Genomic DNA, 41,815 nt, shown 5'->3' on the forward strand with positions numbered 1-41,815 from the left:
CTCTAGCCTCTGGGTGTCGCTGCCAATTCAGCGACCGGACGTGAGAATCCGAACACCCACTATGCGCATAGGCGCCGGCCATATAAAGTGCAGGCGCGTTTCGTCCATACATCGTGTTATGGCGGCTGTGCGCGGGCATGTTTCGACATGGCCGGGTTTTTGGTGGGTGTTAACCCGGATTCTCACCCCGCGTACGGCTGCCACTCTCTCTAAGTCCGTGAGAAGACTTTGTGGCAGCTCCAACACCCAAGGAGCATCAAATGATCAAAGAAACTCCAAACCCTCCCAAACCCGCATCCACTTTCCCTTACGGCGATTACGCACCGGAAAAGCTGCAAGAAGCCGCTGATCGTGCGCTGGATCATTACCTCAAGCCTGACGACAGCGAGTCAGACCCCAAGCCCTCGGCGCAGTTGTTCACCGTGTCGGACAGCGTTGATACCGAAGCCTTGCTAGCCAACCTCAGCGAAACCCTGGCTTCGGCCAATGCGATGCTCAGCGACCTGGCGTTTGGCCTGGAAGGCTCGCGGCGGCATGTAGCCTTGGGAGTGGCGCAGATGATTGAGTTGGGGACGTTGTTGGCGAACAAGGCGTTGGATCGGGTAGAGCTTCGGACTTGATGCAGTAAATGCCGGCCGCCCGGCCCACACTGATCGTTCCCACGCTCCGCGTGGGAATGCCGCCAGGGACGCTCTGCGTTCCGCTTCTGGAAGGTGACGCAGAGCGTCACGGGATGCATTCCCACGCGGAGCGTGGGAACGATCAGTCCCGCTAGAGCAAGCTCCCTCGCCACAACAGCGGTCCACTTCAGTCCGATACAGCCATCAACCCCGACGCTGGATGAACGCGCGGATCCGCTCCGCCGCTTCCACGCATTCGGCCAATGGCGCGACCAGGGCCATGCGCACGCGCCCGGCGCCCGGGTTGACGCCATCCACATCGCGGGACAGGTAGGAGCCCGGCACCACGGTCACGTGTTCCTGTTCGAACAGGTCCCGGCAGAACGCTGCATCATCGCCGGCTACATTCGGCCACAGATAGAAGCTGCCATCGGGACGCTGTACGTCCAGCACCGGGCTGAGGATTTCCAGCACGGCGTCGAACTTCTCCCGGTACAGCGCGCGGTTGGCCCGTACGTGCACTTCGTCGTTCCACGCGGCGATGCTCGCCAGTTGGGTCTGAACCGGCATCGCGCAGCCGTGGTAGGTGCGGTACAGCAGGAAGCCCTTGAGGATGTCCGCGTCGCCAGCGACGAAACCGGAGCGCAGGCCGGGCAGGTTGGAGCGTTTGGACAGGCTGTGGAACACCACGCAGCGCTTGAAATCCTTGCGCCCCAGTTCGACGCAGGCACTGAGCAGGCCCGGCGGCGGGGTCTGTTCGTCGAAGTACAGTTCGCTGTAGCACTCGTCCGCCGCGATCACGAAGTCATGCTCATCGGCCAGGGCGATGAGTTTTTTCAGCACGTCCACCGGGATCAACGCGCCGGTCGGGTTGCCGGGGGAACACAGGAACAGGATCTGGCAGCGCTTCCAGATGTCCGGCGATACGGCGTCGAAATCCGGGTTGAAGCCGTTTTCGTCCAGGCACGGCAGGTAGTGCGGCTTGGCCCCCGCCAGGAATGCCGCGCCTTCGTAGATCTGGTAGAACGGGTTCGGGCTGACCACCAGGGCATCGTCGCCCCGGTTGACCACGGTCTGGGTGAAGGCGAACAAGGCTTCACGGGTGCCATTGACCGGCAGCACGTGGCGCGCAGGGTCCAGCCAGCCGTTCGGCACGTTGAAGCGACGCTCGCACCAGCCGGTGATGGCTTCACGCAGTTCCGGGATGCCCAGGGTGGTCGGGTACACGGCCATTTTTTCCAGATTGCTGGCCAGGGCTTCAGCTACGAAGCTGGGCGAGCGATGCTTGGGTTCGCCGATGGACAACGCGATGGGGCGTTTGTCGGGGTTGGGCGTGACGCTGCCGAGCAGGGCGCGGAGCTTTTCGAACGGGTAGGGCTGCAACTGGTTCAAAGCGTTGTTCATCGAGGGCCTCGTTCAATGTGGGAGCGGGCTTGCTCGCGAAAGCGGTGGGCCAGTGAATGATTATGCTGACTGACCCACCGCTTTCGCGAGCAAGCTCGCTCCCACAGGGGGGAATTTGTTCGTTCAGATGCTGATGCGTGTCAGGTGAGCATCGGGTTCCTGGTTGACGCTCAGGTGCCGGACGATGGCCTCCTGCAGGCGGCTGCACAGTTGCGGATCGGACAGCGGCTGGTTGTGAGCGTCGGTGATGAAAAACACGTCTTCTACCCGTTCGCCGAGGGTGGCGATCTTGGCGTTTTGCAGCGACAGATCGAACTCCAGGAAAATATGGCCGATCCGCGCCAGCAGGCCCGGGCGGTCCGGGGCACTGAGTTCCAACACGGTGACCTGGCGCTGGGCGTCGTTGTGGATCGTCACCTGGGGCGCAAAGGCAAAGTGCTTGAGCTGGCGCGGTACCCGGCGCTGGATGATGGTCGGGTAGTCCGCCGGGTTGCGCAGGGCTTCGGTGAGGCCGTCGCGAATCTGTTTGACCCGCGCAGGGTTATCGCCAATCGAGTCGCCGTCGGTGTCGAGCACGATGTAGGTGTCGAGGGTGAACTGGCTGCTGGAGGTGATGACCCGGGCGTCATGGATGTTGAGGTTGAGCTGGTCCATCGCCGCCACGGTCACGGCGAAGAAGTCGTGCTGGTCCGGCGCGTAGATGAAAATCTGCGTGCCGCCTTCGAACTCGCGCTGGGTGGTTTCCTTGATCAGCACCAATGGTCCGCCATCGGTCGGTTGCTGCAGGATCGCGTCGCTGTGCCAGGCCACGTCGCCGGCGGTGTGGCGCAGGAAATAGTCATCGCCCAATTGCGACCAGAGCTGTTCGACATCGTCTGGATCGGTGCCGCCACGCACCAGGATGTCCAGGGCCGCGCTTTGGGTGCGACGGATCTGTTCTTCGCGGTCCACCGGGTTTTCCAGGCCGCGGCGCAAGGCCCGCTTGGTCTCGGTGTAGAGCTGGCGCAACAGGCTGGCGCGCCAGGAGTTCCACAGACTCGGGTTGGTGGCGTTGATGTCGGCCACGGTCAGCACGTAGAGGTAATCCAGGCGCGTTTCATCGCCAACGATCTGGGCGAAGTCGTGGATCACCTGCGGGTCGGACAAGTCCTTGCGCTGGGCGGTGGTGGACATCACCAGGTGGTTCTGCACCAGCCAGACGATCAGCCGGCTGTCCCATAGGGGCAGTTGATGGCGCTGGCAGAATGCTTCGGCGTCCACCGCGCCAATCTCGGAGTGGTCGCCCTGGCGGCCCTTGCCGATGTCGTGGTACAGCCCGGCCATGTAGATCAGCTCGGGCTTGGGCAGCTTGCCCATGAGCTTGCTGGCCAGCGGGAATTTCTCCGACACCTGGGTGTACTGCAACTTACGCAGGTGCTTGATCAGGTTCAGGGTGTGGGCATCGACCGTATAGATGTGGAACAGGTCATGCTGCATCTGCCCGACGATGAAGCCGAACTCCGGCAAATAACGCCCGAGAATCCCGTAGCGGTTCATCCGGCGCAGGTTGCGGTGCACGCCGATCTTGCACTTGAACAACTCGATGAACAGGCTGGTGTTGCGGATGTCGTGGCGAAAATCTTCATCGATCAGATGACGGTTTTCTCGCAGCAAGCGGATGGTGTCGGCGCGTACGCCCTTGATTTCCGGCTGCTGGGCCATGAGCACGAAGATCTCGAGCATGGCGAAGGGCGTGCGGCGGAAGACGTTGGCGTTGCGCGCTTCGATGTAGCCGTCGTGCAATTGGAAGCGTGAGTTGATCGGCTGCGGCGGCTCTTCGTCTTCGGGGGCGAGGATGACTTCCTCGAAGTGCTGGATGATCAGCTCGCTGAGCTGGGCGATGCTCATCACCACGCGGTAGTACTGCTGCATGAAGTTTTCGATGGACTGCTTGGCATCCTGCCCTTCGAAACCCAACAGGCCGGCGATGGAGCGTTGGTGATCGAACAGCAGGCGGTCCTCGGCGCGCCCGGCGAGCATATGCAGGGCATAGCGGACCTTCCACAGGAATTCCTGGGACGAGGCCAGCAAGGCGTTTTCGCTTTCCACCAGGAAACCTTCGCCGGCCAGGGCGCGCAGGTTCAGCGTGCCGTACTGGCGACGGGCGACCCACAGGATCGTCTGGATGTCTCGCAGCCCGCCGGGCGAGCCCTTGACGTTGGGTTCCAGGTTGTATTCGGTGTCGTTGTACTTGTGGTGGCGGGCCTTCTGCTCGGCGTGCTTGGCCAGGAAAAAATCCTTGCTGGGCCACATGTGCTCTGTGCTGGTGACATCGAGCATGCGTTGGCGCAGACGCTCGGGGCCGGCGATGGTGCGGCTTTCCATCAGGTTGGTGATCACCGTCAGGTCGGCGCGGGCCTCCTCGGCGCATTCCTGCACCGAGCGCACGCTCTGGCCGACCTCCAGGCCGATGTCCCACAGCAGCGTCAGGAAACGCTCGATGGAATCGCGGAAAACCTCATGGTCGGCGCTGTCCAGCAGGATCAGCAGGTCGATGTCTGAGTAGGGGTGCAGCTCCCCGCGCCCATAGCCGCCCACCGCCACCAGGGCGATGTCGGCGTCTTCACTCCAATCGAACTGCTCCCAGGCCTTTTGCAGGATGTTATCGACGAACCAGGCGCGGTCCTCTATCAGCCGGCGAATGTCCCGGCCAGTGCGAAAGCGCTGGTCGAGCACTTCATGGGCCTGGCGGATCGCCTTCTTGAACGCCGAGATGGGGCTTGCCTTCAGGGCCAGTTCAGCCTGGAACTGGCCGCGGTCGAAGAGTTCGGGATCCACCTGCGGCATTGAATGGCTTTCCTTTCTATCTATATCTATCGGATCTATAGCTGGATTCGGATCAGGCGGAAACGCGCGCGATGGTGTCATCGCTACGCAGGGTGAAGATTTCATAACCCGTCTCAGTGACCAGCAGGGTGTGTTCCCACTGGGCCGACAGCTTGCGGTCCTTGGTGATGGCGGTCCAGCCGTCGCCCAGCACCTTGGTGTCGGCGCGGCCCTGGTTGATCATCGGCTCGATGGTGAAGGTCATGCCCGCCTGCAGTTCCATGCCGGTGCCGGCACGGCCGTAGTGCAGGATCTGCGGTTCTTCGTGGAATACCTTGCCGATGCCGTGGCCGCAGAACTCGCGCACCACCGAGAAGCCGTTCTTCTGCGCATGCTTCTGGATCACTTCGCCAATGTCCCCCAGGCGGCAGCCCGGCTTCACCAGTTCGATGGCCATGTACATACATTCCTGGGTGACCTTGGACAGGCGCTGGGCCCACTCCGGCACGTTGCCGACATGGAACATGCGGCTGGTGTCGCCGTGATAGCCGTCCTTGATGACGGTGACGTCGATGTTCAGGGTGTCGCCATCCTTCAACGGTTTTTCGTTGGGGATGCCGTGGCAGACCACGTGGTTGATCGAGGTACAGATCGACTTCGGGAAGCCTTTATAGTTGAGCGGCGCCGGGATGGCCTTCTGCTCGTTGACGATGTAGTCGTGGCAGATGCGGTCCAGCTCTTCGGTGGTCACGCCCGGCTTGACGTAGTCGGCGATCATCTCCAGCACTTCGGCGGCGAGTTTGCCGGCGACACGCATTTTGGCGATGTCCTCGGGTGTCTTGAGGGTAACGGTCATACAGGCTCTCTCTGCGCCCGACGGCGCTGTTCAAAACGAAATGGGCGGCGGATGATGACCAGCGCGGCCCTGAAAAACGCGATTCTAACAGACGATCAGTACAATGAGCTCTCCAGGCTGGAACTCTGTGGTGAGGGGATTTATCCCCGTTGGGCTGCGCAGCAGCCCCAAATCAGGCCGCGTGGTGTATCAAGTCGATTGAATCGCCTGGTATGGGGCCGCTACGCGCCCCAGCGGGGATAAATCCCCTCGCCACAGAGGATTTCAGAATCCGTGTTCCGTTTTGGCCCTCGCTGTGGTATAAAATGCGCCGCTTTCCGGGGATGACCCCGCAAGCTTAAATCCACACACGTGTCGACACGATGACCTGGGTGCCTTCGGCTTATATAGCCGCTGGTTGGTCATTGGGATACGTGGAGGCCAAACCCGACTTATCAAGGAACTATCATGTCCCAAGTCAACATGCGCGATATGCTGAAGGCCGGTGTGCACTTCGGTCACCAGACCCGTTACTGGAACCCGAAAATGGGCAAGTACATTTTCGGCGCGCGTAACAAGATCCACATCATCAACCTTGAAAAAACCCTGCCGATGTTCAACGAAGCACTGACCTTCGTAGAGCGCCTGGCCCAGGGCAAAAACAAGATTCTGTTCGTCGGCACCAAGCGTTCCGCTGGCAAGATCGTTGCTGAAGAAGCAGCACGTTGCGGTTCGCCGTACGTCGATCACCGCTGGTTGGGCGGCATGCTGACCAACTTCAAGACCATTCGCGCTTCCATCAAGCGTCTGCGTGACCTTGAAGTCCAGTCCGAAGACGGTACTTTCGCCAAGCTGACCAAGAAAGAAGCGCTGATGCGCACTCGCGATCTTGAGAAGCTGGACCGCTCCCTGGGCGGTATCAAGGACATGGGCGGTCTGCCTGACGCACTGTTCGTGATCGACGTTGATCACGAGCGCATCGCGATCACCGAAGCCAACAAGCTGGGTATCCCGGTCATCGGCGTTGTCGATACCAACAGCAGCCCGGAAGGCGTTGACTACATCATCCCAGGCAACGATGACGCCATCCGCGCCATCCAGCTGTACATGGGTTCGATGGCTGACGCTGTGATCCGTGGTCGCAATAACGTGAATGGCGGCACCGAAGTCTTCGCTGAAGAAGCTCCGGCAGCAGCCGCTGAGTAATTGACGCCCCTGGCGTTGACTCAGTAAGCAAAAAGGGGGCTTGGCCCCCTTTTTGCCACCTCGAAAACCATTTGCCGCCAGCGCAGTGACTTGTTTGTAACCTGCCGCGGCCTATAAGCAGTGGTTTTCCAGGAAGAATTGATCGCCCGTTCGATCGGGTGGAATGGTTGAAAACCTATCCAAGAGGATTTTGAAATGGCAGAGATTACTGCAGCGTTGGTCAAAGAACTGCGCGAGCGTACCGGCGAAGGCATGATGGATTGCAAGAAAGCCTTGACCAAGGCTGGCGGCGACATCGAGAAAGCCATTGATGACATGCGTGCTTCGGGCGCCATCAAGGCTGCCAAGAAAGCCGGCAACGTCGCCGCTGAAGGCGCCATCGCCATCAAGGACGACGGCAAGGCTGCCGTTCTGCTGGAAGTCAACTCCCAGACCGACTTCCTGGCTCTGCAGGATGACTTCAAGGCATTCGTCGCTGCCAGCGTCGAGAAAGCCTTCGCTGACAAACTGACCGACGCAGCTCCGCTGATCGAGTCCCAGGAAGAAGCACGCCTGGTCCTGGTCGGCAAGACCGGCGAAAACGTCAACATCCGCCGTCTGGTTCGCGTTGAAGGTGACGTGGTCGGTACCTACCTGCATGGCAACAAGATCGGTGTTGCAGTTGTCCTGAAGGGCGGCGACACCGAGCTGGCGAAAGACATCGCCATGCACGTGGCAGCTACCAACCCTGAATTCCTGCTGCCTTCGGACGTTTCGGCTGAAGCGATCGAGCGCGAGAAGGGCGTTTTCCTGCAGCTGAACGAAGAGAAGCTGAAAGGCAAGCCTGCTGAAATCGCAGAAAAAATGGTCAGCGGCCGTATCTCCAAGTTCCTGGCCGAAGCCAGCCTGGTTGAGCAGGCCTTCGTCAAGAACCCGGAAATCAAGGTTGGCGACCTGGCGAAGAAAGCCGGTGCTGAAATCGTTTCGTTCACCTACTTCAAAGTAGGTGAAGGCATCGAGAAGCCGGTTGATGACTTCGCTGCTGAAGTTGCTGCCCAGGTAGCTGCTGCCAGCAAGCAATAAGACGGTTTTTACAACTGTCGCCCTGAAGAGGCTGCCCGCTTAACGCGCGCAGCCTCTTTTCGGATGGGGATGCCGATTTTTATTGGTTTCCTATCGGAACTGGCTTACAAAGCCGTGTTCCGATGGCGCTGTGTCAGCGTCAAGCTTGGCTTTGTACGAAAAGTCGCCGAGCGGCGATCAGGCAAGGCGAAAACTGGCGAGGAAGCGGAGTTTACTGGTTGTAAATGAGCATTCCGAGCCAGTTTTCAACGCAGTATGATCGTCGCGCAGGCACTTTTCGTGCAAAGGCTAGAGTGAACGCAGGCTGCAAACAGCCTGCAAAGAATTTTTTGAACACATACGCCGCAGGAGAGATTCGCAATGGCTCAGCAGGGCAGTGGTTATCAGGCTCGCTATAAACGCATTCTACTCAAGCTTAGCGGCGAGGCCCTGATGGGCTCGGAAGAGTTCGGGATCGATCCGAAAGTGCTGGATCGCATGGCCCTGGAAGTTGGCCAGTTGGTCGGGATCGGCGTTCAGGTCGGCCTGGTCATCGGCGGCGGCAACCTGTTCCGTGGCGCGGCGCTGAGCGCGGCCGGCATGGATCGGGTCACGGGCGACCACATGGGCATGCTGGCCACTGTGATGAACGCCCTGGCTATGCGCGATGCGCTGGAGCGTGCCAATATCTCGGCCATCGTAATGTCGGCCATTTCCATGGTTGGCGTGACCGATCACTACGATCGTCGCAAAGCCATGCGCCACCTCAACGCCAAGGAAGTGGTGATTTTTGCCGCCGGTACCGGTAATCCGTTCTTCACCACGGATTCGGCCGCCTGCCTGCGAGCGATCGAGATCGATGCCGATGTCGTGCTCAAGGCAACCAAGGTCGACGGCGTCTATACCGCTGACCCGTTCAAAGACCCGCATGCCGAGAAGTTCGATCATCTGACCTACGATGAAGTACTGGATCGCAAGCTGGGTGTCATGGATCTGACGGCTATCTGCCTGTGCCGCGACCACAAGATGCCGCTGCGTGTCTTTAACATGAACAAGCCCGGTGCCCTGCTGAATATCGTCCATGGCGGCGCCGAAGGAACACTGATCGAGGAAGTTCAACAATGATCAACGAAATCAAGAAAGACGCTGAACAGCGCATGCAGAAAACCCTGGAATCCCTGGCGCACAACTTCGGTCGCATTCGTACCGGCCAGGCGCACCCGAGCATCCTGGAAGGCGTCATGGTGCCTTACTACGGCGCCGACACGCCGATCAAGCAGGTGGCCAACATCACCGTCAAGGACGCGCGTACCCTGCAGGTCGTGGCTTTCGAGCGCAACATGCTGGGCGCGGTCGACAAGGCCATCGGCAGTGCCGGTCTGAACCTGAATCCGACCAACCTGGGTGAGCTGCTGTTGATCTCCATGCCGGCCCTGACTGAAGAAACCCGTCGTGGTTTCACCAAGCAGGCCCGCGATGTGGCTGAAGACGCTCGCGTCGCCGTGCGCAATATCCGTCGCGATGCCAACAGCCAGCTCAAGGATCTGGTCAAGGAAAAGGAAATCAGTGAAGACGAAGAGCGTCGTGCCACTGGCGAAATCGACGACCTGACCAAGAAGTACGTGGCTAAGATCGACGCGGATTTGGCGCAGAAAGAAAAAGACCTGATGGCCGTATAAGGGTCTCGTTTTCATGGAAAAGACCAAGCAGGCCGTGCCGTTCGCGGTTCCGCGTCACGTGGCGATCATCATGGACGGCAACAACCGCTGGGCCAAGAAACGCTTTATGCCTGGCGTCGCCGGGCACAAGGCGGGGGTCGATGCGGTTCGTGCGGTCATCGAGGTGTGCGCCGAGGCGGGGGTCGAAGTGCTGACCCTGTTCGCCTTCTCCAGCGAGAACTGGCAGCGGCCGGCCGATGAAGTCAGCGCCTTGATGGACTTGTTCCTCAAGGCCCTGCGTCGTGAGGCCAAGCGCCTCAACGACAACAAGATCAGCTTGCGCATCATCGGTGATCGCTCGCGCTTCCATCCTGAATTGCAGGCTGCGATGCGCGAGGCCGAGGCCGCGACGGCGGGCACCAATCGGTTCGTCCTGCAGATAGCCGCCAACTACGGCGGCCAGTGGGACATAGCCCAGGCTGCCCAGCGACTGGCGCGGGAAGTCCAGGCCGGGCACTTGCGCCCGGAAGACATCACCCCTGAACTGTTGCAGACCTGCCTGGCGACTGGTGACCTACCATTGCCGGACCTGTGCATCCGCACCGGTGGCGAGCATCGCATCAGCAACTTCCTGCTCTGGCAGTTGGCTTATGCCGAGCTGTACTTCTCCGACCTGTTCTGGCCGGACTTCAAACACGAAGCCATGCGCACCGCACTGGCCGATTTCGCTTCCCGTCAGCGTCGCTTCGGTAAAACAAGCGAGCAGATCGAAGCTGGAGCCCGGGTTTAATGCTTAAACAACGAATCATCACTGCCTTGATCCTGTTGCCTATCGCCCTGGCTGGTTTCTTCCTGCTCGAAGGTGGCGGCTTTGCGCTGTTCATCGGGCTGGTCGTGACCTTGGGTGCGTGGGAGTGGGCGCGGCTGGCGGGTTTCCCTGCGCAGTCGGCGCGCGTGACCTATGCGACGGCTGTGGCGGCCATGCTGTTCATCATGTACGTGGTGCCCGGCCTCGCGCCTTGGGTGCTGGGTGCCTCGGTGCTGTGGTGGGCGACGGCGACCTTCCTGGTCCTGACGTATCCACGGACGACGCATCATTGGGCCAATACGGCGACCAAGCTGGTGATCGGCCTGTTGATCCTGCTGCCAGCCTGGCAGGGGCTGATCTGGATCAAGCAAGGCCCGTTGGGTAACTGGCAGATCATGGCCGTGATGGTATTGGTCTGGGGGGCCGACATTGGTGCCTATTTCTCCGGTCGGGCCTTCGGCAAGCGCAAGCTCGCGCCGCAAGTCAGCCCGGGCAAGAGCTGGGAAGGGGTCTATGGTGGCCTGGCCTTGAGCCTGGTGATCACCACCGTGGTCGGTTTCGTGCGGGACTGGACGGTCGCGCAACTGTTCATAGGCCTTATTGGCGCCGCCCTGATCGTATTCGTGTCGGTGGTCGGCGACCTGACCGAAAGCATGTTCAAGCGTCAGTCCGGGATCAAGGACAGCAGTAACCTGTTGCCGGGTCACGGTGGTGTGCTGGATCGCATCGACAGCCTGACTGCCGCGATCCCGATCTTTGCCGTGCTGTTGTGGATGGCGGCATCGTGAGTCGCCCACAGCAGATCACTGTTCTTGGTGCGACCGGTTCGATTGGTCTTAGTACGCTGGATGTCATAGGTCGGCATCCGGAGCGCTACCAGGTGTTCGCCCTCAGTGGCTTCACGCGTTTGAGCGAATTGCTGGCGTTGTGCATTCGCCACACCCCGCGGTTTGCCGTGGTGCCTGAGGTTGGCGTGGCGCGGACGTTGCAGGACGATCTGCGCGCAGCCGGCCTGCAAACCCGTGTGCTGGTGGGGGAGGAGGGGCTCTGCCAAGTGGCTGCCGACCCTGAAGTCGACGCCGTGATGGCGGCGATCGTCGGTGCGGCGGGCCTGCGTCCGACCCTCGCAGCGGTAGAAGCTGGCAAGAAGATCCTGCTGGCTAATAAAGAGGCGCTGGTGATGTCCGGCGCGCTGTTCATGCAGGCTGTACGCAAGAGCGGCTCGGTGTTGCTGCCGATCGATAGCGAGCACAATGCGATTTTTCAATGCATGCCGCGGGATTTTTCCCGTGGTCTCGGCGCGGTGGGTGTCCGGCGGATTTTGCTGACAGCCTCCGGTGGTCCGTTCCGGCAGACGCCGCTGGAAAAATTGGTGCATGTTTCACCCGAGCAGGCCTGTGCCCATCCGAACTGGTCCATGGGGCGCAAGATTTCCGTGGATTCGGCCAGCATGATGAACAAGGGCCTGGAGCTGATCGAGGCCTGTTGGTTGTTTGATGCCAAGCCGTCGCAGGTCGAGGTGGTGATTCACCCCCAGAGCGTGATTCACTCCCTGGTGGATTACGTCGATGGGTCAGTGCTGGCCCAGTTGGGTAACCCGGACATGCGCACTCCAATTGCCAACGCCCTGGCCTGGCCGGAGCGTATCGACTCGGGCGTTGCGCCGTTGGACCTGTTCGCTATCGCTCGCCTGGATTTCCAGGCGCCCGATGAGCAGCGCTTCCCCTGCCTGCGCCTGGCGCGCCAGGCGGCCGAGGCGGGCAACAGTGCGCCGGCCATGTTGAACGCGGCCAATGAAGTGGCCGTTGCCGCATTTCTCGATGGACGTGTCCGTTACCTCGAGATCGCGAGTATCATCGAGGAAGTCTTGAATCTCGAGGCCGTGGTTTCGGTCGATGACCTCGATACAGTATTTACGGCGGATGCCAGGGCTCGTGAGTTGGCGGGCCAATGGCTGCAGCGCCACGGGCGTTGAAGCTGCGATACGTTAGCCAGGGTTGCCCTGGACAGGATTGCGGAGAAAACAGATGAGCGCGCTCTATATGATTGTCGGCACCCTGGTTGCCTTGGGGGTGTTGGTCACTTTTCACGAATTCGGTCATTTCTGGGTTGCGCGTCGCTGTGGCGTCAAGGTCCTGCGTTTTTCCGTGGGCTTTGGCATGCCATTGCTGCGCTGGCACGACAAGAAAGGCACCGAGTTCGTCGTGGCGGCCATCCCGTTGGGTGGCTACGTCAAGATGCTCGACGAGCGTGAAGGCGAAGTCCCGGCCGATCAGCTCGATCAATCCTTCAATCGCAAGACCGTCCGTCAGCGTATTGCCATCGTCGCGGCGGGGCCGATCGCCAACTTCCTGCTGGCCATGGTGTTTTTCTGGGGCCTGGCCATGCTGGGCAGCGAGCAGGTGCGCCCGGTCATCGGTGGGGTAGAGGCCGGTAGCGTTGCCGCCCGTGCCGGGCTGGGTGCCGGGCAGGAAATCGTCGCCATCGATGGCGAGCCGACATCGGGCTGGGCGGCGGTCAATCTGCAGTTGGTACGTCGCCTGGGTGAGAGCGGTTCGTTGCAATTGATGGTGCGCGAGCAAGGCTCCACAGTGGATTCGCCTCGCGAACTCATTTTGGACAACTGGCTCAAGGGCGCGGACGAGCCGGATCCGATCCGCTCCCTGGGGATCCGGCCATGGCGTCCAGCCTTGCCGCCGATCCTCGCCGAACTCGACCCGAAAGGCCCGGCCCAGACCGCTGGTCTGAAGACCGGCGATCGGTTGCTGGCCCTCGACGGCCAGCCGGTCAGCGACTGGCAACAGGTCGTCGATTCGGTTCGTGTACGTCCTGATACCAAAATTGTGCTGCGCATCGAGCGCGACGGTGCTCCAATCGATGTCCCGGTGACCCTGGCCGCCCGTGGCGAGAGCAAGGCGCCGACCGGTTACCTGGGCGCGGGCGTCAAGGCGGTCGACTGGCCACCGGAAATGATCCGCGAGGTCAGTTTCGGCCCAGTGGCGGCGATTGGCGAGGGTGCGCGTCGTACCTGGACCATGAGCATCCTGACGCTGGACTCGCTCAAGAAAATGTTGTTCGGTGAGCTCTCGGTAAAAAACTTGAGTGGACCGATAACCATTGCTAAAGTGGCGGGCGCTTCTGCCCAGTCGGGCGTCGCTGATTTCCTGAATTTCCTTGCTTATCTGAGCATTAGCCTGGGGGTTCTGAATTTGCTGCCCATTCCGGTACTGGATGGGGGGCATCTGCTGTTTTATCTGATCGAGTGGGCGCGTGGTCGTCCCTTGTCGGATCGGGTGCAAGGTTGGGGGATACAGATCGGTATCAGCTTGGTGGTCGGGGTCATGTTGCTTGCCCTCGTCAACGATCTGGGTCGTCTGTAACGCTTCGCTGAATTGCGAATCTGCCGCATTTTGCGGCAGTTTGTTTATTGCCAGTTGGAATAAGAAAGGACTTCATGAAACGTCTGCTGCTAACTGCGGTTCTCACCGTATTGATGATCGCCGAAGTTCACGCCGAGTCCTTCACTATCTCTGATATTCGCGTCAATGGCCTCCAGCGGGTCTCCGCGGGTAGTGTCTTTGGTGCCTTGCCGTTGAACGTCGGCGAGCAGGCGGATGATCGGCGCCTGGTGGAATCCACGCGTGCGCTGTTCAAGACCGGCTTTTTTCAAGATATCCAGCTGGGCCGTGACGGCAATGTCCTGGTCATCACGGTTGTCGAGCGCCCGTCGGTCGCCAGTATCGAGATCGAAGGCAACAAGGCGATCTCCACTGAAGACCTGATGAAGGGCCTCAAGCAATCCGGCCTGGCCGAAGGCGAGATTTTCCAGCGAGCCACCCTCGAAGGCGTGCGTAACGAGCTGCAGCGCCAGTACGTTGCCCAGGGCCGCTACTCGGCCACCGTCGACACCGAAGTGGTGCCGCAGCCGCGCAACCGCGTCGGCCTGAAGGTCAACATCAACGAAGGTACCGTGGCGGCCATCCAGCACATCAACGTGGTGGGCAACACGGTTTTCCCGGATGAAGACCTGATCGACCTGTTCGAACTCAAGACCACCAACTGGCTGTCGTTCTTCAAGAACGACGACAAGTACGCCCGTGAAAAACTCTCCGGTGACCTGGAGCGCCTGCGTTCCTACTACCTGGACCGTGGCTACATCAACATGGACATCGCTTCGACCCAGGTGTCCATCACCCCGGACAAGAAGCACGTCTACATCACCGTCAACGTCAACGAAGGCGAGAAGTACACCGTTCGTGACGTCAAGCTCAGCGGTGACCTGAAGGTTCCCGAGGACCAGGTCAAGTCGCTGCTGCTGGTACAGAAGGGCCAGGTGTTCTCGCGCAAGCTGATGACCACCACCTCCGAGCTGATCACCCGCCGCCTGGGTAACGAGGGCTACACCTTCGCCAACGTCAACGGCGTGCCGCAGCCACACGATGAAGACCACACCGTCGACATCACGTTCGCCGTGGACCCGGGCAAGCGTGCCTACGTCAACCGCATCAACTTCCGTGGCAACACCAAGTCCGAGGACGAAGTGCTGCGCCGTGAAATGCGCCAGATGGAAGGTGGCTGGGCGTCGACCTACCTGATCGACCAGTCCAAGACCCGCCTGGAGCGCCTGGGCTTCTTCAAGGAAGTCAACGTCGAGACACCGGCAGTGCCGGGCGTCGATGACCAGGTCGATGTGAACTACAGCGTCGAAGAGCAGGCTTCCGGCTCGATCACCGCCAGCGTCGGTTTCGCCCAGAGCGCCGGTCTGATCCTCGGTGGCTCGATCACCCAGAACAACTTCCTGGGTACCGGTAACAAGGTCAGCATCGGCTTGACCCGCAGCGAATACCAGACCCGCTATAACTTCGGTTTCGTGGACCCCTACTGGACCGCCGACGGCGTGAGCCTGGGCTACAACGCCTTCTACCGCACCACCGACTACGACGAGCTGGACTCTGACATCTCCAGCTATGCGGTGGACAGCTACGGTGTCGGCGCCAACATCGGCTACCCGATCAGCGAGACCTCGCGCCTGACCTTCGGCCTCACCGCCCAGCAGGACAAGATCAACACCGGTCGCTACACCGTCGACGAGATCTTCGACTTCGTTAACAAGGAAGGCGACAGCTACCTGAACTTCAAGGCGTCCGCCGGCTGGTCCGAATCGACCCTGAACAAGGGCGTGCTGGCGACCCGTGGTCATTCCCAGAGCCTGGTGTTCGAAACCACCACTCCTGGCAGCGACCTGTCGTTCTTCAAGCTCGACTACCGTGGCCAGCTGTTCCAGCCGCTGTCCGACAACTACACCATGCGTCTGCACACCGAGCTGGGCTATGGTGACGGCTACGGCTCGACCGACGGCCTGCCGTTCTACGAGAACTACTATGCCGGTGGTTTCAACTCGGTACGTGGCTTCAAGGACAGCACCCTGGGTCCGCGCAGTACGCCGAGCCGGGGCAACAATCCAGGCACCATTGCCGACCCGGACCAGGACCCGCTTCCGTTCGGTGGCAATGTCCTTATCCAGGGTGGTCTGGAAGTCCTCTTCCCGATGCCGTTCGTCAAGGATCAGCGTTCCCTGCGTACCTCGGTATTCTGGGACGTAGGTAACGTATTCGACTCCAAGTGCAGCGACACTACCAATGCCAACGGCACCCGATCCGATACTCAGTGCAACGACATCAGTCTGAGCAACCTGGCCAGCTCCGTCGGTGTGGGCGTGACGTGGGTCACCGCGCTGGGTCCTTTGAGTTTCGCGCTGGCAATGCCGATCAAGAAGCCGGATGACGCTGAAACCCAAGTGTTCCAATTCTCCCTCGGCCAGACGTTCTAAGCGTCTGACCCAAGATAACGACAATGGATTTTGTAGGAGTGCATCGTGCGTAAGTTGACTCAATTGGTTCTCCTGGCGACCGTGCTGGTCGCCGGTCCGGCTTTTGCCGACATGAAAATTGCCGTGCTGAATTATCAGATGGCTCTGCTGGAATCCGACGCGGCGAAGAAGTACGCCGTGGATGCCGAGAAAAAATTCGGCCCTCAACTGACCAAGCTCAAAGGCCTGGAAAGCAGCGCCAAGGGCATCCAGGATCGTCTGGTCGCCGGTGGCGACAAGATGGCCCAGGGCGAGCGCGAGCGTCTGGAGCTTGAATTCAAGCAAAAGGCCCGTGACTTCCAGTTCCAGTCCAAGGAGCTGAACGAAGCGAAAGCCGTTGCCGACCGCGAAATGCTCAAGCAACTCAAGCCGAAGCTCGACAGCGCCGTGGAAGAAGTCATCAAGAAAGGTGGTTTTGACCTGGTGTTCGAGCGTGGCGCAGTGATCGATGTCAAGCCTCAGTACGACATCACGCGCCAAGTGATCGAGCGCATGAATCAGCTGAAGTAATCCATGACAGCGACTATCAAGCTCGGCCAGTTGGCCGAGTTCCTTGGCGCCACCCTGCGTGGCGACCCGGAGAAGACAATTACTGGGCTAGCCACTTTGCGAGAGGCTGGCCCAGCTCAGTTGAGCTTTCTGGCAAACCCTCAATACCGCAAGTACCTGGTCGACAGCCGGGCCGCCGCGCTGTTGCTCAAGGCCGCTGATGCCGATGGGTTTACCGGCGATGCCTTGATCGTGCCCGATCCGTACCTGGCGTACGCCCGCATTTCCCATCTATTCGATCCCAAGCCGACATCGGCCGCCGGTATTCATCCCAGCGCCGTGATCGCCACAGATGCCGTGGTGGACCCTACCGCCAGCGTCGGTCCGTTCGTGGTTATCGAAAGCGCGGCCCGAATCGGTGCCGGCGTCACGCTGGGCGCCCATTGCGTCATTGGTGCGCGCAGCGAGATCGGCGAAGGTGGCTGGCTGGCGCCACGGGTCACCCTGTATCACGATGTGCGCATCGGCAAGCGGGTGGTGATCCAGTCCGGCGCCGTGCTGGGTGGCGAAGGGTTCGGTTTTGCCAACGAGAAAGGCATCTGGCAGAAGATCGCCCAGATCGGTGGTGTCACCATCGGCGATGACGTGGAGATCGGCGTCAACACCGCGATCGACCGCGGTGCCCTGGCCGACACAGTCATCGGTAATGGCGTCAAGCTCGACAACCAGATCCAGATCGCCCACAACGTCCAGGTCGGTGACCACACCGCCATGGCCGCCTGCGTGGGGATCTCCGGTAGCACCAAGATCGGCAAGCATTGCATGCTCGCCGGTGGCGTGGGCCTGGTGGGCCATATCGACATCTGTGACAACGTATTCCTGACCGGGATGACCATGGTGACCCACTCGATTACCGAGCCAGGCGCCTATTCTTCCGGCACAGCCATGCAACCGGCAGCCGAATGGCGCAAGAGCGCGGCGCGTATACGCCAGCTCGACGACATCGCGCGGCGCCTCAAGCAGGTGGAAAAGCGTGTAGGGGACGTGACCCCTGGCGGTAATGCTTCATCAGATGGCTGATACCATTTCCATATCAAGTGTGCACAGCCGTTAGGGCATCTTGATTTGCTAGCGGAGTGCGCGTCACTCGTGCGCTCCCAATCTTTACATAGGCTTCCCCCCGAAATGATGGACATCAACGAGATTCGCGAATACCTGCCTCACCGTTACCCGTTCCTGCTGGTGGATCGGGTGGTGGACCTGGACGTTGAAGGCAAGCGCATTCGCGCCTATAAGAATGTCAGCATCAACGAGCCGTTCTTCAATGGTCACTTCCCCGCGCATCCCATCATGCCGGGCGTATTGATCATCGAGGCGATGGCCCAGGCTGCCGGGATCCTTGGTTTCAAAATGCTCGACGTCAAGCCTGCCGATGGCACGCTCTATTACTTCGTCGGTTCCGACAAGCTGCGCTTCCGCCAGCCGGTCACCCCGGGCGATCAGTTGATCCTCGAAGCCAAGTTCATCAGTTGCAAGCGCCAGATCTGGAAATTCGAATGCCAGGCTTCGGTCGACGGCAAGCCAGTCTGCTCCGCTGAAATCATCTGTGCGGAACGCAAACTATGAGTTTGATTGACCCTCGCGCAATCATCGATCCGACGGCCGTCCTGGCCGCCGATGTCGAGGTCGGCCCGTGGTCGATTGTCGGCGCAGGTGTGGAAATCGGCGAGGGTACGGTGATCGGTCCCCACGTAATTCTCAAGGGACCGACCCGGATTGGTCGTCACAATCGCATCTACCAGTTTTCTTCGGTAGGCGAGGACACGCCCGATCTCAAGTACAAAGGTGAAGAAACCCGTCTGGTCATTGGCGATCACAACGTGATCCGCGAAGGCGTGACGATTCACCGTGGCACCGTCCAGGATCGTTCCGAAACGACCCTGGGCGACCACAACCTGATCATGGCTTACGCACACATCGGCCATGACAGCGTGATTGGCAACCATTGCATCCTGGTCAACAACACCGCGTTGGCCGGCCATGTGCACGTGGACGATTGGGCGATCCTGTCCGGGTTCACCCTGGTGCACCAGTATTGCCATATCGGCGCCCACAGCTTTTCTGGCATGGGCACCGCCATTGGCAAGGACGTCCCAGCCTATGTCACGGTGTTTGGCAACCCGGCCGAAGCCCGCAGCATGAACTTCGAAGGCATGCGCCGTCGTGGTTTCAGCGAAGAAGCGATTACGGCCCTGCGTCGCGCCTACAAGGTGGTGTACCGCCAGGGCCTGACCGTCGAGCAGGCGCTCGCCGAACTGGCCGAGGCTTCGGCGCAATACCCGGAAGTCGCGATCTTCCGCGACTCCATCCAGTCTTCGACCCGCGGCATCACTCGCTGATCATGGCTAACGTGCGCGTTGCACTGGTGGCGGGAGAGGCTTCCGGTGACATTCTGGGCGCGGGTCTGATGCGAGCGCTCAAGGCGCAGCACCCCGCAGTGGAATTCATCGGCGTCGGTGGGCCATTGATGCAGGCCGAAGGCCTGACCTCCTATTTCCCGATGGAACGCCTGTCGGTGATGGGGCTGGTGGAAGTGCTCGGTCGCCTGCGCGAGCTGCTGGCCCGGCGCAAGAAACTGATCCAGACCCTGATCGAAGAAAAACCGGATGTGTTCATCGGCATCGATGCGCCGGATTTCACCCTCAATATCGAACTCAAATTGCGTCAGGCCGGGATCAAGACCGTGCACTACGTCAGCCCGTCGGTCTGGGCCTGGCGGCAGAAGCGGGTGCTGAAGATCCGCGAAGGCTGCGACCTGATGCTGACGCTGCTGCCGTTCGAGGCCAGGTTCTACGAAGAGAAGGGCGTGCCGGTGCGGTTTGTCGGGCATACCCTGGCCGATACCATTCCCCTGGAGGCCGACCGCGAGGCTGCTCGCCAGGCGTTGGGCTTGCCCGACGGACCGCTGGTGGCCTTGATGCCCGGTAGCCGGGGCGGCGAAGTGAGTCGCCTGGGTGGCTTGTTCTTCGACGCCGCCGAACGCCTTCGGGCGCTGCGCCCTGGTGTGCGTTTTGTCCTGCCGTGTGCCAGTCCGCAGCGGCGCGTCCAGCTGGAAGCCCTGCTGGTCGGTCGCGATTTGCCGGTGACGTTGCTCGATGGCCGTTCCCATGACGCGTTGGCGGCCTGTGATGCGGTGTTGATTGCCTCCGGCACTGCTACCCTTGAGGCGTTGTTGTATAAACGCCCGATGGTGGTCGCCTATCGCCTGGCGCCGCTGACGTTCTGGATTCTCAAGCGCATGGTCAAGAGCCCCTACGTGTCCTTGCCGAACCTGCTGGCCCAACGCCTGTTGGTGCCGGAGCTGCTGCAGGACGATGCGACCGCCGAGGCGCTGGCCGCCACGCTCTCGCCCTTGATCGACGGCGGCGAGGAACAGACTCGGGGCTTTGACGAAATTCACCGTACCCTGCGTCGCGATGCCTCCAACCAGGCGGCTGACGCGGTACTGACCCTGATCGGCGCAAAACCATGAGCAATGTAAAGCTACAGATGGGCCTGGATTTCAACCTGGTCGCCGAAGTGGAAGAGCTGGTGGCCGGTGTCGATGAAGTGGGGCGCGGCCCGTTGTGCGGCGCGGTGGTGACGGCGGCGGTGATTCTCGACCCGAACCGACCGATCCTGGGGCTCAATGACTCGAAGAAACTCACGGAAGCCCGTCGCGAAAAACTCTACGACGAAATCTGCGAGAAAGCCCTGAGCTGGTGCATCGCCCGGGCCGAAGTCGAAGAAATCGATGAGCTCAATATCCTGCACGCCACCATGCTCGCCATGCAGCGTGCGGTGCAGGGCCTGCACATCACGCCGAAGTTGGCGATGATCGATGGCAATCGCTGCCCGAAACTGTCGATGCGCGCCGAAGCGGTCATCCAGGGCGACGGCAAGGTGCCGGCCATCGCGGCGGCCTCGATCCTGGCGAAGGTCAGCCGTGACCGGGAAATGAGCGCCTTCGAGTTGATCTACCCGGGCTACGGCATCGGCAGCCACAAGGGCTACCCGACCCCCGTTCATCTGGAAGCCCTGGCGCGCCTGGGGCCGACGCCGATTCATCGGCGCTCGTTCGCCCCGGTGCGGCTGGCCTATGAGGCCCGTGATGGCTTGATCGAAAGCGAGAGATTCGCCTGATTCATTGTGGCGAGGGAGCTTGCTCCCGCTTGGGTGCGAAGCGCCCATAAGAAGGGGCTGCTGCGCAGCCCAGCGGGAGCAAGCTCCCTTGCCACGTATCCAATCACTTCAATGAGCGGTATGGGTTGCAGGCTGATGTTTTACCCAAGGCCCGGTACAATCCGGGCCTTGTTGTTTTCATGACTTAACGCAGGATCACTATGCCGGCTTCATTCGTTCATCTACGCCTGCACACTGAATACTCCCTGGTCGACGGTCTGGTGCGGATCAAGCCTCTGGTCAAGACCCTGGTGGGCATGAACATGCCTGCCGTGGCGGTTACCGACCAGAACAACATGTGCTCGCTGGTCAAGTTCTACAAGGCCGCCATGGGCGCCGGGATCAAGCCGATCTGTGGCGCCGACCTGTGGCTGTCGAACAAGGACCCGGACGCGCCGCTGAGCCGTATCAGCCTGTTGGTGATGAACGCCGTGGGTTATCGCAACCTCACCGAGCTGATCTCCCGCGGCTTTATCGATGGCCAGCGCAACGGCTCGATCATCATCGAGCGCGAGTGGGTGGCCGAGGCCAGTGAAGGGCTGATCATGCTGTCGGCGGCCAAGGAAGGTGAAATCGGCCTGGCCCTGCTCAGTGGCAATCCCGACGAGGCCGAGACCCTGGCCCGTGACTGGATGGCGGTGTTCCCGGACCGTTTCTACATCGAGGTGCAACGCACCCACCGCCCCAATGACGAAGAGCACCTGCATGCCGCCGTGGCCCTGGCCGACAAGATCGGCGCGCCGCTGGTGGCGACCAACGACGTGCGGTTCATCAAGCAGGAAGATTTCGAAGCCCACGAAACGCGGGTCTGCATCGGTGAAGGCCGTGCCCTCGACGACCCGCGTCGGTCGAAGAACTACAGCGACCAGCAATACCTCAAGAGCGCCGAGGAAATGGCCGAGTTGTTCAGCGACTTGCCCGAGGCGCTGGAAAACACCGTCGAGATCGCCAAGCGCTGCAACATCGAAGTGAAGCTGGGCAAGCACTTCCTGCCCAACTTCCCGATTCCCGATGGCATGACCATCGACGAGTATTTCCGCAAAGTCTCCTTCGATGGCCTCGACGACCGCCTCCGCGTCCTGTTGCCCAAGGACACCACCGAAGATTACGAAGCCAAGCGCCAGGTCTATGTCGATCGGTTGAATTTCGAGCTGGATATCATCATCCAGATGGGTTTTCCCGGTTACTTCCTCATCGTGATGGACTTCATCCAGTGGGCCAAGAACAACGGCGTGCCGGTGGGCCCTGGCCGTGGATCGGGTGCCGGGTCGCTGGTGGCCTATGTGCAGAAGATCACTGACCTCGACCCGCTGGAATATGACCTGCTGTTCGAACGTTTCCTCAACCCTGAGCGGGTATCCATGCCCGACTTCGACGTCGACTTCTGCATGGACGGTCGCGACCGGGTCATCGACTACGTGGCCGAGAAATACGGCCGCAACGCGGTGAGCCAGATCATCACCTTCGGTTCCATGGCCGCCAAGGCGGTGGTGCGTGACGTGGCGCGGGTGCAGGGCAAGTCCTACGGTCTGGCGGATCGTCTGTCGAAGATGATTCCGTTCGAGGTCGGCATGACCCTGGAGAAGGCCTACGAGCAGGAAGAAATCCTGCGGGACTTCATCAAGGTCGACGAAGAGGCCGCGGAAATCTGGGAGATGGCCCGCAAGCTCGAAGGCGTGGTGCGTAACGTCGGTAAGCACGCCGGGGGCGTGGTCATCGCGCCGACCAAGTTGACGGACTTCTCGCCGATCTATTGCGACGAAGAAGGCGACGGCCTGGTGACCCAGTTCGACAAGGACGACGTCGAGGCGGCGGGCCTGGTGAAGTTCGACTTCCTCGGCCTGCGGACCCTGACGATCATCGACTGGGCGCTGAAAACCATCAACCGCGACCGGGCCAAGGTTGGCGAAGAGCCGCTGGACATTGCCTTCATCCCGCTGGATGACAAGCCGACCTACAGCCTGTTGCAAAAAGCCGAAACCACGGCGGTGTTCCAGCTTGAATCCCGGGGCATGAAAGAGCTGATCAAGAAGCTCAAGCCCGACTGCCTGGAAGACCTGATCGCACTGGTGGCCCTGTTCCGTCCGGGCCCCCTGCAATCGGGCATGGTGGATGACTTCATCAACCGTAAGCACGGTCGCGCCGAGCTGGCGTACCCGCACCCGGATTATCAGTACGACGGCCTCAAGCCGGTGCTGGCCCCGACCTACGGCATCATCCTGTACCAGGAACAGGTGATGCAGATTGCCCAGGTGATGGCCGGCTACACCCTCGGCGGCGCGGACATGCTGCGTCGAGCCATGGGTAAGAAAAAGCCCGAGGAAATGGCTAAGCAGCGCGGCGGTTTCATCGAAGGTTGCGCGAACAACGGCATCGATGCGGACCTGGCAGGCAACATCTTCGACCTGGTGGAAAAATTCGCCGGCTACGGCTTCAACAAATCCCACTCCGCCGCCTATGGCCTGGTGTCGTATCAGACGGCATGGTTGAAGGCGCATTACCCGGCGCCATTCATGGCCGCGGTACTGTCGGCGGATATGCACAACACCGACAAGGTCGTGACCTTGATCGAAGAAGTGCGGACCATGAAGCTGCGCCTCGACGCACCGGACGTGAACGCTTCGGAGTTCAAGTTCACGGTGAACGACGAAGGCCGCATCATCTATGGCCTCGGGGCGATCAAGGGCGTGGGCGAGGGGCCGGTGGAAGCCATCACCGAAGCGCGCCAGGACGGGCCGTTCAAGGACCTGTTCGATTTCTGCGCGCGGGTCGATCTCAAGCGCATCAACAAGCGCACCCTCGACGGATTGATCCGCAGTGGCGCCCTGGACCGGCTCGGGCCTTACTTCCAGGATGAGCCCAAGGCCTATCAGGCCAACATCGACCGCAACCGCGCGGTGTTGCTGGCGGCGATGGAGGAGGCGATCAAGGCCGCCGAACAGACCGCCCGTACCCACGACAGCGGCCACGCCGACCTGTTTGGCGGGCTGTTCGTCGAGGAAGACGCCGATGTCTACGGCAACCATCGCAAGGCCAAGGAACTGACCCTCAAGGAACGCCTCAAGGGTGAAAAAGACACCCTGGGCCTGTACCTCACCGGCCACCCGATCGACGAATACGAAGGCGAGATCCGCCGCTTCGCCCGCCAGCGTATCATTGACCTCAAGCCGGCGCGCGACACCCAGACGGTCGCCGGCATGATCATCGCCCTGCGGGTGATGAAGAACAAAAAGGGCGACAAGATGGGGTTCATCACCCTGGACGACCGCTCCGGGCGCATCGAGGCGTCACTCTTCGCCGATGCGTTCCATTCGGCGCAGTCGCTGCTGCAGACCGACGCGATGGTGGTGGTGGAAGGCGAAGTCAGCAACGATGATTTCTCCGGTGGCCTGCGGCTGCGGGTCAAGCGGGTGATGAGCATGGAAGATGCCCGGACCAACCTGGCCGAGAGCCTGCGCCTGAAGTTGCAGACCCAGGACCTCAAGGGCGATCAGCTACGCTGGTTGGGCGAATTGTTCAAGCGCCATCGCGGTGCCTGTCCGATCACCATGGAGTACGTACGCCCCGATGCCAAGGCCGTGCTGCAGTTCGGTGAAGGCTGGCGGATCGATCCGGCGGATGCGTTGATTCAAGCCTTGCGTGACCAGTTCGGCAAAGACAACGTCTTCCTCCAATACCGTTGACGGCCAGGGGCCACTGTTGAAACCGGAATGCCCCTGATCTCGACCTGAATTTTTAATCTCGACCTGAACGCGCCTCTCCCTTAAGGTAGGCGCGAATAGACAACCGGCCGGCCCAAGCTCTCTTGGACGTCGACCCAAGACGGACGCCTATGAACCCGAATTTTCTAGATTTCGAACAGCCGATCGCCGACCTGCAAGCCAAGATCGAAGAGTTGCGCTTGGTCGGTAATGACAATTCGCTGAATATCGGCGATGAAATCTCTCGTCTGCAGGACAAAAGCCGCACGCTGACCGAAGACATCTTCGGCAAGCTGACCAGTTGGCAGATCGCCCGCCTGGCGCGTCACCCGCGTCGTCCCTACACCCTGGACTACATCGACCACATCTTTACCGAGTTCGATGAGCTGCATGGCGACCGTCACTTCTCCGACGACGCCGCGATCGTCGGCGGCGTTGCCCGCCTGGACGAGCAGCCGGTGATGGTTATCGGCCATCAGAAAGGCCGCGAAGTCCGCGAGAAGGTGCGCCGCAACTTCGGCATGCCGCGTCCGGAAGGCTACCGCAAGGCGTGCCGCCTGATGGAGATGGCCGAGCGCTTCAAGATGCCGATCCTGACCTTCATCGACACCCCGGGCGCCTACCCGGGCATCGATGCCGAAGAGCGCAACCAGAGCGAAGCGATTGCCTGGAACCTGCGCGTCATGGCACGCCTGAAAACCCCGATCATCGCCACCGTGATTGGCGAAGGCGGTTCCGGCGGTGCGTTGGCCATCGGTGTCTGCGACCAGTTGAACATGCTGCAGTATTCCACTTACGCGGTGATCTCGCCGGAAGGCTGCGCCTCGATCCTGTGGAAAACGGCCGAGAAGGCGCCGGATGCCGCCGAGGCCATGGGCATTACCGCCGAGCGTCTCAAAGGCCTGGGCATCGTCGACAAAGTGATCAACGAGCCCGTGGGCGGCGCCCACCGCGACCCGGCTGCGGCGGCGGCACTGATCCGCGCCGAGCTGAGTTCCCAGCTGTCAATGCTCAAGAAGTTCGACAACGACGCGCTGCTGGCCCGTCGCTACGAGCGGTTGATGAGCTACGGTCTCTGATCTGACCAAGCTTCCAGCAGTTGTGTGGGGAGCCAGTGTGGGAGCGGGCTTGCTCGCGAAAGCGGTTTAACATTCAACCCATGTGTTGACTGATTCACCGCCTTCGCGAGCAAGCCCGCTCCCACATTTAATTTGTGCCAAGGCTGATACCCATGAACGCAAGCATCGACCTGCCAACCCGGCTCCTCACACAACTATCCCCCTGGCGCAACGCCGCCACCTGGCGCATCGCCTTCTCCGGCGGCCTCGACTCCACCGTCCTGCTACACCTTCTCGTGACCCTTTCGCAACACCACGCCTTGCCCGCGCTAAGTGCTATCCACGTGCATCACGGCCTTCAGGCGGTGGCCGAGGCGTGGCCGGATCATTGCCGTTCGGTCTGTGCCGCCCTTGGCGTACCGCTGGAGGTGGTGAATGTGCAAGTGCGCCCTGGCGCCAGTATCGAGGGGGCAGCCCGGCAGGCGCGTTATGGCGCGTTCGTGGCGGCCCTCCAGGGCAATGAAGTGCTGCTCACCGCCCAGCATCGTGATGACCAGGCCGAAACCTTGTTGTTTCGCCTGCTGCGGGGGGCAGGGGTGAAGGGCTTGGCGGCGATGCCACGGCAGCGGCCTTTGGGTCTGGGGCATCTGCTGCGGCCTTTGCTCGAGGTGTCCCGTGCCGAGCTGCAAGCCTATGCGACGCAACAGGGCTTGAGCTGGATCGACGACCCGTCCAACGATGATCACCGGTACGCGCGCAACTACCTGCGCCAGCGGGTTTTTCCAGTGCTGGCCGAGCATTGGCCGCAAGCCTCGGCGACCCTGGCCCGAAGTGCTGCGCACATGGGTGAAGCCCAAGGGTTGCTGGACGACTTGGCGCGGATCGACTTGGCCCAGGCCATGACCCCGGATGCGTTCGATTGGCTTGGGCTGCAATCGCTGGTGCTGGCGCCGTTGCGGGTGTTGTCGCCGGCCCGTCAGCGCAACGCGTTGAGCCACTGGCTGGCACCCTTGACCCTGCTGCCCGATACCGATCACTGGGCGGGCTGGGACTCGTTGCGCGATGCCGCGGGCGATGCCCGGCCCATATGGCGCCTGGCCGGTGGCGAGCTGCACCGGGCCGCCGGGCGGGTCTGGTGGTTATCCGACCATTGGCGATGTTCGCCGCCAGGCCCCGTCGACTGGGCGGATCCGGTACTGCCGCTGCGCTTGCCGGGCAATGGCCAGGTGGTGCTTATCGGCCAGCCGCCTGCGGGGCCGCTCAGCGTGCGCTATCGTCAAGGCGGCGAGGTGCTGGCGTTAGCGGGTCGTGGCCATCGTGATCTCAAGCGTTTGCTCAATGAAAAGGGCGTGCCGGCGTTCGTTCGCGGCCGATTGCCGCTGCTCTATCAAGGCGAGCAATTGCTGGCGGTGGCCAACCTGGCCGGGCTCGATGCACAAGCTGATAGCAGTTGGCGATTGATCTGGACGCCAGGAAACCAAGATCTGGGTTTGAGCTGAAAGGGGCTTTCCGGTAGACTACGCTCCCTTCTTGATACAACTTCTGTGGATTCGCCTGAATTGCAGGAGTTGCCGATTACCAAGCAGTCTTTGCTGGGCGATTCCAAAAAATGTGTAGCGAGCAACGTACCGGTGATTTCACTTCCGGTCTGTCCCAACGCGGCGGTTTTTTTGAAAGGTGCACTGTGATTAATGCAGGTGATCGGGGGCTTCGGCCTTCCTTCGCTTTCCCCGGCGGCTCGGACCGCTTTAACGCAGACTTCTAGGGTTTTTCATGACGCGCTACATATTCGTCACGGGCGGTGTTGTTTCTTCATTGGGGAAAGGCATTGCCTCGGCTTCATTGGCGGCCATCCTGGAGGCGCGGGGACTTAAGGTCACCATGCTCAAGCTGGACCCGTACATCAACGTCGACCCGGGCACCATGAGCCCGTTCCAGCACGGTGAAGTGTTCGTCACCCACGACGGCGCCGAGACCGACCTGGACCTGGGCCACTACGAGCGGTTCATCCGCACGACCATGACCCAAAACAACAACTTCACCACCGGCCGTGTCTACGAGCACGTGCTGCGCAAGGAGCGTCGCGGTGACTATCTGGGCGCGACCATCCAGGTCATCCCGCACATCACCGACGAAATCAAGCGCCGCATCATCAAGGGTGCCGGCGACGCCGACGTGGCAATGGTCGAAATCGGCGGGACCGTGGGCGATATCGAGTCCCAGCCGTTCCTCGAAGCCATCCGCCAGTTGCGTTTCGAAATCGGCGCCAAGCGCGCGATGCTGATGCACCTGACTCTGGTCCCGTACATCGCCACCGCTGGCGAAACCAAGACCAAGCCGACGCAGCACTCGGTCAAGGAACTGCGTTCCATCGGCCTGCAGCCTGACGTGTTGATCTGCCGCTCCGATCACCCGATCGACATCTCGTCGCGTCGCAAGATCGCCCAGTTCACCAACGTTGAAGAGCGCGCGGTCATCGGCCTGGAAGACGCCGACACCATCTACAAGATCCCGGGCATCCTGCACTCCCAGGGCCTGGACGATTTCGTCGTCGAGCGCTTCGGCCTGCAGTGCGCCAGCGCCGACCTGTCCGAATGGGACGCCGTGGTCGATGCCAAGCTCAATCCGGAACACGAAGTCACCATCGCGATGGTCGGCAAGTACATGGAACTGCTGGACGCCTACAAGTCGCTGATCGAGGCAATGAGTCACGCCGGTATCAGCAACCGCACCAAGGTCAACCTGCGCTACATCGATTCCGAAGACATCGAGAACCAGGGCACTGGCTTGCTCGAAGGCGCCGATGCGATCCTCGTGCCGGGCGGCTTCGGCCTGCGGGGCGTGGAAGGCAAGATCACCGCCGTGCAATACGCTCGTGAAAACAAGGTGCCTTACCTGGGGATCTGCCTGGGCATGCAAGTGGCGGTCATCGAGTTCGCCCGTAACGTGCTGGGCTGGAAAGACGCCAACTCCACCGAGTTCGATCGCGCCAGCGGCCATCCGGTCGTGGGCCTCATCACCGAATGGGAAGATGCCACCGGCGCCGTGGAAGTGCGCACCGAAAGCTCGGACCTGGGCGGCACCATGCGTCTGGGCGCCCAGGAATGCCTGCTCGAAGCCGGCTCCAAGGTGCACGATTGCTATGCCAAGGATGTGATCGTCGAGCGTCACCGTCATCGCTACGAAGTGAACAACAACCTGCTGCCGCAACTGATCGAGGCCGGCCTGAAAATCTCCGGTCGTTCCGGTGATGGCGCGCTGGTGGAAGTGGTCGAGTCCCCGGACCATCCGTGGTTCGTCGCCTGCCAGTTCCACCCCGAGTTCACCTCGACGCCACGGGACGGCCATCCGCTGTTCAGTGGTTTCGTGAAGGCCGCTTTGGCTCAACACCAGAAAAAGGCATAAGACGATGGCCCAGAAGATCATCCGCGTCGGCGACATCGAAATTGCCAACGACAAGCCCATGGTGCTGTTCGGCGGCATGAACGTGCTGGAAAGCCGCGACATGGCGATGCAGGTCTGCGAGGAGTACGTGAAGGTGACCCAGAAACTGGGTATTCCTTACGTGTTCAAGGCCAGCTTCGACAAGGCCAACCGTTCGTCCGTGACGTCCTACCGTGGTCCGGGCCTGGAGGAAGGCATGCGGATCTTCCAGGACATCAAGCAAGCCTTTGGTGTGCCGATCATCACCGACGTGCACGAGCCTGCCCAGGCCTCGGTTGTTGCCGAGGTCTGCGACATCATTCAGTTGCCGGCTTTCCTGTCGCGCCAGACCGACCTGGTGGTGGCGATGGCCAAGACCGGTGCGGTGATCAACATCAAGAAAGCCCAGTTCCTCGCGCCCCAGGAAATGAAACACATCCTGAGCAAGTGCGAAGAGGCCGGCAATGACCAGTTGATCCTCTGCGAGCGTGGCTCGAGCTTCGGCTATAACAACCTGGTGGTGGACATGCTCGGCTTCGGCATCATGAAGCAGTTCGAGTACCCAGTGTTCTTCGACGTGACCCACGCCTTGCAGATGCCCGGTGGTCGCTCCGACTCCGCTGGCGGTCGTCGCGCCCAGGTCACCGACCTGGCCAAGGCGGGCATGAGCCAGTCCCTGGCCGGCCTGTTCCTGGAGGCCCATCCCGATCCGGACAACGCCAAGTGCGACGGCCCTTGTGCCTTGCGCTTGAACAAGCTGGAACCTTTCCTGTCTCAGCTCAAGGCATTGGACGAGCTGGTCAAGGGTTTTCCGACGATAGAAACCGCGTAACGCGGTTTTCTCCGGTAAAGTACCGCTCGATAAACGCTCTGGCCTGCGGGCCGGGCGTTATCGTCGGCAAGCCTGCCCGCTGCTCTCTACCCGCCGACGGTAAAAGATTTCCTCTCGCTGCGTCGTTTTCGTCAACTTTGGAGTGTTTACAACAATGGCAAAAATCGTCGACATCAAAGGTCGTGAAGTTCTCGACTCCCGTGGCAACCCCACTGTTGAAGCGGACGTGCTTCTCGACAACGGTATCATCGGCAGCGCCTGCGCGCCGTCCGGTGCTTCCACTGGCTCGCGCGAAGCGCTGGAGCTGCGTGATGGCGACAAGAGCCGTTACCTGGGCAAGGGCGTGCTCAAAGCCGTCGCCAACATCAACGGCCCGATCCGTGAACTGTTGCTGGGCAAGGACCCTGCCGACCAGAAAGCCCTCGATCACGCGATGATCAAGCTCGACGGTACCGAGAACAAAGCCACCCTGGGCGCCAACGCTATCCTCGCCGTATCCCTGGCAGCTGCCAAGGCCGCTGCCCAGGACCAGGACCTGCCACTGTACGCGCACATCGCCAACCTCAACGGTACCCCGGGTGTCTACTCGATGCCGGTGCCGATGATGAACATCATCAACGGCGGCGAGCATGCCGATAACAACGTCGACATTCAGGAATTCATGGTGCAGCCAGTTGGCGCCAAGACCTTCTCCGAAGGCCTGCGCATGGGCACCGAGATTTTCCATCACCTCAAGGCCGTGCTGAAGGCCCGTGGCCTGAGCACTGCCGTTGGCGACGAAGGCGGTTTCGCACCGAACCTGGCGTCCAACGAAGACGCGCTGAAAGTGATCTCCGAAGCCGTGGCCAACGCTGGCTACAAACTGGGTACCGACGTGACCCTGGCCCTGGACTGCGCCGCCAGTGAGTTCTTCGAAGACGGCAAGTACAACCTGTCCGGCGAAGGCCAGGTGTTCACCGCCGAAGGTTTCGCCGACTACCTCAAGGGCCTGACCGAACGTTATCCGATCATCTCCATCGAAGACGGTCTGGACGAGTCCGACTGGGCTGGCTGGAAAATCCTCACCGACAAGATCGGCGAGAAGACCCAACTGGTGGGTGACGACCTGTTCGTGACCAACACCAAGATCCTGAAAGAAGGCATCGACAAGAAGATCGCCAACTCGATCCTGATCAAGTTCAACCAGATCGGCACCCTGACCGAAACCCTGGAAGCCATCCAGATGGCCAAGGCCGCCGGCTATACCGCCGTGATCTCCCACCGCTCCGGTGAAACCGAGGACTCGACCATTGCCGACCTGGCCGTGGGCACTGCGGCAGGCCAGATCAAGACCGGTTCGCTGTGCCGTTCCGACCGTGTTTCCAAGTACAACCAATTGCTGCGTATCGAAGAGCAATTGAATGGCAAGGCCAAGTACAACGGTCGCGCCGAGTTTCGCGGTTAAGCGGTAAATGGTAAAAAGACAGCGGCTTAGGTCGGAAAAGTCGCCATGGCGGCGCTTTTCCCTCTAATCTGATGCCTTATCAAGCACAAGCCTGGTTCTTCCAGGCTTCGTGCTATCAGACGCTTCAAAGTTTGGCATGGCGGTCTTTTTTCACTGGATACCTGATATTCGATGCGCAGTCCCAATTGGTTGTTTCTTGTCTTGCTCCTGTTGCTGGCCGGCCTGCAGTACCGCCTGTGGGTGGGCAATGGCAGCTTGGCGCAAGTGGCCGACCTGACTCAGCAAATTGCCGACCAACACGCCGAAAACGAGGCGCTGCTGGAGCGTAATCGGGTGATGGACGCCGAAGTGACAGAGTTGAAAAAAGGCATGGAGACCGTTGAAGAGCGGGCTCGACATGAACTGGGCATGGTCAAGGAGGGCGAAACCCTCTACCAGTTGGCCCAATGAGTATGCGTTTGCCGGCCTTCTGGGCCGTGATTCCTGCCGCGGGCGTTGGCGCCCGGATGGCCGCCGACCGTCCCAAGCAATACCTGCAACTGGGCGGACGCACAATTCTCGAACACAGCCTCGGCTGTTTCCTCGACCATCCCACCGTCAAGGGTGTGGTGGTCAGTCTTGCACACGATGATCCTTACTGGCCGACCCTGGCCTGCGCCAGCGACACACGCATCCAGCGTGTCGACGGTGGCGAGCAACGTTCCGATTCAGTGCTCAATGCCTTGCTGCATCTGCACGGGCAGGGTGCCGACGATCACGATTGGGTGCTGGTACACGACGCTGCCCGCCCCAATCTGGCTCGGGCCGACCTTGACACACTGCTCAGCGAGTTGGCGAACGACCCGGTCGGCGGCCTGCTGGCCGTTCCGGCACGCGACACCCTCAAGCGCGTCGACAAGCATGGCCGCGTGCTGGAAACCGTTGATCGCAGCGTGATCTGGCAAGCCTACACGCCGCAGATGTTCCGCCTCGGTGCCTTGCACCGAGCCCTGGCCGACAGCCTGGTGGCGGATGCGGTGATTACCGACGAAGCGTCCGCCATGGAATGGGCGGGGCAGGCGCCTCGGTTGATCGAGGGGCGTTCGGATAACATCAAGGTCACCCGGCCGGAAGACCTCGAGTGGTTGCGCCAGCGTTGGGCGAATCGGCATTGAGCGGGACCTGTTCCCTCGTTAGATCTTCAGCATCTGGGCCGGCGCCATCGCGAGCAAGCTCGCTCCCACAATGGACCGCTGTGAACAGTTGTCCATTGTTCGACGATAAACCCCTGTGGGAGCGAGCTTGCTCGCGATAGCAATCGTTCAGGCAACATAAAATTCACTGTCATCCCCGATACTCCGGCCGCTGCGCCAACCCCTCCTTCAAATACTCCACCAACTTGCGCACCTTCGGCGACAGATGCCGCTGCTGTGGATACAACGCCCACACCGCCGTATTCGGCGGCTGATGGGCTTCCAACAGGGAGATCAACGCACCACTGTGCAAATGCTCCAGCACGTAGTAATCCGGCAACTGACACAACCCCACGCCCTGCAGCGCCGCATCGAGCACCGCTTGCCCACTGTTGCAGCGCCAGTTTCCCTGCACCCGTTGGGAAAATTCCCGCCCGTTCTGCTCCAGTTGCCAGATGTCGGAGCTGCCGACCAGGCAATTGTGGCGGCTCAGTTCCGACACGCTGTGGGGCCGGCCATAGCGTTCCAGGTAAGAGGGTGAGGCGCACACGTACATGCGCCGGGGTGCCAGACGCATGGCGACCAGACGGGAGTCCTGCAAGCGACCCAGGCGAATCGCCAGGTCCAGGCTCTCATGCACCAGGTCCAGTGGGCGATTGCTCAGCTCGATGTCGACCCGCAACTGCGGGTAGAGCCCCATGAACCGTGTCACCAGGGGCACGATAAACCGTTCGCCATAGGCCACGGCACAGGTCATGCGGAGCATGCCCTTGGGTTCGCTGGTCAGGTCGCCGACGGCTCGCAGTGCTTCTTCGCGTCCATCCTGCAGACGCTGGCAATGCTGCAAAAAAGTTTGTCCGGCTTCGGTCAGGGTCACCCGGCGGGTGCTGCGGTACAGCAAGCGTGTCTGTAGACGCTCTTCGAGTCGTACGATTTGTCGACTGATATGGGAGGAGGAAACCCCGAGACGCTCGGCGGCGGCGGTGAATTGGTTGCATTCGGCCACGGCCACAAATTCGTCGATGCCTTCCCAGCGGTTATCGGACATGAAAGATTATCCCTGTGCAGCAATAATGTTTTGCTTTTGGCTGGATTATTCATTTTCCGGCGGAGGATTACACTCCCGGTCTTGTATTTATTTGCTGGAGTACCCGAATGATCAAGTCGCGCGCTGCCGTTGCCTTCGAGGCCAAGAAACCCCTGGAAATCGTTGAAGTCGACGTCGCCATGCCCAAGGCGGGCGAGGTGTTGTTGCGCGTGGTGGCTTCCGGTGTCTGCCACACCGATGCCTACACCCTGTCGGGCGCCGACCCGGAAGGGATCTTCCCGTCGATCCTGGGTCATGAAGGCGGCGCCATTGTCGAAGCCATCGGCGAAGGTGTGACTTCGGTGGCGGTGGGCGACCATGTGATCCCGCTGTACACGCCGGAGTGCGGCCAGTGCAAGTTCTGTAAGTCGGGCAAGACCAACCTCTGCCAGGCGATTCGCGCCACCCAGGGCAAAGGCCTGATGCCGGATGGCACTTCGCGTTTTTCCTACAAGGGCGAGACGATTTTCCACTACATGGGCACGTCGACGTTCTCCGAGTACACCGTGCTACCGGAAATCTCCGTCGCGAAGATCCCAAAAGAAGCGTCGCTGGAAAAAGTCTGCCTGCTGGGTTGTGGCGTCACCACGGGCATCGGCGCGGTGCTCAACACCGCCAAGGTCAAGCCGGGTGATACCGTGGCGATCTTCGGCCTGGGCGGTATCGGCCTGTCGGCCGTGATCGGCGCCGTGAAGGCCAAGGCCGCGCGGATCATCGCCATCGACATCAACCCGGCCAAGTTCGAAATCGCCAAGCAACTGGGCGCCACCGATTGCGTCAACCCGAAAGACTTCGACCGTCCGATCCAGGAAGTCATCGTCGACATGACCGATGGCGGCGTGGACTTCTCCTTCGAATGCATCGGCAATGTGCAGTTGATGCGCGCCGCGCTGGAATGCTGCCACAAGGGCTGGGGCGAGTCGGTGATCATCGGCGTGGCCGGGGCCGGCCAGGAAATCGCTACCCGTCCATTCCAGTTGGTGACCGGGCGCGTCTGGCGCGGTTCGGCCTTTGGCGGCGTGCGCGGGCGCAGCGAATTGCCAAGCTACGTGGAAATGGCCGAGAAGGGCGAGATCCCGCTGGATACCTTCATTACCCACACCATGGGCCTGGAAGATATCAACAAGGCGTTCGACCTGATGCATGAAGGCAAGAGCATCCGCACCGTTATCCATTTCTGAGGTCGGTCATGAGTCTGGAAAACATTTCTTGCCAGAAAAGCTTTGGCGGCTGGCACAAGCGCTACCGGCACCGTTCCGACGTGCTGGGTTGTGACATGGTGTTTGCCGTGTACCTGCCACCGCAAGCCGAGCAGGGCGGCAAGTTGCCGGTGCTGTATTGGTTGTCCGGGCTGACCTGCACCGACGAGAACTTCATGCAAAAGGCCGGCGCCCAGCGCATGGCCGCCGAGTTGGGCCTGATCATCGTCGCGCCGGACACCAGCCCTCGTGGTGCCGACGTGCCGGGTGATCCGGACAATGCCTGGGACTTCGGCCTGGGGGCGGGCTTTTATCTGAACGCCACGCAGGATCCGTGGGCGCGGCACTATCGGATGCATGACTACGTGGTGCAGGAATTGCCGGCGCTGGTCGAAGCGCATTTCCCGGCTTCGGACAAACGCGGCATCAGTGGCCACTCCATGGGCGGTCACGGTGCGCTGGTCTGCGCCTTGCGCAACCCGGGGCGTTACCGTTCGGTGTCGGCTTTTTCGCCGATCAACAATCCCATGGATTGCCCATGGGGTCAGAAGGCGTTCTCCCGTTACTTGGGCGAAGACCGCTCGAAATGGCGGGAATGGGATGCCTGTGCATTGATTGCCGAGGCGCAGGAGAAGCTGCCACTGCTGGTGGACCAGGGCGATCGCGATGATTTCCTGGCCAACCAGCTCAAGCCCGAAGCCTTGCAACAGGCGGCCAAGTCCGCCGGCCATCCGTTGGAGTTGCGCCTGCAACCGGGCTACGACCACAGCTACTTCTTCATCGCCAGCTTCATTGACGACCACTTGCAGCATCATGCGCGCGCTCTAAACGCCTAATGCAGGTAGAATCACGCCCTGACAAAAATCGGGGCGTTTTTTTATGCGTATTGGCCACGGCTACGATGTTCACCGTTTCGCTGAAGGCGACTTCATTACTCTGGGCGGCGTGCGGATCGCACACGGCTTCGGGCTGCTCGCGCATTCTGACGGTGATGTCCTGCTGCATGCCTTGAGCGATGCCTTGCTCGGCGCCGCGGCGCTGGGTGACATTGGCAAGCACTTCCCCGACACCGACCCGCAATTCAAGGGCGCCGACAGCCGCGTGCTGCTGCGCCATGTGGTCGCGCTCATCCATGCCAAGGGCTGGAAAGTCGGCAATGTCGACAACACCATTGTCGCCCAGGCGCCCAAGATGGCGCCGCACATCGAGTCGATGCGTCGCCTGATCGCCGAGGATCTTCAAGTTGAGCTGGATCAAGTGAACGTCAAGGCCACCACCACCGAAAAGCTTGGCTTCGTCGGCCGTGAAGAAGGCATCGCTGTCCATTCCGTTGCCTTGTTGCTGCGCCCATGACCGAACTGGAACTGTTGGGGCCGCGTGCCTACGGCCCATCGCTGGGCAGCGCGGTCCTCAAGGCCACCGCTGAAGATTTCCAGGTCGACGAAGTGCTCGATATCCCGTTGACCGGCGATGGCGAACATTTGTGGATCTGGGTGGAAAAGCGCGGCCTGAACACTGAAGAGGCCGCCCGGCGCATCGCCAAGGCCGCCGGCGTGCCGTTGCGCACCGTCAGCTACGCCGGGCTCAAGGACCGCCAGGCCCTGACCCGTCAGTGGTTCAGCGTCCAACTGCCGGGCAAGGCCGATCCGGACTTGTCAGCGGCAGAAAACGACACGCTGAAGATCCTCAAGACCGGCCGGCATCGACGCAAGCTGCAACGCGGCGCGCACTCGGCCAATGGCTTCACCCTGCGCCTGACCCAGTTCAAGGGGGACGTGGCCGCCATCGAGGCGCGTCTGCAACAGATCAGGCGCCAGGGCATCCCCAATTATTTCGGCGCCCAGCGCTTCGGCCATGACGGCGGGAATGTCGCCGATGCCCGTGCCTGGGCCGCGCGCAAGGCCTTGCCGGAACAGCGCAACGTGCGCTCGCGACTGTTGTCCACCGCCCGCAGTTTCCTGTTCAACCGGGTGCTGGCGGCGCGGGTCGCTGATGGCACCTGGCAACAAGCGCAGGTCGGCGACTTGCTGGCCTTCACCGACAGCCGTAGTTTTTTCCCGGCCGGTGAGGCTGAATGCAGCGATCCACGCCTGGCGATCCTCGATCTGCACCCGACCGGGCCGCAGTGGGGCGAGGGACCATCGCCTGCCGCCGGCGCGACCTTTGAGTTGGAACAGGCCATCGCCGAGGGCGAGGCCGATCTGCGGGACTGGTTGATAAACGCGGGAATGAGTCACGAACGTCGCATCCTGCGACTGCCCATTGGCGGGCTGTCGTGGCATTATCCCCAGCCTGACATTCTGCAACTGGAATTCGTCCTGCCGGCCGGATGTTTCGCCACTGTCTTGGTGCGCGAACTCGTCGATCTGGTGCCGGTGGGGCAGACGGACAGCCCATGCGTATTCTGATTTCTAACGACGACGGGGTGACAGCACCCGGTCTTGCCGCGCTTTATGCTGCGCTGGCGGATTTTGCCGAGTGCGTGGTCATCGCTCCGGACCAGGACAAAAGCGGCGCCAGCAGCTCGCTGACGCTCGACCGTCCGTTGCACCCTTGCTATCTGGATAACGGTTTCATCAGCCTCAACGGGACCCCGACCGATTGCGTGCACCTGGGTATCAATGGGTTGCTGGAACGAGCACCGGACATGGTGGTGTCGGGCATCAACCTGGGCGCCAACCTGGGAGATGACGTGCTGTATTCCGGCACGGTCGCCGCTGCCCTGGAAGGGCGCTTCCTGGAAAAGCCGTCGTTTGCCTTTTCGTTCGTTTCACGGCAGGTCGATAACTTGCCGACCGCCGCCTATTTCGCCCGTAAACTGGTCGAAGCCCACGGTGAGCTGGACCTGCCACCCCGCACGGTGCTGAACGTGAATATCCCCAACCTGCCACTCGATCACATCCGTGGCATCCAGCTCACGCGCCTGGGCCATCGTGCCCGCGCCGCCCAACCGATGCACGTCGTCGACCCGCGCGGCAAGGCCGGTTACTGGATCGCCGCCGCCGGCGATGCCGAGGATGGCGGACCGGGTACTGATTTCCATGCGGTGATGCAAGGCTATGTATCGATTACGCCGTTGCAGTTGGACCGTACCTTCAATGACGCCTTTCGAAACCTCGATGGCTGGCTGGAGGGGCTGCGCTGATGGCTCGTGAGCAAGACGATATGCTGCGCCGTGGAATCGGCATGACCTCCCAGCGCACCCGTGAACGACTGATCCAGCGTCTTTACGAAGAAGGCCTGTCCAATGCCCAGGTGTTGGAGGTGATTCGCCGCACGCCGCGCCATCTGTTCGTCGATGAGGCCCTGGCCCATCGCGCCTATGAAGACACGGCATTGCCCATCGGCCACAACCAGACCATTTCCCAGCCGTACATGGTGGCCCGCATGAGCGAGTTGCTGCTCGAGGCCGGGCCGCTGGACAAGGTGCTGGAGATCGGCACCGGTTCGGGTTACCAGACGGCGGTGTTGTCGCAACTGGTCGAGCGAGTGTTTTCCGTCGAGCGGATCAAGGTGCTGCAGGATCGCGCCAAGGAACGCCTGGTGGAGCTGAACCTGCGCAACGTGGTGTTTCGTTGGGGCGATGGCTGGGAAGGGTGGCCGGCTTTGGCGCCATACAACGGCATCATCGTGACCGCCGTGGCCACCGACGTGCCCCAGGCGCTGCTGGATCAGCTCGCCCCTGGTGGACGGCTGGTCATTCCCGTGGGCGCCGGTGAAGTCCAGCAACTGATGCTGATCGTGCGCGAAGAACACGGTTTTTCACGACATGTCCTGGGAGCGGTGCGGTTCGTGCCGTTGCTCAATGGACCGTTGGCCTGAGCATTTATAAACAGACGCTGAATTCCGTGGCCACGTCTGTGTCTTACAGCGGCACCGATTCGCTGAACAGAGCCCAATGGCGTCGAGCAAACGTGTGCGGCGGCGCGTTGCGCTTCATTAATAGAGGCGCAGTCGTTGCCAGCTATATTTGTATAAACGCTGCCTGGACAGGCAGCCTCCAATTTTTCAGCCACCACAAAGGGAGCGGCGGGTGAGTCTCACAGTCATTGCGCAGCGTATGGGTATCACGAGCTTTCAGCGCCTGGTGACTGGCCTTGTCTTGAGCACTTTGCTGGTCGGTTGTTCCAGTACGCCGTCGAGCAATGTCCGGGTTGTCGATCGCAACAGCGCAACACCTCAGCGTCCTACGGTAACGACCGGCCAATATGTAGTCCGTCGCGGTGATACGCTGTTTTCCATCGCTTTTCGCTACGGCTGGGACTACAAGGCCCTCGCGGCGCGCAACAACATTCCTGCGCCTTATACGATTCACCCCGGTCAGACGATTCGCTTTGATGGCCGTAGCGGTTCAACGCCTACCGCGGTGGTGACACAGTCCGGTTCGACGGCTTCTTCGTCGAGCAAAACCACCGTCATTCGCCGGCCGGCGGGGGCTGGCACAGCGGCAATACCGTCCGTCGCGAGCAAACCGACCCCTGTTCCGATGCCTCCCGCGGGTCCCGCCCCGACTGGCTGGGGATGGCCTTCTAATGGCGTTCTCATTGGAAAATTCTCTTCAAACGGTAGTTTGAATAAAGGAATTGATATCGCCGGGGATTTGGGACAGCCTGTTTTAGCCGCGTCTGATGGCACGGTTGTGTACGCCGGGAGTGGTTTGAGGGGCTACGGCGAACTCGTGATCATCAAACACAGCGATACCTACGTCAGTGCCTACGGTCACAACCGCAGGCTGTTGGTTCGGGAGGGGCAGCAGGTCAAGGTCGGACAGACAATTGCCGAAATGGGATCAACGGGAACGGACCGGGTGAAGCTGCACTTTGAGATTCGCCGACAAGGTAAACCAGTCGATCCGCTGCAATTCCTGCCACGTCGTTGATTTGATTGTCAGCCTGTTCCGTCACGTAGAGGGAACAGGCTCCAGCGTTGCCAAGGATAAAGGCGTCGCTTGAGCTTGAGGTCGAACTCACCAAAGGACTATAACAATGGCTCTCAGTAAAGAAGTGCCGGAGTTTGACATCGACGATGAGGTTCTCCTTATGGAGACCGGCATCGCTATGGATTCGATGTCGAATGATGAAGGGGCGACTCCACCTTCCGTTCGTGCCAAATCCAGACACTCCGCTTCACTTAAACAACATAAGTACATCGATTACACCCGGGCGCTTGACGCCACTCAGTTGTACCTCAACGAAATCGGTTTCTCGCCACTGCTCTCCCCCGAGGAAGAAGTTCATTTTGCGCGGCTGTCGCAAAGTGGCGACCCGGCCGGTCGAAAACGCATGATTGAAAGCAACCTGCGCCTGGTGGTGAAAATCGCCCGACGCTACGTCAATCGTGGGCTTTCGCTGCTGGACCTGATCGAAGAGGGCAACCTGGGCCTGATTCGTGCCGTGGAGAAGTTCGACCCCGAGCGCGGCTTCCGCTTCTCAACCTACGCCACCTGGTGGATCCGCCAGACCATCGAACGGGCGATCATGAACCAGACCCGGACGATCCGGTTGCCGATTCATGTGGTCAAGGAACTGAATGTCTACCTGCGGGCCGCCCGCGAGTTGACCCAGAAACTCGACCATGAGCCTTCACCCGAAGAAATCGCCAACCTGCTGGAAAAACCGGTGGGTGAGGTCAAGCGCATGCTTGGGCTCAACGAGCGGGTGTCCTCGGTGGACGTTTCCCTGGGGCCGGACTCGGATAAAACCTTGCTCGACACCCTCACCGATGATCGACCTACCGATCCATGCGAGTTGCTCCAGGACGATGACTTGTCCCAGAGTATCGACCAGTGGCTTTCGGAGCTGACCGACAAGCAACGGGAAGTGGTGATCCGCCGCTTCGGCTTGCGGGGGCATGAAAGCAGCACCCTTGAAGATGTAGGCCTGGAGATTGGTTTGACCCGTGAACGGGTCCGGCAGATCCAGGTGGAAGGCCTCAAGCGTCTCCGGGAGATCCTGGAGAAGAATGGCCTGTCGAGTGAGTCGCTGTTTCAATAACCCGAGTGCAGCTCTGCAAGAAAAGCCCCGACTGGTTCGGGGCTTTTTCGTTTCTGAGCAGATGTATTGAGCACTACGCCATGCGCCGCACTCTTGTGGCGAGGGGATTTATCCCCGTTGGGGCGCGAAGCGGCCCTGAAACAGAAATCGCGGTGTTCAATTCAATAATTTGGGACTGCTACGCAGTCCAACGGGGCGGTGCGACGTTTCGCTAAATCCCCTCGCCACAAGAGTGCGTTCCTCAGCCTTCTCTATTTATAGATTCGGCGTGTAAGCTTTTGCCTAGTGTTGCGTAAGTGTTCGGATTCCCGTGCACGGGATAGACGACTATAAAGGTTGTCGTATCTTTTTAACTTGCTGATTTATAAGGTAGTTTTATTTGTGGCTGTATCATGACAGAGACAGTCGACGGTATCCGGGGAATTGCACTCGGCGGGTAAAACACTAATATCAGTCCTGTGTCGACGGACAGACACACCCGTCAAGGACGATGGGAAGGAAGGACATCGCAGGACGCGATTCATCAGGACGATGAATAGGATTAAAGGGATTAGGGAAAAAATGTGGGCGGGTCAAACCGCCCCTTTTTTTTGCCTGTGTCCCGTCCTGAATAAGGTTTACACCTTCTGATCTGTTTTTCAGGAGGACGTAATGGAATCAGCAAAAAGGCGTAGTCAGCGCGACTACACGCTGACCTTTAAATTGTCGGTCGTCGATCAGGTCGAAAAAGGCGAGCTGAGTTATAAAGAGGCTCAGGAGCGCTACGGGATTCAAGGCAAAACGACCGTTCTGACATGGTTACGCAAGCACGGTCGGCAGGATTGGAGCCCAGGCAGATACATTGGCTCGCCGAGGATGGGGTCTATGCCCGACAAAAACCGACCATTAACGCCAGAGCAACGCATCAAAGAGCTTGAAGAGCAGTTAGCTCTGTCCAATCAGAAAGCGCA

36 protein-coding genes and 1 pseudogene are annotated in these 41,815 nt (G+C 60.7%); 33 read left to right on the top strand and 4 right to left on the bottom strand.

What is annotated here, in order from left to right:
- Positions 1 to 260: 260 nt before the first annotated feature.
- Positions 261 to 620: a DUF6124 family protein gene (locus BT125_RS15635; protein ID WP_072408270.1), complete on the top strand. Its 360-nt coding sequence runs from the start codon at positions 261 to 263 to the stop codon at positions 618 to 620.
- 204 nt (positions 621 to 824) lie between these two features.
- Here the strand turns inward: BT125_RS15635 and dapC are convergent, their stop codons facing one another.
- The 3 genes from dapC to map all read right to left on the bottom strand — a co-directional run bounded on the left by dapC (position 825) and on the right by map (position 5,685).
- Entirely contained in the window at positions 825 to 2,024 is a 1,200-nt protein-coding gene (gene dapC / locus BT125_RS15640) for a succinyldiaminopimelate transaminase (protein ID WP_072408272.1), read from the bottom strand.
- 123 nt (positions 2,025 to 2,147) lie between these two features.
- Complete coding sequence (locus tag BT125_RS15645; protein WP_072408274.1) at positions 2,148 to 4,850, bottom strand: [protein-PII] uridylyltransferase; 2,703 nt, start codon at positions 4,848 to 4,850, stop codon at positions 2,148 to 2,150.
- A 52-nt stretch (positions 4,851 to 4,902) separates the two neighbouring features.
- Positions 4,903 to 5,685, bottom strand: a complete 783-nt coding sequence (gene map, locus BT125_RS15650) for a type I methionyl aminopeptidase (protein ID WP_053118843.1) — start codon at positions 5,683 to 5,685, stop codon at positions 4,903 to 4,905.
- 447 nt (positions 5,686 to 6,132) lie between these two features.
- Here map and rpsB point away from each other — a divergent pair, with 447 nt between their 5' ends.
- From rpsB to ispD, 23 genes are all read left to right on the top strand, one after another.
- The gene (gene rpsB / locus BT125_RS15655; protein ID WP_003198231.1) at positions 6,133 to 6,870 is read left to right on the top strand and encodes a 30S ribosomal protein S2; all 738 of its coding nucleotides are present in this window, start codon (positions 6,133 to 6,135) and stop codon (positions 6,868 to 6,870) included.
- 195 nt (positions 6,871 to 7,065) lie between these two features.
- Positions 7,066 to 7,932: a translation elongation factor Ts gene (tsf, locus tag BT125_RS15660; RefSeq protein WP_060739002.1), complete on the top strand. Its 867-nt coding sequence runs from the start codon at positions 7,066 to 7,068 to the stop codon at positions 7,930 to 7,932.
- A gap of 360 nt (positions 7,933 to 8,292) precedes the next feature.
- Positions 8,293 to 9,036: a UMP kinase gene (pyrH, locus tag BT125_RS15665; RefSeq protein WP_024779012.1), complete on the top strand. Its 744-nt coding sequence runs from the start codon at positions 8,293 to 8,295 to the stop codon at positions 9,034 to 9,036.
- Positions 9,033 to 9,590, top strand: a complete 558-nt coding sequence (gene frr, locus BT125_RS15670) for a ribosome recycling factor (RefSeq protein ID WP_072408276.1) — start codon at positions 9,033 to 9,035, stop codon at positions 9,588 to 9,590. The genes pyrH and frr overlap by 4 nt, the downstream gene beginning before the upstream one ends.
- Before the next feature lie 13 nt (positions 9,591 to 9,603).
- Positions 9,604 to 10,359: a polyprenyl diphosphate synthase gene (gene uppS, locus BT125_RS15675; RefSeq protein WP_060739000.1), complete on the top strand. Its 756-nt coding sequence runs from the start codon at positions 9,604 to 9,606 to the stop codon at positions 10,357 to 10,359.
- Positions 10,359 to 11,165, top strand: coding sequence for a phosphatidate cytidylyltransferase (locus BT125_RS15680; protein WP_072408279.1), 807 nt, complete (start codon positions 10,359 to 10,361; stop codon positions 11,163 to 11,165). Before uppS ends, BT125_RS15680 begins: the two co-directional genes overlap by 1 nt.
- Positions 11,162 to 12,352, top strand: coding sequence for a 1-deoxy-D-xylulose-5-phosphate reductoisomerase (ispC, locus tag BT125_RS15685; protein ID WP_072408281.1), 1,191 nt, complete (start codon positions 11,162 to 11,164; stop codon positions 12,350 to 12,352). Before BT125_RS15680 ends, ispC begins: the two co-directional genes overlap by 4 nt.
- 52 nt (positions 12,353 to 12,404) lie before the next feature.
- On the top strand, positions 12,405 to 13,757 hold the full coding sequence (rseP, locus tag BT125_RS15690; RefSeq protein WP_072408283.1) for an RIP metalloprotease RseP: 1,353 nt from the start codon (positions 12,405 to 12,407) through the stop codon (positions 13,755 to 13,757).
- Positions 13,758 to 13,831: 74 nt separating this feature from the next.
- On the top strand, positions 13,832 to 16,207 hold the full coding sequence (gene bamA, locus BT125_RS15695) for an outer membrane protein assembly factor BamA (RefSeq protein WP_072408285.1): 2,376 nt from the start codon (positions 13,832 to 13,834) through the stop codon (positions 16,205 to 16,207).
- 45 nt (positions 16,208 to 16,252) lie between these two features.
- Positions 16,253 to 16,756 (top strand): OmpH/Skp family outer membrane protein, encoded by a 504-nt coding sequence (locus BT125_RS15700; protein WP_003184901.1) that lies wholly within the window; start codon positions 16,253 to 16,255, stop codon positions 16,754 to 16,756.
- Between the two features lie 3 nt (positions 16,757 to 16,759).
- Entirely contained in the window at positions 16,760 to 17,815 is a 1,056-nt protein-coding gene (gene lpxD / locus BT125_RS15705; RefSeq protein ID WP_072408287.1) for a UDP-3-O-(3-hydroxymyristoyl)glucosamine N-acyltransferase, read from the top strand.
- Positions 17,816 to 17,920: 105 nt separating this feature from the next.
- Positions 17,921 to 18,361, top strand: a complete 441-nt coding sequence (gene fabZ, locus BT125_RS15710) for a 3-hydroxyacyl-ACP dehydratase FabZ (protein ID WP_003184897.1) — start codon at positions 17,921 to 17,923, stop codon at positions 18,359 to 18,361.
- The gene (lpxA, locus tag BT125_RS15715) at positions 18,358 to 19,134 is read left to right on the top strand and encodes an acyl-ACP--UDP-N-acetylglucosamine O-acyltransferase (RefSeq protein WP_053118863.1); all 777 of its coding nucleotides are present in this window, start codon (positions 18,358 to 18,360) and stop codon (positions 19,132 to 19,134) included. The genes fabZ and lpxA overlap by 4 nt, the downstream gene beginning before the upstream one ends.
- A gap of 2 nt (positions 19,135 to 19,136) precedes the next feature.
- The gene (gene lpxB / locus BT125_RS15720) at positions 19,137 to 20,267 is read left to right on the top strand and encodes a lipid-A-disaccharide synthase (protein WP_072408289.1); all 1,131 of its coding nucleotides are present in this window, start codon (positions 19,137 to 19,139) and stop codon (positions 20,265 to 20,267) included.
- A complete protein-coding gene (gene rnhB / locus BT125_RS15725) occupies positions 20,264 to 20,917 on the top strand; it encodes a ribonuclease HII (protein WP_072408291.1) in 654 nt (217 codons plus the stop codon). Before lpxB ends, rnhB begins: the two co-directional genes overlap by 4 nt.
- 200 nt (positions 20,918 to 21,117) lie before the next feature.
- Positions 21,118 to 24,639, top strand: coding sequence for a DNA polymerase III subunit alpha (gene dnaE, locus BT125_RS15730; protein ID WP_072408293.1), 3,522 nt, complete (start codon positions 21,118 to 21,120; stop codon positions 24,637 to 24,639).
- Positions 24,640 to 24,788: 149 nt separating this feature from the next.
- A complete protein-coding gene (locus tag BT125_RS15735) occupies positions 24,789 to 25,736 on the top strand; it encodes an acetyl-CoA carboxylase carboxyltransferase subunit alpha (protein ID WP_060738991.1) in 948 nt (315 codons plus the stop codon).
- A 152-nt stretch (positions 25,737 to 25,888) separates the two neighbouring features.
- The gene (gene tilS / locus BT125_RS15740) at positions 25,889 to 27,214 is read left to right on the top strand and encodes a tRNA lysidine(34) synthetase TilS (RefSeq protein ID WP_072408295.1); all 1,326 of its coding nucleotides are present in this window, start codon (positions 25,889 to 25,891) and stop codon (positions 27,212 to 27,214) included.
- Positions 27,215 to 27,488: 274 nt separating this feature from the next.
- Positions 27,489 to 29,120, top strand: coding sequence for a CTP synthase (locus BT125_RS15745; protein ID WP_058542194.1), 1,632 nt, complete (start codon positions 27,489 to 27,491; stop codon positions 29,118 to 29,120).
- A gap of 4 nt (positions 29,121 to 29,124) precedes the next feature.
- Complete coding sequence (gene kdsA / locus BT125_RS15750) at positions 29,125 to 29,970, top strand: 3-deoxy-8-phosphooctulonate synthase (protein ID WP_072408297.1); 846 nt, start codon at positions 29,125 to 29,127, stop codon at positions 29,968 to 29,970.
- Positions 29,971 to 30,124: 154 nt separating this feature from the next.
- Positions 30,125 to 31,414, top strand: coding sequence for a phosphopyruvate hydratase (gene eno / locus BT125_RS15755; protein ID WP_072408299.1), 1,290 nt, complete (start codon positions 30,125 to 30,127; stop codon positions 31,412 to 31,414).
- 171 nt (positions 31,415 to 31,585) lie between these two features.
- Positions 31,586 to 31,864, top strand: a complete 279-nt coding sequence (gene ftsB / locus BT125_RS15760) for a cell division protein FtsB (protein ID WP_003184873.1) — start codon at positions 31,586 to 31,588, stop codon at positions 31,862 to 31,864.
- Positions 31,861 to 32,568 (top strand): 2-C-methyl-D-erythritol 4-phosphate cytidylyltransferase, encoded by a 708-nt coding sequence (ispD, locus tag BT125_RS15765; protein WP_072408301.1) that lies wholly within the window; start codon positions 31,861 to 31,863, stop codon positions 32,566 to 32,568. Before ftsB ends, ispD begins: the two co-directional genes overlap by 4 nt.
- A 169-nt stretch (positions 32,569 to 32,737) precedes the next feature.
- On the opposite strand, the gene BT125_RS15770 is transcribed toward ispD, so the two are convergent.
- Complete coding sequence (locus BT125_RS15770) at positions 32,738 to 33,634, bottom strand: LysR substrate-binding domain-containing protein (protein WP_072408303.1); 897 nt, start codon at positions 33,632 to 33,634, stop codon at positions 32,738 to 32,740.
- Positions 33,635 to 33,741: 107 nt separating this feature from the next.
- On the opposite strand from BT125_RS15770, the gene BT125_RS15775 reads away from it, so the two are divergent.
- The 9 genes and pseudogenes from BT125_RS15775 to BT125_RS15815 all read left to right on the top strand — a co-directional run.
- A complete protein-coding gene (locus tag BT125_RS15775; RefSeq protein WP_072408306.1) occupies positions 33,742 to 34,854 on the top strand; it encodes an S-(hydroxymethyl)glutathione dehydrogenase/class III alcohol dehydrogenase in 1,113 nt (370 codons plus the stop codon).
- An 8-nt stretch (positions 34,855 to 34,862) separates the two neighbouring features.
- The gene (gene fghA / locus BT125_RS15780) at positions 34,863 to 35,708 is read left to right on the top strand and encodes an S-formylglutathione hydrolase (protein WP_072408308.1); all 846 of its coding nucleotides are present in this window, start codon (positions 34,863 to 34,865) and stop codon (positions 35,706 to 35,708) included.
- A gap of 43 nt (positions 35,709 to 35,751) precedes the next feature.
- Complete coding sequence (gene ispF / locus BT125_RS15785; protein WP_072408310.1) at positions 35,752 to 36,225, top strand: 2-C-methyl-D-erythritol 2,4-cyclodiphosphate synthase; 474 nt, start codon at positions 35,752 to 35,754, stop codon at positions 36,223 to 36,225.
- Positions 36,222 to 37,280 (top strand): tRNA pseudouridine(13) synthase TruD, encoded by a 1,059-nt coding sequence (gene truD / locus BT125_RS15790; protein WP_072408312.1) that lies wholly within the window; start codon positions 36,222 to 36,224, stop codon positions 37,278 to 37,280. The genes ispF and truD overlap by 4 nt, the downstream gene beginning before the upstream one ends.
- The gene (surE, locus tag BT125_RS15795; RefSeq protein WP_072408313.1) at positions 37,268 to 38,017 is read left to right on the top strand and encodes a 5'/3'-nucleotidase SurE; all 750 of its coding nucleotides are present in this window, start codon (positions 37,268 to 37,270) and stop codon (positions 38,015 to 38,017) included. Before truD ends, surE begins: the two co-directional genes overlap by 13 nt.
- 41 nt (positions 38,018 to 38,058) lie before the next feature.
- A complete protein-coding gene (locus BT125_RS15800; protein WP_161796107.1) occupies positions 38,059 to 38,694 on the top strand; it encodes a protein-L-isoaspartate(D-aspartate) O-methyltransferase in 636 nt (211 codons plus the stop codon).
- Positions 38,695 to 38,905: 211 nt separating this feature from the next.
- Entirely contained in the window at positions 38,906 to 39,751 is an 846-nt protein-coding gene (locus BT125_RS15805) for a peptidoglycan DD-metalloendopeptidase family protein (protein ID WP_072408315.1), read from the top strand.
- A 106-nt stretch (positions 39,752 to 39,857) separates the two neighbouring features.
- Positions 39,858 to 40,865, top strand: a complete 1,008-nt coding sequence (gene rpoS, locus BT125_RS15810) for an RNA polymerase sigma factor RpoS (RefSeq protein ID WP_047227588.1) — start codon at positions 39,858 to 39,860, stop codon at positions 40,863 to 40,865.
- Between the two features lie 651 nt (positions 40,866 to 41,516).
- Positions 41,517 to 41,815, top strand: a pseudogene (locus BT125_RS15815) (IS3 family transposase); the annotation flags it as partial.

The organism is Pseudomonas sp. NFACC04-2 (assembly GCF_900119265.1).
Classification (GTDB): Bacteria; Pseudomonadota; Gammaproteobacteria; order Pseudomonadales; family Pseudomonadaceae; genus Aquipseudomonas; species Aquipseudomonas fluorescens_AA.

Bases quoted from the DNA above. Each gene is read 5' to 3' on its own strand.
- kdsA (WP_072408297.1), top strand. From the start codon at position 29,125: ATGGCCCAGAAGATCATCCGCGTCGGCGACATCGAAATTGCCAACGAC.
- BT125_RS15635 (WP_072408270.1), top strand. From the start codon at position 261: ATGATCAAAGAAACTCCAAACCCTCCCAAACCCGCATCCACTTTCCCT.
- ftsB (WP_003184873.1), top strand. From the start codon at position 31,586: ATGCGCAGTCCCAATTGGTTGTTTCTTGTCTTGCTCCTGTTGCTGGCC.
- BT125_RS15735 (WP_060738991.1), top strand. From the start codon at position 24,789: ATGAACCCGAATTTTCTAGATTTCGAACAGCCGATCGCCGACCTGCAA.
- BT125_RS15645 (WP_072408274.1), bottom strand. From the start codon at position 4,850: ATGCCGCAGGTGGATCCCGAACTCTTCGACCGCGGCCAGTTCCAGGCT.
- BT125_RS15800 (WP_161796107.1), top strand. From the start codon at position 38,059: ATGACCTCCCAGCGCACCCGTGAACGACTGATCCAGCGTCTTTACGAA.
- frr (WP_072408276.1), top strand. From the start codon at position 9,033: ATGATCAACGAAATCAAGAAAGACGCTGAACAGCGCATGCAGAAAACC.
- BT125_RS15770 (WP_072408303.1), bottom strand. From the start codon at position 33,634: ATGTCCGATAACCGCTGGGAAGGCATCGACGAATTTGTGGCCGTGGCC.
- pyrH (WP_024779012.1), top strand. From the start codon at position 8,293: ATGGCTCAGCAGGGCAGTGGTTATCAGGCTCGCTATAAACGCATTCTA.
- bamA (WP_072408285.1), top strand. From the start codon at position 13,832: ATGAAACGTCTGCTGCTAACTGCGGTTCTCACCGTATTGATGATCGCC.
- truD (WP_072408312.1), top strand. From the start codon at position 36,222: ATGACCGAACTGGAACTGTTGGGGCCGCGTGCCTACGGCCCATCGCTG.
- dapC (WP_072408272.1), bottom strand. From the start codon at position 2,024: ATGAACAACGCTTTGAACCAGTTGCAGCCCTACCCGTTCGAAAAGCTC.
- uppS (WP_060739000.1), top strand. From the start codon at position 9,604: ATGGAAAAGACCAAGCAGGCCGTGCCGTTCGCGGTTCCGCGTCACGTG.
- rseP (WP_072408283.1), top strand. From the start codon at position 12,405: ATGAGCGCGCTCTATATGATTGTCGGCACCCTGGTTGCCTTGGGGGTG.
- surE (WP_072408313.1), top strand. From the start codon at position 37,268: ATGCGTATTCTGATTTCTAACGACGACGGGGTGACAGCACCCGGTCTT.
- ispD (WP_072408301.1), top strand. From the start codon at position 31,861: ATGAGTATGCGTTTGCCGGCCTTCTGGGCCGTGATTCCTGCCGCGGGC.
- tsf (WP_060739002.1), top strand. From the start codon at position 7,066: ATGGCAGAGATTACTGCAGCGTTGGTCAAAGAACTGCGCGAGCGTACC.
- BT125_RS15775 (WP_072408306.1), top strand. From the start codon at position 33,742: ATGATCAAGTCGCGCGCTGCCGTTGCCTTCGAGGCCAAGAAACCCCTG.
- eno (WP_072408299.1), top strand. From the start codon at position 30,125: ATGGCAAAAATCGTCGACATCAAAGGTCGTGAAGTTCTCGACTCCCGT.
- map (WP_053118843.1), bottom strand. From the start codon at position 5,685: ATGACCGTTACCCTCAAGACACCCGAGGACATCGCCAAAATGCGTGTC.
- dnaE (WP_072408293.1), top strand. From the start codon at position 21,118: ATGCCGGCTTCATTCGTTCATCTACGCCTGCACACTGAATACTCCCTG.
- rnhB (WP_072408291.1), top strand. From the start codon at position 20,264: ATGAGCAATGTAAAGCTACAGATGGGCCTGGATTTCAACCTGGTCGCC.
- lpxD (WP_072408287.1), top strand. From the start codon at position 16,760: ATGACAGCGACTATCAAGCTCGGCCAGTTGGCCGAGTTCCTTGGCGCC.
- lpxA (WP_053118863.1), top strand. From the start codon at position 18,358: ATGAGTTTGATTGACCCTCGCGCAATCATCGATCCGACGGCCGTCCTG.
- fghA (WP_072408308.1), top strand. From the start codon at position 34,863: ATGAGTCTGGAAAACATTTCTTGCCAGAAAAGCTTTGGCGGCTGGCAC.
- rpsB (WP_003198231.1), top strand. From the start codon at position 6,133: ATGTCCCAAGTCAACATGCGCGATATGCTGAAGGCCGGTGTGCACTTC.
- ispF (WP_072408310.1), top strand. From the start codon at position 35,752: ATGCGTATTGGCCACGGCTACGATGTTCACCGTTTCGCTGAAGGCGAC.
- rpoS (WP_047227588.1), top strand. From the start codon at position 39,858: ATGGCTCTCAGTAAAGAAGTGCCGGAGTTTGACATCGACGATGAGGTT.
- BT125_RS15680 (WP_072408279.1), top strand. From the start codon at position 10,359: ATGCTTAAACAACGAATCATCACTGCCTTGATCCTGTTGCCTATCGCC.
- tilS (WP_072408295.1), top strand. From the start codon at position 25,889: ATGAACGCAAGCATCGACCTGCCAACCCGGCTCCTCACACAACTATCC.
- fabZ (WP_003184897.1), top strand. From the start codon at position 17,921: ATGATGGACATCAACGAGATTCGCGAATACCTGCCTCACCGTTACCCG.
- BT125_RS15745 (WP_058542194.1), top strand. From the start codon at position 27,489: ATGACGCGCTACATATTCGTCACGGGCGGTGTTGTTTCTTCATTGGGG.
- lpxB (WP_072408289.1), top strand. From the start codon at position 19,137: ATGGCTAACGTGCGCGTTGCACTGGTGGCGGGAGAGGCTTCCGGTGAC.